At 65.8% G+C, this 47,720-nt stretch carries 42 protein-coding genes and 1 pseudogene; 29 read left to right on the top strand and 14 right to left on the bottom strand.

What is annotated here, in order from left to right; translation table 11 throughout:
• Together P7D22_RS11355 and P7D22_RS11350 are read left to right on the top strand one after the other, a co-directional pair.
• Positions 1 to 1,292: cytochrome c (locus P7D22_RS11355; RefSeq protein WP_319934346.1), on the top strand; the 1,292-nt coding region annotated here is incomplete at its 5' end.
• A 61-nt stretch (positions 1,293 to 1,353) separates the two neighbouring features.
• Complete coding sequence (locus tag P7D22_RS11350) at positions 1,354 to 2,550, top strand: amidohydrolase family protein (protein WP_319934345.1); 1,197 nt, start codon at positions 1,354 to 1,356, stop codon at positions 2,548 to 2,550.
• Positions 2,551 to 2,556: 6 nt separating this feature from the next.
• On the opposite strand, the gene P7D22_RS11345 is transcribed toward P7D22_RS11350, so the two are convergent.
• The 8 genes from P7D22_RS11345 to P7D22_RS11310 form a co-directional block, all read right to left on the bottom strand.
• Positions 2,557 to 3,012, bottom strand: a complete 456-nt coding sequence (locus P7D22_RS11345; protein ID WP_319934344.1) for a MarR family winged helix-turn-helix transcriptional regulator — start codon at positions 3,010 to 3,012, stop codon at positions 2,557 to 2,559.
• Positions 3,013 to 3,058: 46 nt separating this feature from the next.
• Complete coding sequence (locus tag P7D22_RS11340; protein ID WP_319934343.1) at positions 3,059 to 5,278, bottom strand: MGH1-like glycoside hydrolase domain-containing protein; 2,220 nt, start codon at positions 5,276 to 5,278, stop codon at positions 3,059 to 3,061.
• Positions 5,278 to 6,159, bottom strand: coding sequence for a phosphorylase family protein (locus tag P7D22_RS11335; protein WP_319934342.1), 882 nt, complete (start codon positions 6,157 to 6,159; stop codon positions 5,278 to 5,280). The genes P7D22_RS11340 and P7D22_RS11335 overlap by 1 nt, the downstream gene beginning before the upstream one ends.
• A 162-nt stretch (positions 6,160 to 6,321) precedes the next feature.
• Positions 6,322 to 7,401, bottom strand: a complete 1,080-nt coding sequence (locus P7D22_RS11330) for an ABC transporter substrate-binding protein (RefSeq protein WP_319934341.1) — start codon at positions 7,399 to 7,401, stop codon at positions 6,322 to 6,324.
• An 82-nt stretch (positions 7,402 to 7,483) separates the two neighbouring features.
• Entirely contained in the window at positions 7,484 to 8,575 is a 1,092-nt protein-coding gene (locus P7D22_RS11325; RefSeq protein WP_319934340.1) for an ABC transporter ATP-binding protein, read from the bottom strand.
• A complete protein-coding gene (locus P7D22_RS11320) occupies positions 8,576 to 9,367 on the bottom strand; it encodes an ABC transporter permease (protein WP_319934339.1) in 792 nt (263 codons plus the stop codon). It lies immediately after the preceding gene.
• Between the two features lie 2 nt (positions 9,368 to 9,369).
• The gene (locus P7D22_RS11315) at positions 9,370 to 10,188 is read right to left on the bottom strand and encodes an ABC transporter permease (protein ID WP_319934338.1); all 819 of its coding nucleotides are present in this window, start codon (positions 10,186 to 10,188) and stop codon (positions 9,370 to 9,372) included.
• A gap of 129 nt (positions 10,189 to 10,317) precedes the next feature.
• Positions 10,318 to 11,622 (bottom strand): LLM class flavin-dependent oxidoreductase, encoded by a 1,305-nt coding sequence (locus P7D22_RS11310; protein WP_319934337.1) that lies wholly within the window; start codon positions 11,620 to 11,622, stop codon positions 10,318 to 10,320.
• A gap of 290 nt (positions 11,623 to 11,912) precedes the next feature.
• On the opposite strand from P7D22_RS11310, the gene P7D22_RS11305 reads away from it, so the two are divergent.
• Both P7D22_RS11305 and P7D22_RS11300 read left to right on the top strand, forming a co-directional pair.
• Positions 11,913 to 13,859 (top strand): YgiQ family radical SAM protein, encoded by a 1,947-nt coding sequence (locus tag P7D22_RS11305; RefSeq protein ID WP_319934347.1) that lies wholly within the window; start codon positions 11,913 to 11,915, stop codon positions 13,857 to 13,859.
• A gap of 141 nt (positions 13,860 to 14,000) precedes the next feature.
• Positions 14,001 to 14,360: a hypothetical protein gene (locus tag P7D22_RS11300; RefSeq protein WP_319934336.1), complete on the top strand. Its 360-nt coding sequence runs from the start codon at positions 14,001 to 14,003 to the stop codon at positions 14,358 to 14,360.
• On the opposite strand, the gene P7D22_RS11295 is transcribed toward P7D22_RS11300, so the two are convergent.
• The gene (locus tag P7D22_RS11295) at positions 14,321 to 14,548 is read right to left on the bottom strand and encodes a hypothetical protein (protein ID WP_319934335.1); all 228 of its coding nucleotides are present in this window, start codon (positions 14,546 to 14,548) and stop codon (positions 14,321 to 14,323) included. The two genes, P7D22_RS11300 and P7D22_RS11295, sit on opposite strands and share 40 nt — an antisense overlap.
• A gap of 100 nt (positions 14,549 to 14,648) precedes the next feature.
• On the opposite strand from P7D22_RS11295, the gene P7D22_RS11290 reads away from it, so the two are divergent.
• The 7 genes from P7D22_RS11290 (at position 14,649) to P7D22_RS11260 (ending at position 24,558) form a co-directional block, all read left to right on the top strand.
• The gene (locus P7D22_RS11290; protein ID WP_319934334.1) at positions 14,649 to 14,978 is read left to right on the top strand and encodes a potassium-transporting ATPase subunit F; all 330 of its coding nucleotides are present in this window, start codon (positions 14,649 to 14,651) and stop codon (positions 14,976 to 14,978) included.
• Positions 14,979 to 15,013: 35 nt separating this feature from the next.
• Positions 15,014 to 16,723: a potassium-transporting ATPase subunit KdpA gene (kdpA, locus tag P7D22_RS11285; protein ID WP_319934333.1), complete on the top strand. Its 1,710-nt coding sequence runs from the start codon at positions 15,014 to 15,016 to the stop codon at positions 16,721 to 16,723.
• A gap of 96 nt (positions 16,724 to 16,819) precedes the next feature.
• Positions 16,820 to 18,871: a potassium-transporting ATPase subunit KdpB gene (gene kdpB, locus P7D22_RS11280; protein WP_319934332.1), complete on the top strand. Its 2,052-nt coding sequence runs from the start codon at positions 16,820 to 16,822 to the stop codon at positions 18,869 to 18,871.
• A 6-nt stretch (positions 18,872 to 18,877) separates the two neighbouring features.
• Positions 18,878 to 19,480 (top strand): potassium-transporting ATPase subunit KdpC, encoded by a 603-nt coding sequence (gene kdpC / locus P7D22_RS11275; protein WP_319934331.1) that lies wholly within the window; start codon positions 18,878 to 18,880, stop codon positions 19,478 to 19,480.
• Positions 19,481 to 19,560: 80 nt separating this feature from the next.
• Complete coding sequence (locus tag P7D22_RS11270; RefSeq protein WP_319934330.1) at positions 19,561 to 22,293, top strand: sensor histidine kinase KdpD; 2,733 nt, start codon at positions 19,561 to 19,563, stop codon at positions 22,291 to 22,293.
• Positions 22,259 to 22,975, top strand: coding sequence for a response regulator transcription factor (locus P7D22_RS11265; RefSeq protein ID WP_319934329.1), 717 nt, complete (start codon positions 22,259 to 22,261; stop codon positions 22,973 to 22,975). The genes P7D22_RS11270 and P7D22_RS11265 overlap by 35 nt, the downstream gene beginning before the upstream one ends.
• 503 nt (positions 22,976 to 23,478) lie before the next feature.
• Entirely contained in the window at positions 23,479 to 24,558 is a 1,080-nt protein-coding gene (locus P7D22_RS11260; RefSeq protein WP_319934328.1) for an SDR family oxidoreductase, read from the top strand.
• A gap of 41 nt (positions 24,559 to 24,599) precedes the next feature.
• Here P7D22_RS11260 and P7D22_RS11255 read toward each other — a convergent pair whose 3' ends face one another.
• Positions 24,600 to 25,253, bottom strand: coding sequence for a 3-oxoacid CoA-transferase subunit B (locus P7D22_RS11255; RefSeq protein ID WP_319934327.1), 654 nt, complete (start codon positions 25,251 to 25,253; stop codon positions 24,600 to 24,602).
• Entirely contained in the window at positions 25,253 to 25,990 is a 738-nt protein-coding gene (locus P7D22_RS11250; RefSeq protein WP_319934326.1) for a CoA transferase subunit A, read from the bottom strand. The genes P7D22_RS11255 and P7D22_RS11250 overlap by 1 nt, the downstream gene beginning before the upstream one ends.
• Before the next feature lie 687 nt (positions 25,991 to 26,677).
• On the opposite strand from P7D22_RS11250, the gene P7D22_RS11245 reads away from it, so the two are divergent.
• Positions 26,678 to 26,878, top strand: a complete 201-nt coding sequence (locus tag P7D22_RS11245; protein WP_319934325.1) for a hypothetical protein — start codon at positions 26,678 to 26,680, stop codon at positions 26,876 to 26,878.
• A gap of 126 nt (positions 26,879 to 27,004) precedes the next feature.
• Here the strand turns inward: P7D22_RS11245 and P7D22_RS11240 are convergent, their stop codons facing one another.
• Entirely contained in the window at positions 27,005 to 27,802 is a 798-nt protein-coding gene (locus tag P7D22_RS11240) for a hypothetical protein (RefSeq protein ID WP_319934324.1), read from the bottom strand.
• Between the two features lie 889 nt (positions 27,803 to 28,691).
• Between P7D22_RS11240 and P7D22_RS11235 the strand changes: the two genes are divergently transcribed.
• Together P7D22_RS11235 and P7D22_RS11230 are read left to right on the top strand one after the other, a co-directional pair.
• Positions 28,692 to 29,501: a ferritin-like domain-containing protein gene (locus P7D22_RS11235; RefSeq protein ID WP_319934323.1), complete on the top strand. Its 810-nt coding sequence runs from the start codon at positions 28,692 to 28,694 to the stop codon at positions 29,499 to 29,501.
• A 37-nt stretch (positions 29,502 to 29,538) separates the two neighbouring features.
• Positions 29,539 to 30,447, top strand: coding sequence for a ferritin-like domain-containing protein (locus P7D22_RS11230; protein ID WP_319934322.1), 909 nt, complete (start codon positions 29,539 to 29,541; stop codon positions 30,445 to 30,447).
• A gap of 134 nt (positions 30,448 to 30,581) precedes the next feature.
• Here the strand turns inward: P7D22_RS11230 and P7D22_RS11225 are convergent, their stop codons facing one another.
• The gene (locus tag P7D22_RS11225; RefSeq protein ID WP_319934321.1) at positions 30,582 to 31,502 is read right to left on the bottom strand and encodes a ferritin-like domain-containing protein; all 921 of its coding nucleotides are present in this window, start codon (positions 31,500 to 31,502) and stop codon (positions 30,582 to 30,584) included.
• A 250-nt stretch (positions 31,503 to 31,752) separates the two neighbouring features.
• Complete coding sequence (locus P7D22_RS11220) at positions 31,753 to 35,052, bottom strand: glycosyltransferase (protein ID WP_319934320.1); 3,300 nt, start codon at positions 35,050 to 35,052, stop codon at positions 31,753 to 31,755.
• A 341-nt stretch (positions 35,053 to 35,393) separates the two neighbouring features.
• Here P7D22_RS11220 and P7D22_RS23475 point away from each other — a divergent pair.
• The 15 genes and pseudogenes from P7D22_RS23475 to P7D22_RS11145 all read left to right on the top strand — a co-directional run.
• Positions 35,394 to 35,579 (top strand): annotated as a pseudogene (locus tag P7D22_RS23475) (pilus assembly protein N-terminal domain-containing protein); the annotation flags it as partial.
• Positions 35,580 to 35,771: 192 nt separating this feature from the next.
• A complete protein-coding gene (locus P7D22_RS11210) occupies positions 35,772 to 36,812 on the top strand; it encodes a type II and III secretion system protein family protein (RefSeq protein WP_319934318.1) in 1,041 nt (346 codons plus the stop codon).
• 41 nt (positions 36,813 to 36,853) lie between these two features.
• Positions 36,854 to 37,111: a hypothetical protein gene (locus P7D22_RS11205; protein WP_319934317.1), complete on the top strand. Its 258-nt coding sequence runs from the start codon at positions 36,854 to 36,856 to the stop codon at positions 37,109 to 37,111.
• Between the two features lie 18 nt (positions 37,112 to 37,129).
• The gene (locus P7D22_RS11200) at positions 37,130 to 37,612 is read left to right on the top strand and encodes an A24 family peptidase (RefSeq protein ID WP_319934316.1); all 483 of its coding nucleotides are present in this window, start codon (positions 37,130 to 37,132) and stop codon (positions 37,610 to 37,612) included.
• 79 nt (positions 37,613 to 37,691) lie between these two features.
• The gene (locus P7D22_RS11195; protein ID WP_319934315.1) at positions 37,692 to 37,880 is read left to right on the top strand and encodes a Flp family type IVb pilin; all 189 of its coding nucleotides are present in this window, start codon (positions 37,692 to 37,694) and stop codon (positions 37,878 to 37,880) included.
• Between the two features lie 23 nt (positions 37,881 to 37,903).
• A complete protein-coding gene (gene cpaB, locus P7D22_RS11190) occupies positions 37,904 to 38,866 on the top strand; it encodes a Flp pilus assembly protein CpaB (RefSeq protein WP_319934314.1) in 963 nt (320 codons plus the stop codon).
• A gap of 65 nt (positions 38,867 to 38,931) precedes the next feature.
• Positions 38,932 to 40,128 carry an AAA family ATPase gene (locus tag P7D22_RS11185; RefSeq protein WP_319934313.1) on the top strand — a complete coding sequence of 399 codons (1,197 nt, stop codon included), beginning with the start codon at positions 38,932 to 38,934 and terminating at the stop codon, positions 40,126 to 40,128.
• Entirely contained in the window at positions 40,125 to 41,534 is a 1,410-nt protein-coding gene (locus tag P7D22_RS11180; protein ID WP_319934312.1) for a CpaF family protein, read from the top strand. The genes P7D22_RS11185 and P7D22_RS11180 overlap by 4 nt, the downstream gene beginning before the upstream one ends.
• A 2-nt stretch (positions 41,535 to 41,536) precedes the next feature.
• A complete protein-coding gene (locus P7D22_RS11175) occupies positions 41,537 to 42,475 on the top strand; it encodes a type II secretion system F family protein (RefSeq protein ID WP_319934311.1) in 939 nt (312 codons plus the stop codon).
• 2 nt (positions 42,476 to 42,477) lie between these two features.
• Positions 42,478 to 43,401: a type II secretion system F family protein gene (locus tag P7D22_RS11170; RefSeq protein WP_319934310.1), complete on the top strand. Its 924-nt coding sequence runs from the start codon at positions 42,478 to 42,480 to the stop codon at positions 43,399 to 43,401.
• Complete coding sequence (locus P7D22_RS11165) at positions 43,398 to 43,859, top strand: TadE/TadG family type IV pilus assembly protein (protein WP_319934309.1); 462 nt, start codon at positions 43,398 to 43,400, stop codon at positions 43,857 to 43,859. The genes P7D22_RS11170 and P7D22_RS11165 overlap by 4 nt, the downstream gene beginning before the upstream one ends.
• Positions 43,849 to 44,463, top strand: a complete 615-nt coding sequence (locus P7D22_RS11160) for a TadE/TadG family type IV pilus assembly protein (RefSeq protein ID WP_319934308.1) — start codon at positions 43,849 to 43,851, stop codon at positions 44,461 to 44,463. Before P7D22_RS11165 ends, P7D22_RS11160 begins: the two co-directional genes overlap by 11 nt.
• A gap of 20 nt (positions 44,464 to 44,483) precedes the next feature.
• Positions 44,484 to 45,956, top strand: a complete 1,473-nt coding sequence (locus P7D22_RS11155; protein WP_319934307.1) for a pilus assembly protein TadG-related protein — start codon at positions 44,484 to 44,486, stop codon at positions 45,954 to 45,956.
• Between the two features lie 268 nt (positions 45,957 to 46,224).
• The gene (locus P7D22_RS11150; RefSeq protein ID WP_319934306.1) at positions 46,225 to 46,800 is read left to right on the top strand and encodes a hypothetical protein; all 576 of its coding nucleotides are present in this window, start codon (positions 46,225 to 46,227) and stop codon (positions 46,798 to 46,800) included.
• A 124-nt stretch (positions 46,801 to 46,924) separates the two neighbouring features.
• Entirely contained in the window at positions 46,925 to 47,380 is a 456-nt protein-coding gene (locus P7D22_RS11145) for a tetratricopeptide repeat protein (protein WP_319934305.1), read from the top strand.
• Positions 47,381 to 47,720 lie beyond the last annotated feature (340 nt).

Genomic DNA, 47,720 nt, shown 5'->3' with positions numbered 1-47,720 from the left:
CGCCCACGGCGGCCCTGGCGCTGACGACGTGGAGCGCCATCGCGCCGATCGCCCGGCCGGACCCTTCGGTGTTCTCGGCCGCCACGATCGAGCGCGGCCGGCTGCTGGCCGCCGTGGGCGATTGCGCGGTCTGCCACGTCGGCCCGGACGCTCTTGGCCTCGCGGGCGGTCGCGGCCTGCACACGCCCTTCGGCACGGTGGTGGCCACCAACATCACGCCGGACGTCGCGACCGGCATCGGCACCTGGTCGTATCCGGCCTTCGAGCGCGCCATGCGGCAGGGGGGGAGCCGCGACGGCCACAACCTTTACCCCGCCCACCCCTATACGAGCTTCACCAAGGCCACCGACGCCGACCTGCAGGCGCTCTATGCCTTCGTGATGGCGGAACCCGCCGTGACGCACGTGCCGCCGCCGACGGCGCTCGCGGCGCCCTTCGACAACCGCGTGCTGATGCGGCTGTGGAACGGGCTGTTCCTCCGGCAGGGCACGCTGACGCCCGATCCCGCCCGCAGCCAGGCCTGGAACCGCGGACGCTATCTGGTGGAAGGGCTGGGCCATTGTTCCGCCTGCCATTCGCCCCGCAACGCACTCGGGGCCGAGAAGGGCGGCGCCGCGCATCTCGCGGGCGGCACGGTGGACGGCTGGGACGCCCCCGCCCTGATGGCTTTGTCGACAGCGCCGGTGCCCTGGACCGCCGAAGCGCTCTACACCTATCTGTCGACCGGCCATGACGCTCACCATGGCGTCGCGGCCGGGCCGATGGCGGCCGTCGTAACCGAACTGGCGGCGCTGCCCGATGCCGACCGGCGCGCCATGGCCGACTATGTCGCCTCGCTCGGCACGCCGAACCTCGCATCCGAGGCCGCGACGGCGCGCGCCGAAGCGCTGCTCAGCCGTGCCGCGGTCGAGCCGCTCGACGCGTCCGCGCTCGGGCAACGCCTCTACAACGGCGCCTGCGCCCAATGCCACGAACCCACAGGGCCGACGCTGTTCGGCGTGCGGCCCGCCCTGGCGCTCAACACGGGCGTGCATGCCGACCGTCCCGACAACCTCACCCGGGTGATCCTCGAAGGCATCACCGAGCCTGCCCATAGCGCGCTCGGCGCCATGCCGGGCTTTGCCACGACCTATTCGGACGCCCAGGTGTCGGCGCTGCTGCGCTATATCCGGGCCCGCTTCGCACCCGAGGCGGCGCCCTGGGCGAGGGTTGAGGCAAGCGTCGCCCGGGTGCGGGCGACGCTCGTGCCGAGCGGGATGGTCGGCGCCGCGCCGCCCGTGCCGCCGCCCTGACGGCCAGACCGCCCGATCCACCTGCCGCGCCCCGACCCCAACCGACATCAGGATAAACACCATGGCCCATGACGCCGCCGCCCCCGCCGCTTCCGGCCTCGTGCTGATCCGCAACATCGGGTTGCTGCTCAGCGGCGACATCACCAAGCCGGTACTCGATGCCGACGCCATTCTGGTGCGGGACGGCCGCATCGCGGCGATCGGCCGGCTGAAGGACCTCGACGCCGAGGGCGCCCGCACCATCATCGATGCGCATGGTTGCGCCGTGGTGCCGGGCCTTATCGACAGTCACGTCCATCCGGTGGCGGGTGACTGGACGCCGCGTCAGAGCCAGATGAACTGGATCGATTCGACGCTGCATGGCGGCGTCACCACCATGATCTCGGCCGGCGAGGTGCATACGCCCGGCCGGCCGCGCGATGTCGTGGGCCTGAAGGCCATGGCGATCAGCGCCCAGCGCATGTTCACGGCCTTCCGGCCCGGCGGCATGAAGATCCATGCCGGTGCCCCGGTGATCGAGCCCGAGATGGTGGAGCAGGATTTCAAGGATCTTGCCGACGCCGGCGTCACCCTGCTGGGCGAGGTGGGGCTCGGCGGCGTCAAGGACGGGCCGACCGCGCGCCGTATGGTGGGTTGGGCCCGGCAATACGGAATCCAATCGACCATCCACACCGGCGGCCCTTCGATCCCCGGCTCCGGCCTTATCGATGCCGCCGTGGTGCTCGAAGCCGATACGGACGTGGTGGGCCACATCAACGGCGGCCACACGGCGCTGCCGGATCGCGAGATCCGCTGCATCTGCGAGGGCTGCAAGCGCGGCCTCGAGATCGTCCACAACGGCAACGAGCGCGCCGCGCTCTACACCTTGCGGACCGCGCGCGAGATGGGGCAGCTCGAGCGCGTCATTCTCGGCACCGACGGCCCGGCGGGCTCGGGCGTGCAGCCGCTCGGCATCCTGCGCATGATCTCGATGTTGTCGTCGCTCGGCGACGTGCCGGCCGAGGAGGCCTTCTGCTTCGGCACCGGCAATACGGCCCGCATGCGGGCGCTCGACTGCGGCCTGATCGAGGTGGGGCGCGCGGCCGACCTCACCTTCCTCGACCGTCCGCAGCATGGCGCCGGCAAGACGCTGCTCGAGGCCGTGCAGCTGGGCGATCTGCCCGGCATCGGCATGGTGATGATCGACGGCATCGTGCGCACCGGCCGCAGCCGCAACACGCCGCCCGCCGTCGTGGTGCCGGAGGTGGTGGCCGGCTGATCGCCTTCAGCAGAGCTTGCGCAACAGCGCCAGCAAGCGCGTGCGCTCGGCGGCGTCGAGCGGCGCCAGCGTTTCGGCCGTGATGGCGGAGGCATGCGGCGACAGCCGGGCCACGGTCTCGAGCCCGATCGGCGTCAGCTCCACCACATAGCGGCGACGGTCGTCCGGGTCGGGGCTGGTGCGGGTCAGCACGCGGGCCGAAAGCCGGTCCACCACGCCTTTGATGGTCGCCGCATCGGTGACGATCAGGCGGCCGAGCTGATTCTGGCTGAGCGGGCCGCATTCGGCGAGCTTTGCCAAGGCAGCCCATTGGGGAGCCGTGAGAGCCTGGTCCATGCCGCTCGCGAAGATGGCGGCATGCCGCTGCACCACCTGCCGCAGGATGAAGCCGATCTGTTCGTCGAGCCGATAGGGCTGCGGTTCGGTCTCGTTATCGTGCGACGGTTCGACGGCTGCCGCCATCGCTGTCTCGGGTCGGCGCGGCTTGGCCATCACGGTTCCCCGGCGCTCAGGCGGCGCGATGCAGCGCGACCGTGATGGCCGCGCCGGCCCGGTCGAGGTCGATCGCCACGCCACCGTCCCGCTCGGTCCAGTCGGCGTGCTGGCCATCGATCCGCAGCGCCACGACGCGGGATCCCGCGACGCCGGGCAACCGCAGGCTGCCGCCCGTATGGCCCGGGGCCAGCCGGAACGCCACGAGCGCCGGTTCGAGGCGCAGGTGGGTGAAGCGTCCCTGCACATCGGTCCACAACAGTTGATCGCCGCCGCGTTCCAGCGTCAACACGCCATCGGTCACATCCACGCAGATCATGCCGGCCGGGCTGGTGACGGGGCCGAGCCGCACGGCCTCTCCCGTATTGGCCACACTCCAGCCGTCCCAGGGATCGACGTCGATGATCTCCCCCACCGCCATCGCGGGCAGCAAGGCCGCCCAGGTGTAGAACGGATCGGTGTCGGAACTGTCGAGCGGCTCCCCGGTGGTGGCATTGTAGTTCTCGGCTGCGATCCGGCGCTCGCGCCAAGATCGCATGAAGAGATGCTGGCCCATTGCCGCGAGGCTGCCGGCCTCGAGATGGAACCCCGCGCGGCGAAGGCCCTGCCAGACCAGGTAATTGACGTTGGGCCAGATGCGACCCCGCCAATAGGTGTTGTCCGCGAAGGCAGGATCGTCGCGGGTCGCGTTGGGCAATCCGAAGGGCCCGCCGAAGGTGGCGGGATCGGCGAGGTGCGGCAGGAGCCGGCGCGCCTGCGCGGGCGTCGCGGCGCCGCAAAGCAGCGGGTAGAAACTCGTCGGCGATAGCGACCGGACGAAGCCGCCGTCGCGTTGCCGGTTGGCGAAGAGGCCGCGCGCCTCGTCCCACAGGCGCGCCGAGATCGCGTCGCGCATGCGCGTCGCGGCGGCCGCGAACTCGGCCGCGTCTTGCCCGCGCCCCAGGGCTGCCGCCATGGCGGCCAGCATCTCGCAATCGAGGCACACCACGCAGTTCAGCCCGAGGTCGATCGTCGACAGCATGCGCGTGGCCGGATCGTAGTGGGCTTCGTCATGGGTGGCAGAATTGTCCATCCCGGTCTCGTTGCGGGCCCCGAAGGCCGTGCCGGCATAAAGCGCTTCGCCGATTGCCGATGTACCGGGAGACACGAGGCCGCTTCCGTCCGGGTCGCGGGTGGCACGCCACCAGCGGTTGTTGCGGGCCAGCGTGTCGTAATGGGTGTCGAGCAGCGAGCGCTCGCCGGTGCGGCCATACAGCAGCATGGTTACGAAGGACCCGAGCGGCGGCTGGCTGCGATCCACCCAGGCGTCGGGCGTCGCCACCAGGGCCGCCACATTGCCTTCGGGCGTCGCGCCCGCATGCGCCATGGCAAGGTTCTCGCGCGCCAGTTCGAGGTCGAACAGGCCGCCGAGCAGCGCCGCATAACATTGGTCGTTATACCAGACCGCGACGTCGCCGAGGTTCCAGATGCGGCTCATCGTCGTGTAGGGCCGGCCGTCGTCAGCGTCCCAAAGCGTGTTCCAGGCCAGAACGTCACGCACGGCATCGAGAGCGCCGGCGGCCAATCCCATATGGGTCGGCAAGGCGGGCTCGCGTTCGGGTGTCGCCAGCGCCGCGCGGGCGCGTTCGGCTGCCAGCGCGGCGGTGTCGGCCACGGCGGCCGCATAGGTGCCGCCCCGGGTGATTTCCAGGTTGAAGCGCAGTGCCAGGGTCGGGGCGGCGGTGCTGCGGCTTGCGGTGTGGAAATAGCCGTGTGCCTCGAAATCGGCCCGCAAGGCTGCGAGGTCGGCATGGCCGGTGACCTGGAGCGGTGCTGCGCCGCTCGCCACCGCGATGAAGCGCCTGCCCACCTGGATGGTGGCGATGCCGTTGTCGAAGGCAACCGTCTCGCCGCCGTCGCACGAGACCGCGAGCGCGATCCAGAAACGTTGGCCCCATTCGCCCGCCTCGTGCCCCTGCCAGCGACCGCGGATCACGAAGGGATCGTCCTTGCGGACCGCCCAGGCGACGCGAGTGCCGCCATGCTCCACGTCGAGCTCGATCACGCTGCCGTCGATGGCATGGCGACCGAGCCGCACGGCGTCCTCGCGGGGCAGGATGGTGGCGGTGCGTTTCAGCTTGGTGGAATAGAAAACGGGCGTAATCCGCAGGCCGAGCGGCAGAAACACAGATTCGGCCGGGCGCGACCCCCAGCTGTTCCAGGCGCGTGCCAGCGGCACCGCAGGATAGCGACCCATCAGCGGCGGTCGCGATGGCTGGCCGGCTGCGGCGTTCGCAGACCGGCGCAAAGGCACGGCTCGTCGAGCCGCATGCGGGCGATCGCCCGCAAGGCAATGCGGGAGGCAATCGGATTCAGCCCCGTCAACATGTCGTCATCGATAATTTTCCGATCGGCCGGCGCGAAATAATCGTCGTAGGCCACGGTGATGAAGCTGCAATTGACGAAGCAGGCGCCGATCTCGCGGCTCAACGTCGCTTCGGGCACCAAGCTGTGATTGGTGATGTCGGCGCCGAGCATCCGATGGGCCTGGGCTTCGGCCGGCGAGGTGAGGCGCGGCCCCCAGGCGTGACCGGCCACGAGCCCGGCCGAGCGGCCGTAAACTCGCTGACCGGCCGGCCAAAGCTCGCGCGCGGTGTCCTCGAGCGTGGCCGCGCAGGCGGGGCACACCAGCTGCTTGCCACTGCAATCATAGGCGACGCGGCCGGGCAGCAGCGAGAACTGCGTCTGGGTGAGCTCCAGGATGTCGTTGACGATGGTGAAGTCGCCCTTCAGCACGGCCCGGTTGAGCGCCCCGGCGGTCGAGCAGCACAACACCTTGCGGACGCCAGCCTGTTGCAGCACGGAGAACACCCGGCGCTGGGCGCCATGGTCGATGTGATCGACCGACCAACCGTGCGACCACACGACCAGCACGGCGCGCGGCTTGCCGTCGGGGGTCAGCGCGCCGTCGATCTCGATGAGCTTCCAATCTCCGGTCTCGCCCCAGGGCGTGTCGAAGGTGAGGTCGCGCGCCGTCACGGTGACGCCGGGCTCGTCGAGGTCTTCCGGCATGCGCAGGCCCCAATTGGCGCTGCCGCACACGATGGCGAAGTCGGCCGCGGGGATGGTGTCGGGCATGGGCTGGCCTGTGGCGAGGGGCGTCGGACTTCCCCCGGATCCGGGAGCGTAGCGGGTTCGGCACAGCATACTGCCGGGCGGAGTCCCCCTTTCATCGAGGAAGGGGGGACTCCTGCAACCTGACGGCATCAGAACCGCGATGCGTCCGTCAGGCGCGATGGATCAGGACGAAATGGCCTGGATGTACATGGCTTCCGCCTCGTCGGCATGTTTGGCGTACCAGGCGTCGCTGAGCTTCACCTGCTTTTCCGTATGGGCGGCCGCGTTGAAGGGCTGGTCCTCGGCCGGGATCAGGGCATTGGCGGCGGGGTTGCTTGGGCTCATGCCGACCACCGAGAACACGGTCGCCTGGCCCTTCGGGTCGAGCGCCAGATTGATGAACTCCATCGCGGCCTTGCGACCTGCCGGGTTGCCCTTCGGGGCGCTCCAGGCGGACGCCACCAGGATGGCGCCGTCCCAACCCCAGGAGATCGTCTTCAGGTTGCGACGCACGATGGCGGCGCGGTTGCTCCACATCAGGCTCGCCATCACCTCGCCCTGGCGCAGCAGATCCTCGCTCTGGGCACCGGTCTTCCAGAACACGGCGTTGGGCTTGATCTCCTTGATCTTGCGGATCGCGCGGTCGAGATCGAGCGGGTAGAGCTGATCGGGCGGCACGCCATCGGCCAACAGCGCCGCCTCCCACACGCCCTGCGAATAGCCCGGCAGACCGCGCTTGCCGGGAAAATCCTTGGTGTTCCAGAAGTCGGCCCAGGTCTTCGGTATCTTGTCCTTGGCGCGCTTTTCGTTGACGGCGAAGATGTAGGAGAAGAGGTAGCTCGCGATGCCCCATTGGGTGGTGAAGCCGTCCGGCACCTTGGATTTATCGACGATCGTGTAGTCGATGTCCTCCAGCAGGCCCGCCTGGCCGAGCTGCGTGCCGTCACCGAGCGGCAGGTCCATGATGTCGACGGTGACGTGCTTGGCCTCCACCATGGCCTTGACCTTGCCGGCCATCGAGCCGCTGCCGTCCACCACCAGGGTGCGGCCCGTCACGGCCTTGGTGGGCTCGGCGAAGCCAGCCAGCACGGCCTTTTCGGCCGCGCCGCCCCAGTTCTGTACCACCAGTTCGCCATCTTCCGCGAAGGCCCGGCCCGCCGGCAGGCTGCCGGCCAAGAGCGTGCCACTGAGGAGCCGCAGCACGTCGCGCCGCTCCATCGCCAGCCTGTTGCGCCAGCCTGCCGGATGCTCGGTGTCCACCATGTCGATCCCCTTGTTCCGACATCGGCCGCCCATGCGTCGCGATGCCGTCTCGCTTGCCGGGGCCGCCGGCCCGGTTTGCCGTTCAGGCCCGGTCGTCCGTGACGATCACGGCCGCATCGGGCGCCCAGCTCAGCCACACGCGTTGGTCTGGCTCGGGGTTGAAGGGAGCGCGCCAGGACGGCAGCGAGACCGACATCGGTCCGGCCGGCGTATCGACGCGGCAATGGATGGCGGTGCCGCGATAGCTCGACCCCGTCACGATGCCGGGCAGGCGGTTCGGCATGCCGCAGGGTTCGCCCGACGCGATGGCGATCTTCGAGGGCCGTAGCGCCATCAGGGCCGGCCCGGCCTGCGACGGTTGACCCGCCTGCACCAGGCCGGTCGCGCCGGCGTGCCAGCGCAGCAGCCCCGGTTCCGCCGCCGGCGTGAGGTCGCCGGCCAGGAAGTTGCTTTCGCCCAGGAAGTCGGCCACGAAATGGCTGGCGGGGTTTTCGAACAGGTCGTCGGGCTCGCCTTCCTGGGCGATGCGGCCGCCCCGCACGATGGCGATGCGGTCCGACATCGACAGGGCCTCGTCCTGGTCGTGGGTGACGCAGACGAAGGTCTTGCCGATGCGGCGCTGCACCTCGCGGAGCTCGGCCTGCAGGCCTTCGCGCAGCTTCTTGTCGAGCGCGCTCAAGGGCTCGTCGAGCAGCAGCACGGCGGGCTCGAACACCAGCGCGCGGGCGAGCGCGACGCGTTGCTGCTGGCCGCCGGACAATTGCTTGGGGAAGCGATCTTCGAAGCCGCCGAGGTGGACCGTGTCGAGTGCCGCGCGGGCACGCGCGTCACGCTCGGCCCGACCGAGGCCCCGGACCCGTAGCGAGAAGGCGACGTTCTCGCCCACCGTCATGTTGGGGAACAAGGCGTAGCCCTGGAACACCATGCCGAAATTGCGCTTTTCGGCCGGCACCGGCGTCAGGTCGCGGCCGCCAAGCCGGACGCTTCCACCATCGGGAGTCACGAAGCCGGCGATCATCATCAACAGCGTGGTCTTGCCCGAGCCCGAAGGGCCGAGCAGGCTGAAGAAGCTGCCGCCCGGGATTGTCAGCGACACGCGGTCCACCACCCAGGTCTTGCCGTAGGCCTTGCTGACCCCGTCGAGCAGGAGGGCTTCGGGCTGACGCTCGCTCACTCAGGCCTCCTTGGGGGCGGTGCGGCTGCCGCGCAGCACGGGGATCAGGGCCAGCAGCGTCACCGCGATCAGCAGCGTGGCCACCGCGGCGATGGTGGGGTCGAGGTTCTCGCGGATGCCGGACCAGATCTGCCGGGGCAGGGTGTGGACCCGCCGTCCGGCGATAAACAACACCACCACCAGCTCGTCCCAGGACACAACGAAGGCGAAGATGGCACCCGACAGGATGCCGGCCTTCAGGTTCGGCAGCGTCACGAGGCGCAGCACCTGCCACCCGGAAGCGCCCAGGTTGCGGGCCGCCTGCTCCAACCGCGGATCGAAATTGGTCAGCGCGGCGCCGACGGTCAGCACCGGATAGGGCAGGGCAAGGGCCGCATGGGCCAGGATGACGCCGGTGAAACTGTCGAGCAGGCCGACCTTGGCATAAACCCGGAATAGCCCCAGCGCATAAACGACGGTCGGCACGATCATCGGCACCAGGATCAGCGCCCGCACGAGCGCGCTCCAACGGTTGCGCGCCCGCCAGCACCCGATGGCGCAGAGCGTGCCGGCACTGACCGCAATCGCGGTGGCGGCCAGACCGATGCCGAGGCTTTGACCGAGCGCGACCATCCATTCGGGGCTGGCGAACAGGGTGTGCCACCAACGCAGCGACAGCCCCTGCTCGGGCATCGCCAGATAATCGGTGTCGGTCAGGGACACCGGCACCACCAGGATGCAGGGCAGCAGCAGAAATAACAAGACGACCCAGGCCAGCACCGGCAGCACGCGACGTTTGGGGGCGACGACCACGCTCAAGTGCTCCCGAAGGCGCGTCGGATGTCGACGAGGCGCGACACGGCGAACAACAACATGAGCACGATGGCAACCAGCACGGTGGCGAGCGCGGTGCCGAGGCCCCAGTTGACCGTGGTGGTGATCAGCAGCCCGATATATTCGGCCAGCATCAACGTCTTGCCGCCGCCGAGCAGCGCCGGGACGATGAAGTAGCCGATGCCGCCGATGAAGATCAGCACGCTTGCGGCCGCGATACCGGGCAGGCTGAGCGGCAGGAACACGGTGCGAAAAGCGAAGACGGGCCCGGCCCCGAGGCCGCGCGCCGCGGTGATCAGGCGCTGGTCGATGCCCTCCATCTGCCCATAAAGCGTCATGGCCGCGATCGGCACCATGTAGTGGACCGTGCCGATCAGCACGCCGGTCTCGGAATACAGCATGTCGAGCGGGTCATCGATGAGGTGAAGGGTGATCAGCCCGTTGTTGACGATGCCTTCGGTGCGCAGCAGCAGGATCCAGGCGAAGGTGCGCACCAGGATGGAAATCCAGAACGGCACCATCACGCAGGCGAACATCACCACGCGTCGCCTGGGGCTGCCGGTCACCATCGCATAGGCCACGAGGTAGCCGAGGCCCACCGCGATCAGCGTCGCGGTCAGGCTGATGCGCAGTGTCGTGAGGATGATGCGTTGGGCGCCGGTGTCGGTCAGCAGGCCGGCATAATTGTTGAGGCCGGGTCGTGGTTCGGTGACGCTGGTGGTCAGCACATCCAGCAGCGGCACGAAATAGGTGATGAGCAGCAACAGCACGGCCGGCAGCATCCAGAGGGCTGCCCGCAATCCGGGACGTTGTTGCGCCGACAAAGCCATTCGCTGACCGCCGATTGTTCGTACACGAATGAGCCAAGGCAAATCCTGTGCCGCAATCGGACGTAGCGGAACATGGATCGCCGGTCGAGCCGGGTTGCGTCAGCGCTCAGTGAGATGGTCCCTGAGGGTGCGGCCCGCATAGGCCTTGCGGAACAGGTCGCGCCGCTGCAGTTCAGGCACCACCGTTCGGCAGAACACCTCGTGGCTCAGCGGCGACACGATGGGCGACACCACAAAGCCGTCGCAGGCCTCGCTGACGAAAAGGTCTTCGAGCTGGTCAGCGACCGAGCGGGCGGTGCCGACGATCTGGCTCGCCGCCGTTCGCTTGGCGGCTTCCGACAGCGTCAGCTTTTCGGCCGCCTGAATCTGCTGGAGAAAGTCGACCGAGCCCTGCATGCCCTGGTTGCCCTGCAGTGCCGCAACATCGCCCACCCCGTCATAGCGGCTCATGTCGACGCCCACGTTGGCCGAGGTGGTGGCGAGCGCCAGTTCGTCGTCGAGCAGGCTGTTGCAATAATCGGCCCGTTCGCGCGCGATCGCCTCGGTTTCGCCCACGACGCAGCTCACCTGCACAAGGATGGAGCAATCGTCAGGCCGACGATCGTGCGCGTCGAGGCGACCTTTCAGGTCGGTGTAGAAGTCCTTCATCTCGGCCTTGCTGCGCTGCATGGCGAAGACCACCTCGGCCCAGCGGGCCGCGAACTGCCGGCCGCGCTCGGAGGCACCGGCCTGCATCAGCACCGGGTGTCCCTGGGCGCTTTGCGGGATCGACAGCGGCCCGCGGGTGCGGACGTAGCGGCCTTCATAATTGGCATAATGGACCTTGGCGGGGTCGGCGAAGAGGCCGCGCGCCTTGTCCATCACGAAGGCGTCCTTGTCCCAGCTTCCCCACAGCTTGAGGCAGGCTTCCACCACCTCGTCGGCCATGTCGTAGCGGTCGTCCTTGGCCGGCAGGCCCTCCAGGCCGAAGTTGAGGGCCTCGAGTTCGGTCGCCGAGGTCACCACGTTCCAGGCGACGCGGCCCTTGCTGAGCACGTCGAGCGACAACAGCGTGCGGGCCAGATGATAAGGATTGAATAAGGTCGTCGACAGGGTGGCGCCGAGACCGAGGCGGCTTGTCGCCGCCGCCATGATGGGCAGCACCGTCATCGGGTCGAGGAAGGAGATCTGGCCGCCGCGACGCACATAAGCGTCCGGGCTCGATGCGTGCACGTCGTAGAGCCCGAACAGGTCGGCGAAGAAGCAGGCGTCGAAGCAGGCATCTTCCAGGGTGCGGGCGATGCTGGCGTAGCGGGACGGCTCGAAGATGTCGTCGAGGCGGGCTTCGGGATGGCGCCAACCGCCACCATGCAGGGCCGTCGGCCCTGTTTTCAGGTAAGCGGCCAGGTGCATGTGACGCGGCATGGGGGTCTCCGTTGCGAGCAGAACGTCCTGCCGGGGTGCAATGGCTGGACCAATGCTAGCGTGGCCCTCATCCGGGCGCGATACCCGAAGGGCCACTGAGCCGATGTCGAACCCGTCCCTCCGGCATGATGCCAGGGTCCCACCCGTGCGCCCTGAAGCCCCGGCGGTTGAGTTCGCGCCGCCATCGTCCTATGCGTGGCGGCATGCAAACCCTGGCTTCCGTCGCACCGACTCCGGCGCCCTTGTCCTGCACCCGGCACGCGTCCGGCGGGGCCGCACCGTTCCTGCCGATGAGCCGCGCCGAGATGACGGCGCTTGGCTGGGACGCTTGCGACGTGGTGCTGGTGACGGGCGACGCCTATGTGGACCACCCGAGCTTCGGCATGGCCATCATCGGCCGGCTCCTGGAGTCGCAGGGCTACCGGGTCGGCATCATCGCCCAGCCGGATTGGCACTCGGCCGAGGCCTTCAAGGTGCTTGGTCGGCCCCGCCTGTATTTCGGCGTCACGGGCGGCAACCTCGATTCGATGGTCAACCGCTACACGGCCGACCGCAAACTTCGCAGCGACGACGCCTATACGGCCGGTGGCGAGGGCGGCCAGCGGCCCGACCGCTCGACCATCGTCTACACCCAGCGCTGTCAGGAAGCCTATAAGGGTGTGCCGGTGGTGCTCGGCGGCATCGAGGCTTCGCTGCGCCGCATCGCCCATTATGATTATTGGTCCGACAAGGTGCGCCGCTCGATCCTGGCCGATGCCAAGGCCGACCTTTTGATCTACGGCAATGCCGAGCGTGCCGTGGTCGAGGTGACGAACCGCATCGCGGCGGGCGCCATCCCGCGCGAACTCGACGATATCCGGGGCGTGGCATTGTTCCGCCGCGTTCCCGCTCATTATACCGAGCTGCATGCGGACGACCTCGACAGCGACGACGAGGCCGCGGCCCGCCGCCCGGGCGACACCGTGATCCGCCTGCCGGCCTATGAACAGGTCGTCGACGACAAGGAGGCTTACGCCCGCGCCTCCCGGGTGCTGCATCGTGAGGCCAACCCCGGTAACGCGCGCCCGCTGGTGCAGCGCCACGGCGACCGCGACCTGTGGCTCACGCCGCCGCCGATCCCGCTGACCAGCGCCGAGATGGATTCGGTCTACGACCTGCCTTACGCCCGCGCGCCGCACCCCTTCTACGGCGACGCCAAGATCCCCGCCTGGGACATGATCAAGTTCTCGGTGACGATCATGCGCGGCTGCTTCGGCGGTTGCACCTTCTGCTCCATCACCGAGCACGAGGGCCGTGTGATCCAGAACCGGTCGGAAGGCTCGATCCTGCGCGAGATCGAGCGGATCCGCGACAAGACGCCGGGCTTCACGGGCGTCATCTCGGATGTCGGCGGACCGACCGCCAACATGTACCGGATGGCCTGCAAGGACCCGAAGATCGAGTCGGCCTGCCGGCTGCCCTCCTGCGTCTTTCCCGACATCTGCCCGAACCTCAACACCTCGCACGACGACCTGATCCGGCTTTACCGCAAGGTGCGCGAGGTGAAGGGCGTCAAGAAGGTGATGGTCGCCTCGGGCGTGCGCTACGACCTCGCGGTGAAGAGCCCCGAATATATCAAGGAGCTCGTCACCCACCACGTCGGCGGCTACCTGAAGATCGCGCCCGAACACACCGAGCGCGGGCCGCTCGACAAGATGATGAAGCCGGGCATCGGCACCTATGACAAGTTCAAGGAGATGTTCGAGGCGGCCGCCAAGGAAGCCGGCAAGAAATACTTCCTGATCCCGTATTTCATTGCCGCGCATCCGGGCACCACCGATGCCGACATGATGCACCTCGCGCTGTGGCTGAAGAAGAACAAATACCGCGCCGACCAGGTGCAGACCTTCCTGCCGTCGCCGATGGCGACCGCGACGGCCATGTACCACACCGGGGTCAACACGCTGCGCGGCGTCAAGCGTGGCGGCAGCGAGCCCGTCGAGGCCATCAAGGGGTTGCGCCAGCGACGCCTCCACAAGGCCTTTCTCCGCTACCACGACCCCGAGAACTGGCCTTTGCTGCGCGAGGCGTTGCGCTCCATGGGCCGCGCCGACCTCATCGGCCCGCGGCCCGACCAGCTGGTGCCGTTCTCCCAGCCGCCCGGCACCGGGCAGGGCACGAGCCCGGCCGGTGTCGCGCAGCGCCGCGTGGGTACGGGGCAGCGGTTCACGACCAAGGGCGTGCCGCTGCGAAAGTGAGGCGTGACGCGACGGGTGGCGGCGATCGCCGATGCGGCGCCGTTGAGGCGTCGCTCATCGAGCCATGGGAGCGTTCGGGCATCGACGGGTGATCTCCGTAGCTGAGGCGGTACGTAGCTCCGAGCCACCGCCGAGCGGATCGTGATCCGCCTGCTCGAGCATCCAGCGGACGAGGTCGCAGGCGTGCTGCGGCATCACAAGAATGCCGATCACATCCGGGAGCGTGTCCCAAACGGCCTCGAAACGGCGCCGGTAGGCCGGATCGGCGCAGCGCCGCGTCGCCGCATCGATCCAAGACTGCGGAAGCGTGTCCGCTTCGACCGCGAGGCGTTCGAAGAGCTGAATGGCTTTCAGGTCGGCCCCGCTTGGTCGGTCGCAGCAGACGTCCCGGCGGCGCGTCGCGCAGCATTGCAGGTGATGCGCCAGCTTGCGGCGAAAGACGGAAAAGCGCTGCACGGGCCTCACGAGAACAACGACAACGGCGCGGCCGAGAGCTCGTAGGCGTCGGCTTGATGTCCGGTTTCAAACGCGACGTAGCGGATCGCCTCTTCGCGCGACAGGAAGATGCCGCCGTTGAGCCTGTGGGCCTCGACCGCGAGCCAGTGACCCGTCTCGTCCTGGCCGATGATGAAATGGTGTCGCGTCGCGGCAGGGTCGACGCGTTCGCTCGATGCTTGTGAGGCGGTCATTGCTGCATCCAAGGTGGATGCCGATAGTCTAAACGCCCGCCGATAACGGCTCGATGGGTCGAAAACGCCTCTACCATAAACATCGCATAACAAGACGCGCGTGTTCCCGCAGATCCGGCATCTGGAACCCGCCCCGACAGGGCGCGCCATGGTTGTTTATGACTTGTTTATGGTCACGGCCGCGCTGGCCAATCGATCGTTTATGGAGATCCGTGGTGAAGACGGGGCGCTGATCCTTGCTGGAGATCGCCTATGCTCGACCTCGTCTTCAACGTCGTTGCCGCCGCCCTGTTCGGGGTCACGGCCGCCTATGTGTCCGCCTGCGGACGGATGTGAGGCGGCCATGCTGGAACCCATCGCCGGCCTCGCGGTCGCGGCCGCCCTCGGCCTTTATCTGCTTTTCACCCTGATCCATCCCGAACGTTTCTGAAGGCGCGGGACTCTGGGTCCCGTGAGTGTGCTGCCATGACCGTTCTCGGTTGGCTTGAAATCATCGTCATCCTGCTGGCCGCCGTCGCGGCCGCGATCCCGCTCGGGTCCTACATGGCGCGGGTCATGGCAGGCGAGCGGACGCTCCTATCGCCCGTGCTCGGCCCGCTCGAGCGCGGTTTTTATGCGTTGTCGGGGGTCGACCCGAGGCGCGAGCAGGGCTGGAAGAGCTACACGCTCGCGATGCTGGCCTTCAGTGCCGCCGGGTTCTTCTCGCTTTACGCGTTGCAGCGGCTGCAGGCGGTCCTGCCGCTCAACCCGCAAGGCTTCGACGGCGTGGCGCCGGACCTCGCCTTCAACACCGCGGTCAGCTTCATCACCAACACGAACTGGCAGAACTACGGTGGCGAGACCACGATGAGCCATCTGGTGCAGATGCTCGGGCTGACGGTGCACAATTTTGTCTCCGCCGCCACTGGCATCGCGATGGCGATCGCGCTGGTACGGGCCTTTGTGCGCTCGGAGTCGAAGACCATCGGCAATTTCTGGGTCGATATGACCCGGGCGACGCTTTACCTGCTGCTGCCGCTGTCGATCGTCTTCGCCCTGGTGTTGGTGGCCGGCGGTGTGCCGCAAACGCTGCTGGCCTCCGTCGAGGCGACGACGCTCGAAGGCGCCAGGCAGGTGATCGCGATCGGGCCGGTGGCGAGCCAGGAGGCCATCAAGGAACTCGGCACCAATGGCGGTGGCTTCTTCAACGCCAACTCGGCCCATCCGTTCGAAAGCCCGAGCGCCTGGACCACGATGCTGCAGGTTTGGCTCATTCTCCTGGTGCCGGTGGCCTCGGTGATCGCCTTCGGCCGCATGGTCGGCAACTGGAAGGAAGGCCGCTCGCTGCTGGTCACCATGGGTATCGTGCTGATCGTCGGCTTCGGCGTCATCTACGCGGCCGAGACCTATGGCAATCCGATCCTGACCGCCCTCGGTGTCGAGGGCGGTGCCGGCAACCTCGAAGGCAAGGAACTGCGCTTCGGCCAGGCGTTGACGGCCTTGTTCACCGGGGTCACCACCGGCACCAGCACCGGTGCGGTCGTGGCCATGCACGACAGTTTGACGCCGATCGGCGGCCTGGTGCCGTTGTTCAACATGCTGCTCGGCTGCGTCACGCCCGGTGGCGACGGCTCGGGCCTTTACGGCATTCTGGTGATCGCGATCATCACGGTGTTCGTGGCGGGCCTGATGGTGGGTCGCACGCCCGAATATCTCGGCAAGAAGATCGAAAGCCGCGAGATGAAGCTCGCCATGCTGGGGATCCTCATCTATCCGCCGCTGGTGCTGGGGTGCACGGCCGCCTCCGTCATGCTGAAGACGGGGCTCGACAGCCTGAACAACGCTGGCCCGCACGGCCTGAGCGAGATCCTCTACGCCTTTGCGTCGACCACCGCCAACAACGGCTCGGCCTTAGGCGGGCTCACCGGCAATACGCTCTGGTACAACACGACGCTTGGCATCGCGATGTTTCTCGGGCGCTTCGCCTATGTGGTGCCGGTTCTGGCGTTGGCGGGTTCGCTCGCGGCCAAGCGCAAGGCCCCCGCATCGGTCGGCACCTTTCCGACCGATGGGCCGCTGTTCATCGGCCTGCTGCTTGGCGTCATCGTCATCCTTTACCTGCTGCAATACTTCCCGGCGCTCGCGCTCGGACCCATCGTCGAGCATTTCGCCATGCTGGCCGGCAAAACCTACTGAAACACAGCCGACCGTTTCCCGGCCGCGTCGGCCGCCGGGACGCCTCCCGCATCCCAAACCTTTCCCATCACAATCCTAGTCAGGATTCCGCCTCCCATGGCTTCCCGTTCCGCAACCAGCCTCTTCGATCCGGTTATCGCCGGCCGGGCCGTCGTCGAGGCGTTCCACAAACTCGATCCGCGCACGCTCGCCAAGAACCCGGTGATCTTCGTGACCGAGGTCGTTTCGCTCGGCGTGTCGCTACTTTGGCTGCGCGACCTCGCCACCGCCAATGGTCAAGCGTTGTTCTCCGGCCAGATCGCCGCCTGGTTATGGTTCACGGTGTTGTTCGCCAATTTTGCCGAAGCGATGGCCGAGGGTCGTGGTCGCGCCCAGGCCGATGCCATGCGCAAAACGCGTTCGGACACCAAGGCCAAACGCCTGACCGGCCCCAAGGCCGCCGGACGCGCGTTCGACAGCGTCAACGCGCTCGACCTGAAGGTCGGCGACGTGATCCTGGTCGAGGCCGGCGAGGTGATCGCCTCGGATGGCGAAGTGGTCGAGGGCATCGCCTCGGTCAACGAGGCGGCCATCACGGGCGAGTCGGCGCCGGTGATCCGTGAATCGGGCGGCGACCGTTCGGCCGTGACGGGTGGCACGACCGTGTTGTCCGACTGGCTCAAGGTGCGGGTCACGGCAGCGCCCGGCTCGACCTTCCTGGATCGCATGATCGCCCTGGTGGAGGGCGCCGAGCGGCAGAAAACGCCGAACGAGCTCGCCTTGTCGATCTTGTTGTCCGGTCTGACGATCGTCTTCCTCATCGTCTGCGTGAGCCTTTGGCCGATCGCGCTGTATTCCGGCACGACGCTGTCGGTGACGGTGCTGGTGGCATTGCTGGTGTGCCTGATCCCCACCACGATCGGCGGGCTGTTGTCGTCCATCGGCATCGCCGGCATGGACAGGCTGATCCGCTTCAACGTGGTGGCCACCTCGGGCCGCGCCGTCGAGGCCGCCGGCGACGTCGATACCTTGCTGCTCGACAAGACCGGCACCATCACCTTCGGCAACCGCATGCCGAGCGAGTTCATCCCCGTCGGTGGCGTGCAGGACGGAGCACTGGCCGAAGCCATCTTGTTGTCGAGCCTCGCCGACGAGACGCCCGAGGGCAGGGCCATCGTCGCGCTGGCCAAGAGCCGCTACGGCCTCGCCGAGACCGACCTCGCGGCCGCGGGCGCCACCGTGGTGCCGTTCACGGCCCAGACCCGCATCTCCGGTGTCGACATCGAGGGGCGCAGTTTGCGGAAGGGCGCGGTCGATTCGATCCTGGCGAGCCTCGGCATCGAGACGAACGGCGGCCCATCCGACTTCAAGCTCGCGGTCGACCGGATCGCCCGCTCGGGCGGCACCCCGCTGGCGGTGGCGGAGAACAACCGCCTGCTCGGCGTCGTGCACCTCAAGGACACCGTCAAGCCCGACATCAAGGCCCGCTTCGCCGAGCTCCGCGCCATGGGCATCAAAACCGTCATGGTGACGGGCGACAACCCCGTCACGGCCGCCGCCATCGCGTCCGAGGCCGGCGTCGACGATTTCCTCGCCCAGGCCAAGCCGGAAGACAAGCTCGCCTATATCCGCAAGGAACAGGAAGGCGGCCGCCTCATCGCCATGTGCGGCGACGGCACCAACGACGCCCCGGCGCTCGCTCAGGCCGATGTCGGCGTGGCGATGCAGACCGGCACGCAAGCCGCCCGCGAGGCCGGCAACATGGTGGATCTCGACAGCGATCCGACGAAGCTCATCGAGATCGTCGGCATCGGCAAGCAGCTGCTGATGACCCGCGGCTCGCTCACCACCTTTTCGATCGCCAACGACGTGGCCAAATATTTCGCCATCATCCCGGCGCTGTTCCTGGCCACCTATCCCCAGCTCGGCGCACTCAACGTGATGCATCTCGCCTCGCCACAATCGGCCATCCTGTCGGCCGTGATCTTCAATGCGCTGATCATCGTGGCCCTGATCCCTCTGGCGTTGCGCGGTGTCGCCTACAAGCCCATCGGAGCGGCGGCCCTGCTGCGCAAGAACCTGGGCGTTTATGGCCTCGGCGGTATCGTGGTGCCGTTCGTCGGCATCAAGCTGATCGACCTCGCGGTCGCTTCCCTCCATCTCGCGTGAATCCACATGCTGAACCAGCTCCGCCCTGCCATCACCCTGATGGCGCTCTTTTCCGCCCTGACCGGCCTCGCTTATCCGCTCGCCGTCACGGGCCTTGCCCAACTGGTCCTCACAGGGCCGGCGAATGGCAGTTTGGTGTCGCGTGACGGCACCGTGGTCGGCTCCAGCCTCATCGGCCAGGTCTTCACCAGCGACCGCTATTTTCAGGGCCGCCCCTCGGCAACCACGGCCCCCGATCCGAAGGACAGCAGCAAAACGGTCGAAGCGCCCTATAACGCGGCCAACTCGGCAGGCTCGAACCTTGGCCCGACGTCGCAGAAGCTTGTCGATCGCGTGAAAACCTCGGTCCAGGGGCTCGGCGGCGCCCCGGACAAGCCCGTGCCGGCCGACGCGGTCACGACCTCCGCCTCCGGTCTCGACCCCGATATCGCGCCAGCCTATGCTGCGTGGCAGGTGCCGCGGGTGGCCGCCGCCCGCGGATTGCCGGCCGACGCCGTGCAGGCGCTCGTCGCGGCCCACACGGCACACCAATTCGACGTGCCGATCGTCAATGTGCTGGCCCTCAACCTGGCTCTCGACACGCTGGCGCAGGGTTCTGGGCGCCCTTGATGAAACCCGAACGGGAGATAGCGGCCGCTTGCACCATCAGGGCCGGCAGGAGGCAGCGATGACGGCCGGGTTGCGTGCTGATGCTGCCTGATTTGCCCAGCCGCCGCGATCCCGACCGGCTGTTGGCGGCCGCCAGGCGGGATGAGCGGGGCCACCTGAAAATCTTTCTCGGCGCCGCACCCGGCGTCGGAAAGACCTATGCCATGCTGTCGAATGCCAAGCGCCTGAAGCTGGCGCATCTCGACGTGGTGGTCGGCCTTGTCGAGACGCACGGGCGGGCCGAGACCGAGGCCCTGATCGACGGCCTCGAGGTGCTGCCGCGTCGCGCCATGCCCTATCACGGCCGCGACCTGGCCGAATTCGACCTCGACGCGGCCCTCGCGCGCCATCCGGCGCTGATGATCGTAGACGAACTCGCCCATTCGAACCCACCCGACAGCCGCCACCCGAAACGCCACCAGGATGTCGCCGAGCTTCTCGACGCCGGCATCGACGTGTGGACCGCACTCAACATCCAGCATCTCGAAAGTCTGTCGGACGTGGTGGCGCGCCTCACCGGCGTGACGGTCCGCGAAACCGTCCCCGACACGGTGCTGGAGGCGGCCGACGACGTGGTGGTGGTGGACATCACGCCGGCAGAACTCATCACCCGGCTCAGCGAAGGCCGCATCTACCGGCCCGAAACGGCGGCGCGCGCCGCCAATGCCTTCTTCAAGCCGGGCAACCTCACGGCCCTGCGCGAGCTCGCCCTGCGCCGCACCGCCGATCGGGTGGACGACCAGATGGTCGACCACCTGCGCCACAATGCCATCGAGGGCGCCTGGCCGACGGCGGAGCGCATCCTCGTCTGCATCGGCGGCGACCCGCAATCGGCGGCCGTGCTGCGGGCGGCGAGCCGCCTGGCCAGTGGCCTCAACGCCCCGCTCGTGGCTTTGACCATCGAACGCACTGGGGCGGAGGTCACCGACCCGGACGCTCTGCGTCGCATTGACGAAACCCTGCGGCTGGCCGAGCGGCTCGGGGCCGAGACCGCCCGCCTCGCAGCCCGCGACCTGCCCGAGGCGATCCTGCGCTATGCGGGACGGGAAAACGTGACGCAGATCGTCATCGGTCGATCGGGCGCTTCGCGCTGGGCGCGGCTGCGCGGGCGGTCGCTGTCCGGCGCGCTGCTGCGGCGGGCCGAGGGCGTCGCCATCCACCTGATCACGACCGAGGCCCCGCCGGTGCGGCGCCGGCCCTACGCGTGGCCGAGCCGCCGGTCGGTCGGCGTCCGCTTGGCCGTGGCGGTCGGCTGGGTGGCCTTGGCTGTGCCGGTCGGGCGCCTTGTTGGCTGGGTGCTGCACCTGTCGGACGCCTCGATGGTGTTCCTCGCCGCCGTGCTGGGGTGCGCCATGACGGTGGGCCAATGGCCGGCCGTTGTGGCGGCGGGGCTGTCGTTCCTGGCCTATAACTTCTTCTTCGTGTCGCCGATCTACACCCTGACCGTGGCCGAGCCGCATGAGCTGTTGGCGCTTTTCACCTTCTTGCTCGTTGCCGTGGTGACCGGGGGGCTCACGGGCCGCGTGCGCGATCAGGCGCAAGCCGCCTTCGACCGCGCCACCACGCTGCAGGCGCTCTACGATGTGTCGCGCAAGCTCGCACGCGCGACGGGGCTCGACGACGTGTTGTGGATCCTGGCGCGGCAGGCCGCCGCGGCCGTATCGGGCCGGGTGCTGGTGCTGCTCGACGAAGGCCGCGCCGCCACGGTTGCCGACCTCGCCATCAGGGCGGCTTTCCCACCCGAAGACGAGCTCGGATCGACCGATTGGGCTGCGGCCCGGTGGGCCTACGAGCGCCAGGAGCCTGCCGGCTGGCGCACCGGCACCTTGCCGAACGCCCAGTTTCGTTTCGAGCCGATCCTCACGCAGCAGGGCGTCGTCGGGGTCGTCGGCACGGCGCCCGGCGATCGCTCGCGGCCACTGCCGGCGGATCGACAGCGCCGGCTCGAGGCGCTGGTCGACCAGGGCACCCTGGCGATCGAGCGGGCCCGGCTGGCCGGCGAAGCCCGTCGCAACGAGGCGATGGCGGAGCGTGAGCGTTTGCAGACGACGCTGTTATCGTCTCTCAGCCATGATCTGCGTACGCCGTTATCGTCCATCCTGGGAGCCGCCACCAGTCTGCGGAGCTATGGCGCCGCGATGAGCCAGGTCGATCGCGACGATCTTCTGCTGGCCATCGAGGAGGACGCGCGACGCCTCGCCCGCTTCGTCTCGAACCTGCTCGACATGACCCGGGTCGAGGCCGGCGTCACCGACCTGAAACGCGATTGGGTCGAAGTCGCCGATGTTCTCCGCGGCGCCGTGGCACGCGCCGAAAAGCTGTTTCCCGATCGCCGGCACGTCATCCGCTTCGGTGCCGACTTGCCGCTCGTGCGCGGCGATGCGGTGTTGCTCGAACAGGCTTTGTTCAACCTGCTCGACAATGCCGACAAATACAGTCCGCTCGGCACCGCCACGACGGTGTGGGCCGACCAACAGCGCGCGGGCGTGACGATCGGCATCGAGGACGAGGGCAGTGGCATCCCGACTCCCGACCTGACCCGCGTTTTCGACAAATTCACCCGCGTCGGCGTTGGCGATGGGCGTCCGGCTGGCACCGGTCTTGGATTGTCGGTCGCCAAGGGTGTGGTCGAGGCGATGGGTGGCACCGTCCGAGCCGAAAGCCCGTGCCGGCAGGGGCGCGGCACGTGTCTGCTGGTCTGGCTGCCGGGCGCCGCTGCCAGCATGGAGGAAGGGGTCGATGGCGGGAACCAACACGGTGCTGGTGGTCGATGACGAGCGGCAGATCCAGCGCTTCCTCCGGCCCGCCCTGACGGCAGCCGGCTTCACGGTCGAGGCGACCTTGTCGGGTGAGGAAGCCTTACGGTGCTTCCTGGCCAGTCCGCCCGAGGTCGTGGTGCTCGACCTCGGATTGCCGGACATGAACGGCCTCGCGGTCTTGGCGGAGATCCGCAAGACGTCGCCGGTCCCGGTGGTGATCCTGTCGGCGCGGGATGACGAGGCCGGCAAGGTGGCGGCGCTCGAAGCCGGTGCCGACGATTACGTCAGCAAGCCCTTCGGAGTGGGCGAACTGGTGGCGCGGCTGCGCACGGCCCTGCGGCACGCCGTGCAGGTCGCCGGCACCACGGCCGTCTACACCGCCGGCGACCTCGTGATCGACACGCTGGCCCACCGCGTCACCGTACGGGGCGAGCCCGTGAAGCTGACCCCGAAGGAATATGACATCCTCCACCTGCTGACCCGCCATGCGGGCCGGGTGCTGACGCACCAGCAGATCCTCAACGAGGTTTGGGGCCCGCACCACGGCGAGCAATTGCAATATCTCCGCGTCTTCATGGGCCGCCTGCGTCAGAAGGTCGAAGCCGACCCGGCCGACCCACGCCTGCTGCTGAACGAGCCCGGCGTCGGCTATCGCCTGGCGGCCGCCCACAAGGCACGCCTCAAGGAGGGTCGATAGTTCGCGGGCCGATCGAGGGTGCCGACCCGCACGAGGAGGCACATTTGCTGTCGTGGCCCGTGTTTCGCCATCAGGAATGTCGAAGCCTGTTGAGCGTGAAACAGCTTCGAACCTTGCGGTCGTCCTGCCTCCAGTTCGCCCGTGGGCGCCAACTCATCGCTCAAGGCAGAAGCTTTGCCCGTCGGCCGAAAGGGCAACCTTTCGCAGGCCGACTTGTTTGACGTCCTGGGAATGGCGCGAAGGCATCGCGTCGATCGGCTCACGACGTGAGACGATGTTTGGCCGCGGTCATGTGCTGTCATTGATGCTCGAACATGTGATGCACACCCCCGATTGGCTGCGGGCGTCGTGCAAACGCTCTCACGGCGGCGAGGGGTCGGCCTCGATACGCCGACCAATTTAGCGCGTTTTTGTCTTGGTGACGGACAACGCGACGTTTTCGTTTCCGGCGAGAACGAGAGACGGCCAGACCATGGTCGCGGCCGAATAACAAGGATCAACGCATGAGCAAGAAGAATGCCCTCGTGGTCGGGGTGACCGGTATTTCCGGCAGCAACGTCGCCGACCACCTCCTCGCCAACGGCTTCACGGTCTTTGGACTGGCACGGCGCCCGCCCCAGGACAGGAAAGGCGTGACGCCGGTCGCGGCCGACCTGATGGACCCTGCGAGCATCGCCAAGGCAGTTGCCGGGCTCGACATCAGTCACGTCTACTTCTGCACCTGGGCCCGCCAGGACACCGAGGATGAAAACTGCCGCGTCAACGGTGCCATGCTGCGGAATCTGCTCGATGCCGTCACGCAGACCTCGAAGCCGGACCATGTGGCGCTCGTGACGGGCTTGAAGCACTACCTCGGCCCGTTCGAGTCCTATGGCAAGGTCAAACCCGACACGCCGTTCCGGGAGGATCAGGCGCGGCTGCCGTATCAGAACTTTTATTACGTGCAGGAAGACATTCTTTACGAGGCAGCAGCCCAGCATGGCTTTGCTTGGTCGGTTCACCGGCCCCACACCCTTATCGGCTGGGCACTCGGCAACGCCATGAACATGGGTGTCACGCTGGCCGTCTATGCGGCGATTTGCAAGGAGACCGGCCGCAAGCTGCTGTTTCCGGGCACGCCGCAGCAGCACGAGGCCGTCACCGACGTCACCGATGCTCGCATCCTGGCGCGGCAGCTTGTTTGGGCCTCGACGACGCCCTCGGCCTTCAACCAGGCCTTCAACATCGTCAACGGCGACGTGTTCCGATGGCGGCGGCTTTGGGCAACGATCGGAGCTCATCTCGGGGTCGAGGTCGAGACCTATCCGGGACACCCGACGCCGCTCGAGCAGCAGATGGCCGGGATGGATGCGACCTGGGACGCCATCGTGACTAAATACGGGCTTCAGTCCTACAAGCTGTCGACCCTGGCCTCGTGGTGGCATAGCGATGCCGATCTCGGCCGCGAACTCGAAACCTTCACCGACATGACCAAGAGCCGCGAGTTCGGGTTCTTGGACTTGCAGGTGACTGAACGCTCCTTCACGGATCTGTTTGATCGATTACGGGCCGAGAAGATCATTCCGCCGGCATCGGCAGGGTAGCGCCCCTGCCGCCAAGGCTCGAAAAGGCACTCCTACCGGAGTTATGCCTCGGACGGGAGCGCCTCGACGTAGTCCGCCTCGGTCTTGGCCCGGACCTCCGCCGCCGTGACGCCGGGCGCGCGTTCGATCAAGGCCGCGGTGCCGGCCTTCTTGTCGAGCGCGAAGACGGCGAGGTCGGTGATCACCACATCGACCACGCCCGTGCCGGTCAACGGCAGCGAGCACTGGTGCAGGAATTTCGGCCCGCCCGCCTTGTCGGTGTGTTCCATCACCACCACGACGCGCTTGACCCCAGCCACAAGATCCATCGCGCCGCCCATCCCCTTGATCATCTTGCCAGGGATGGTCCAGTTGGCGAGGTCGCCGTTCTCGGCAACCTGCATGGCGCCCAGGATGGCCAGGTCGATGTGGCCGCCGCGAATCATCGCAAAGCTGTCGGCGGAAGAGAAGAAGCTGGAGGTCGGCAGGGCCGTCACGGTCTGCTTGCCGGCATTGATGAGATCCGGGTCAACCTCGTCATCGTAGGGGAAGGGACCGATGCCGAGCATGCCGTTCTCGCTCTGCAACGTCACCTTGACCCCCGGCGGAACGTAGTTGGCCACCAGCGTAGGGATGCCGATGCCGAGGTTTACGTAGTACCCGTCCCGCAGTTCCCGAGCGGCGCGGGCCGCCATCGCGTCGCGTGTCCAGGCCATCAGACGATCTCCTTCGTTGCGGCGGGGTGGTTCGGCCGCTGACGCACCGTGCGCTGCTCGATATGCTTCGCGTAGGCGTGGCCCTGGACGATGCGATCGACGTAGATGCCGGGCGTGTGGATGGCGTCGGGGTCAAGCATGCCCGGTTCGATGATCTCCTCCACCTCGGCAATTGTGACCTTTGCGGCTGTCGCCATGGTGGGGTTGAAGTTTCGTGCAGTCTTTCGGTAAACGAGATTGCCTTCCGTGTCGGCCTTCCAGGCCTTGACGATGGACAAGTCCGCCCGAAGCCAGGTCTCGCGCACATAGGTCTCGCCCTCGAGGACCTCGGTAGGCTTGCCTTCGGCCACCACCGTGCCGACGCCGGTTTTGGTGTAGAAGGCCGGGATGCCCGCGCCGCCGGCGCGAATGCGCTCGGCCAGCGTGCCCTGCGGATTCAGCTCCAATTGCAGTTGGCCCGACAGGTAGAGCTCCGCGAACAGCTTGTTTTCGCCGACGTAGGAGGAGATCATCTTGTCGATCTGCCCGTTATTCAGCAGCACCCACAAACCCAACCCGTCCGCCCCGCAATTGTTGGATATCACGGTAAGATGCTTCACCCCGTTGTCCTTCAATGCCGTGATGAGATGCTCCGGATTGCCCGACAGGCCGAAGCCGCCGGACATGATCGTCATGCCGTCGAACAACACCCCTTCGAGGGCAGAGGCCGCGTCGGAGAACACTTTGGAACGACTCATGCGCTTGCCTCGTGACGAACACGCGATTGTCGCGTCAGAGATAGGCTCCTGACAACTACGAGAATCGCAGTCCGGGATCCCATGCGCTGCAGGCTGGGTCGGACCACGACCTTATGGGCGAACTCATCGGAGACTCGACCGATCTTAAGGCTTTCGGCAGTGATCGCGAAGCCTGACTACCATCGCAGCCGCCAAGCAAATTTTTGCGTCAACTGAGACTGAGCTAAGCTAAGCTAAAGCTTCGAAACGCTGCCTGACGCAACAATCCTAATTTGCAAAATTAGAACGGGTGAACGGAATCGGATTCAATCTGCAGAGATACAGACGCTTAGGCAGATTTCCACGACCTGATCCTACCAAAATTCTAACCAAATTTTTGATCGGCGTTCAGATTTTCCTGACGTCAGCTTATATTTCGGGGGGAATAGATAGGCGCATGATCAAGCAGGTGGCAAAACGATAGCTTAACGACCGGATTTGGCCGTAACGCGACTGTCCGCTTCGGACGGATAGGGTCGCCCAAGCGGACATGTGCATACGGCTCTTTGAAGTTGATGCAATTTGAGCGAAGCGATTCTGCAAATTTACATTCAGGCTTGATTTGATAGCGTTTCAATTCAATGAGCGTCGAATCAAAACATGTTGGATCTCTCGTGCGTGCTAGCTGTGGGAAGTGTATCGATCCTGTTGATCGCCATCATGACGATGCCCTTTCGTTCACTTAGGGCTGTAGGCCGACGCTCGGCGATTGCCTCGGCCTTTGTCTTCCTCGGATCAGCGGCTGCCTTCTTCCACTATGGTGAAACGGAGGCGCATGCGCGCGGCTTCAACAGTTTTACGGAAATGCGGACGGCAACTGGTCTGGCTCACAAGCTCGCCCACCTGTGAGGCGAGCGGAGCAAGATCGCTGAATGGCCTTACTTGCTGGTGAGGCGTGCTGCGGCTGGACTCCAGAACGGCGCGCCTCAATCGAATAAAAGCCGGAATAAGCTACGAGGACCTACTCGCCTAATCTCAAGCAAACTCAGCTTCCAAAAACTTAATGACAACCTGAGCGCGATCCTCCTTTGTGGCTGCCATAACGGTTTGAAGCTCACCAAGCAGTTCTGCGAAGCGATTGAGCCTGCCATGAACGATCACGTGCGTGTTCGAGCGCACGATAGAGACAGCGACGGAGGGCACGCCCACAAGTCGCAGGGCGTGAAGGTAATCCATCCAATAATGAGCCGTATAAGGGTTCTCGGCTTCGCTGGCTGCGATGATGACGGCCCGAAAGGCATCATCGTGGTGCGCCTGGAGCGCCTGTCGAAGGTCGATCAGGCCATCAGGAGCTGACAGGCAACGAACGCCGAAGAATCCGATCTGCCGCTTGGCTGTACCGTCCGAGAAGGTTTGCGGAGCACAGGATAGAACAGTCGATTGTGGGAACCCCAGCGACGCAACCAAAGCCGCATAGCCACCGGACGACTGGCCGAAGAACAAGCAGGGCTTGTCGCCGATTTCCTGCACCAGGAGGGTATCGCGCACGTGCTGCAGATCCGGGAGCACGTCCGAGCCTTGGAACCAGCCACTTTGCAGGTCCTGGAAGTAAATGACCCGGCACGTGAGGTGACGTGCAACGGGGAGCATAAAGAAACGCTCCACGTTTCCGGCGAAGATCACGGCGACCCCCGGCTGATGCGGCCGCCCTTCAAAGATGACGCAGCCTAGTCGCTCGGCCTTGGCGTTCAGTTCTGCCACCGTGGCGCGGATGTCTTCTGCGGACAGGTCTGCCAGGGCTCCAAGCCTACGCTCGACCACGATCGCGGGCATCGGACACGCAGTTGCGTCCCGAGGCAGCAGCCGTTGCCGAAAGCGGAGCAGCGCTGGCCCTAAGCGGGACCGGAGAAGCGCCGACCGCGTCTCACCTGGGATGAGTTGGACGATGATCGAGCCCAGACGTCCGCGCATGTTCCGCCCTGCCGAAGCGATCGCACCCAGCCTGAACCACATGCGCAGAGACCTTTCATTCCGATCGCACCTCAAGACCAAGTAGGTAGGATCCGGGACACGTTTCGTCGGGCAATAAAACGATAGCCACTATGGGGCGCCCTGGACATCTCGCTTCGTCGATCGAAAAGGAATACACCGCATGTCGCCTCCTTCGATCGGGCTCACCTCCCAGTAACCTTCATAAGGGCAAGTCCAGATGCATGGTCTATGCGGGCCGCACTCGGCATAGAATAATAACGAGCAGTGCTCGCAGGGGCATGTCGATGTGGGCGGAAGCATTCGGCAATTTGCGTCTGTGTGGGTGAAAGAGGCGTTACGGCCTGAGTGACCTCGAACCTACATCAACGAAGCGTCAGTTGCCGATTGGGCCCAGGCTTTAGGTGTAAATAATACCCACGCTATAAAACGTTGAGCGTGAGCATTAAGAGACGATATCAAAGCTTACATTTGATAGTGTTGGATCATTATGACTTTGTGACGCAGTCATGCTCCTGCCTTTTCACCCACATCGCCTCGCCAAAATCTCGAATTGCGCTAGCTTCATCCACTGACCTGAACTGGGCGCTGGTGTCAGCATAACAGGTCTAGGGAGTTTCGAGACATGCCTGCAGATATTTTCCACCTTCCTGAAGGTCAAAATTCGTCGGGACGACTTCCAGGACCGGCCGACCTCGGGGCTGCTCGACGGGTGTTCTTCCAAAGCGTGGCCATGGGTCTCGCAGGCGCCGCAGTGATCGGGGCCGGCACCAAGGCCTCAGCCCAGGCGGCCGGCATCTCGGACGTCGACATCTTCAATTTCGCGCTGAACCTCGAATATCTGGAAGCCGAGTTCTACCAGCGGGCAGCCTTTGGGCGGGGCTTGCAACCGGGCGATATCGAGGGCACCGGCACACTCGGCATGGTGGACGGCGGCAAGCAGGTGCAGTTCGCCGACGCCAACATCGGCAAATACGCCGTTGAGATTGCCAATGACGAGCTCGCGCATGTGCGGCTGCTTCGTAGGGCCTTAGGCTCAAACGCCGTGGCACGCCCTGCCATCGATCTCGGATTCAGTTTCACGCTTGCAGCGCGCGCCGCCGGCCTCGTCGGTCCAAACGACACGTTCGATGCCTTCGGAAGTGACATGAACTTCCTCCTGGCCGCCTTTATCTTCGAGGATGTGGGCGTGACGGCCTACAAGGGCGCGGCGCCACTTATCAGCGATCCGGCCAACTTGTCTGGCGCAGCCAGGATCCTTGCCGTGGAGGGGTACCACGCCGGTGCAGTACGGACGCTGCTTTACGCCAACGGCTTCTACCAGCAGACACAGGCGATTTCGGATGCCCGGGACTCCCTTGATGGTTCATCCGACCTCGATCAAGGCATCGGCGACGCCAATACGTCGAACATCGTCCCGTCTGACGCCAGCGGCCAAGTCTTCGGGCGTACGCCCCAGGAAGTGTTGAACATCGTCTACCTCAACCCGAATACGCAGCCCACCGGGTTCTTCCCGAACGGTCTCAACGGCACGCTTCGCTGACATCCCCGGTTCCTGTTCCGCGAGAGGATCAACGCTCATGAGTCTCGATTTTTCTGCCCCGGCGCATGCTTCTGCCGGTCCCGCGTCACTCGACATCGTCGGCGGACGGCGGGCGTTCATAAAGGCCCTTGGCCTTGGGGTCGCCGGCACCGCCGTCATGGGCACTGTCGGCTCGACGCAGGCCTCGGCCCAAGCTTTGACTGATACCGACATCCTGAACTTCGCGCTGAATCTCGAATATTTGGGCAGCGAGTTCTATCTTCGTGCCTCCACCGGTTCCGGCTTGTCCGATGCAGAGGTGTCCGGTTCTGTCGGCACGCTCGGCCCGGTTTCAGGGGGGCGGCAGGTGCCGTTCGAAACGCGCTACCTCGCTAACTTTGCCAACGAACTCGCGGTCGACGAACGTGCGCACCTGAACACGTTACGCGGGTCGCTCGGCTCAGCAGCCATCGCGCGTCCGCAGATCGACCTTGGCGCTGCCTTTACATTCGCGGCACGGGGCGCCGGGTTGATCGGGCCGAACGACACCTTCGATGCTTTCGCCAACGAGAACAACTTCCTGCTGTCCGCCTTTATCTTCGAGGATGTCTGCGTGACGGCCCTGACAGGAGCGGCGCCTCTTCTGCAAAGCAAGGAAATCCTGTCGGTGGCGGCTGGCTTCCTCGGCGTTGAGGCCTATCAGGCCGGCGCGATCCGGACGTTCCTGACTTCCCGCGGATTCTTTCAGCAGGCAGGGCTGATCTCGGCCGCGCGTGGCAAGCTCGATGGCGTCGGATCCGACGACCAGGGCATCAGCGATGGAGCGACGGTCAACATCTCACCTACGGATGTGGATGGCTTGGCGTTCGCCCGCACTCCTCAAGAGGTCCTGCGCATTGCCTACCTGAACCCACAAGGGACTCCCAACGGGTTCTTCCCCATGGGTGTCAACGGCACGATCCGCTGAAACACCTGAAGCGCCTCTGGAAACAGAAGCGCTTCAGGTCTCCCGAATTGGCGTTTGGCGTCAGGCGGAAGCCAATCCGACATGAAAAAGGCCGGATCCAGGAAGGATCCGGCCTTTCTTGTTTTACGCAGGTGTTACCGAATGTCGCCGTTCAGCCCGTTGGGGAAGAACCCTGTCGGCTGGGTGTTGGGATTAAGATAGACGATATTCAGAACTTGCGTCGTCGTACGCTGGAACGCGATGCCCCGCTCATCGACAGGCACGAGGTTCGACGTCGTGGCATCGCCAATCCCTTGATCGAGGTCGTCCGAACCGTCGAGCGAGTCGCGGGCGTCCGAGATCGCCTGCGCTTGGCTGAACAAGCCCTTTCCGTACAGAATCGTCCGGATGATACCGGCATGGTAGGCCTCAACAGCAAGGATCCCAGCCGCGCCGGCCAGATTGGCAGGATCCTTGATCAGCGTTGCTGCACCATGGTAGGCGGTGACGCCCACGTCCTCGAAGATGAAGGCTGCGAGCAGGAAATTCGTCTCGCTCGCGAAAGCATCGAAGGTATCATTCGGACCTGCGAGACCCGCCGCCCGCGCGGCGAGCGTGAACGAGAACCCGAGGTCGATCGCCGGGCGAGCCACGGCGGAGCTGCCCAAGGCTGAACGGAGCGAATTCACGTGAGCGCGCTCGTTGCGGGCAATCTCGTTGGCGTAATTCGCAACGACCTGGGTGTCGAACGTGACCTGACGGCCGCCCGATACCGCGCCAAGTGTGCCCAGGCCGGTCACTTCGCTGTCGCTGAGGCCCTGGCCCGTCGAGCCGCGCAGATAGAACTCCGCCTCGAGATATTCGAGATTGAGCGCGAAGTTGAAGACTTCCTGATCGACGGACATTCCGGACGTCTGCGCATAGGCTGCTTTACCGCCAGCAACGCCGAACACTGCAGCCCCCGCGACGCTTAGCCCAAGGGATTGGATAAAGGCACGGCGTCCTGCGGTGAAGTCGAACGCTGGTTTGGAAGTGGACGCGCTATCGCGTCGATCGCTTGCTGCTTGATCGGACATGGGCGTTCCTTTGAATTCGTTTGTAATAAGCAAAGTTCAGCCTCATCGCGCCGATCATCGAATCAGCAAACGATCGGCCTAATGTCGCATCGTTAAGGCTATAGAAACCACAAATGCTGGCAAGCGTAATACTTGCGCCCGAAGCCATCGCCGCCGACAATATTTTTCAATCTTACCGCAGGCTGACCGAAACTTTCATCTTCGCCGCACGTATCGGCGTCTGATGATCGTCACTCTGAGGTGGTTCGAACTACGATGATACGGCTGCTAGATCGGCTTCGATGAGATCGGTCATCGTTGCGAGGGGCGTCGTCCATGGATCGATCACGGCCTTTCGGTCAGTGGCGTCCTCGGTCCAAGCCGCCATCCGTCGTGTCAATGACGCGCAGGTCTGCGCGATGCTGTCGGACACCTCCACGCCGAACTCGCGGTGAGCCGCGATGTCGGATGCGATCACATCGAGGCCCATAGCCATGGCTTGGCCGATGCCGAGGTTGTAGCCCTCCCATTGCGAGAAGCTCATGTAGAGGTCGCTGGCGGCGTAAAGCTCGGCGAGGGCTGCATCCGATGGGTTGGCATGAACGTCGAGACCCATGGCCCGCATCTCGGCGATGTCGTCCTCATCGCCGCGTCCGGCCAGGATGAACCGGACCCCCAGCGCGGTCTGCGGATGAAGAAACCCAAGATCGGAGGCGATCTCGGCATAATGGTTCACGCCTTTGTAGATACGATCCTGCGCGCCGAAGCGGCAAACGTTCAGAACCACGAACTGGCCTGTCAGCCCGAGCCGGGAACGCACATCGGCACGACGCTTCTCCCAGTCCGTCGACCAGGACGACAGGTGCGAGTTGCCGTTGCGCAGGACGAGCGCGTCGGCCCGGAACTGGCCTGCCTTGATGGTTTCCGAGATGGCGAAGACGCGTCGCGCCATCGGGGCACAGAACCGCTTTTCCCAATCCACCCCTTCACGCTCCGCAGCATCCGCGAAGAAGCGCGGCGGGGGTTCGCCATGATCGGTGAAATACAGCAACGGGAAGGCACCAAGAAACCGTCCCACTGAAAAGAAGGGATCCGTATGGGCCACCACCACATCGATGCCCTCCGAGACCGCGAGGCTCGCGGCGGCCTCGGCCGTCCACACGTCGACGCGGACGCATCCCTCATAATCCATCTCCCGGGGTCGCCGGGGGCCACCGACCAGCACGACCCAGCCGCGCGCCCGCAGGAAAGCCGCCTGCTGCTGCAGCACCACGGCAACCCCGAACCCAATGCCATGATGCGCACTGAGCAGCAGCGCGCGCCGCTGACCCGCCGACGAACGCCGCCATGGACGAACCACACGGGGCGGCGTGCCAAGCACGTCGACGGCCTGGAGCGACAGGTTGGGCGAATAGAACGGATCATCGCGAAACACGGCATCGTGCCGCTCCCGCACATAGATCGCCTCCCGCGCGTTGCGGTGCCGTTTGAAAGGGGTGTCGTCGAAGCCGCGCGACTTGGATTCGTGATGGAACAGCAGCGGCGCGCCGATGCAGATGTTGCGAAACCCGGCCTCATGGGCCGCCACGCAAAGCTTCACATCGTTAAAGGCGACGCGAAGCACGGGATCGAAGCCGCCGAACCGTTCGAAGATCGTGCGCCTCATGGCAAGGCAGGCGCCCGTCACCGCGACGGTCTCACGCGTCAGGCCCATCGCTCCGACAGGCCCGACATCGGCCGTCGCGTTGCGATGTGCGCCAACACCCTGGATGCCCAGCACCACGCCCCCATGCTGCACCGATCCATCAGGAAACAGCAGCTGGGCGCCCACGAGGCCCACATCCGCCTGACGGGCCTGACCGACCAATTGGGACAGCCAGTCACTGCGGTTCACCGTCATGTCGTTGTTGAGGAAGACCAGGATCTCGCCCTTGGCTTGCCTGGCACCGGCGTTGCAGATGGCCGAGAAATTGAAGTCGCCAGGGGCCCGGATGACGCTGACCCTTTCCTGGGTTGCCAGTCCAATCAGGTAATCCAAAGTTTCGGGGTCTTGGGACTCGTTGTCGACTACGACATAGTCGATCCGATCGGCCGGATAGTCGTTCTCCGTCCTTAAGCTGTCGAGGCACGCCCGCAGCAGCTCCACGCGATCTCGCGTCGGGATGATGACGGACACGCGGGGAAGCGTGGCGTCGACGGCGGCCGTTGAGGTGAGGTCATCGACGGCCGATGGCCAGCGTCGCGCGGCGCTCTTAGGTTCTGCGATGTCATGGAAGAGGATGAATGGCGCGTGAGCAACGCCTCCCGGCTCAACCGCCAACAACACTCTGGCCCAGGCCTCTTCGATGGCTCCCGCCATGGCGCTGACAATGGCATCAAGAAGGCCGGCCCTGCCGCGATCCGTCATTACGACGGCGATCAAACGACCAGCATAAGGCTGCTGCCGCATGAACGCCGGGGACATATCGGGCTGGAAGCTCGGCTCGACGCGCTCGCCGGACGCTTCCAAGCTGTCATGGTCGCAGTAAGCGGCCGTGCCTCCCGTTTGTTTCAGCATGGCCGCGAAATGGCTCGCCGCATGCGGTCGAACCAGGACGGGGCCGCCGCAAAGAAGCATTACGGTGCCTGGCGCGATGGCGGAAAGGATCTCCGCGGTCTCGGAAGCCACGATGCTGGGCTTCCCCTGCGCAACCGCGACGCAGTTGTGCCAAGCCGCGCCCCCCACATCGGCGCCGCGAAGCAGGTAGACCGGCGTTGCGGCATCGACGCGCTCGCTCCAGGCGGCGACGATCGCTGCGATGTGATCGCAACCGGCCGCGGTCACCACGTGCACCGCCACGATGCGGCACGGCAGGGCCTCGGCTTCGTCCTTTAACCGTGAAATATCGGCCGGCGTCAGGGTGTCGAACGCGTCGATCCAGCGCCTGTACCTGGGGGCACCCATGGCCGCATAGCCCCGCCGCGCGCCGATCCGGACATAATCCTCGATCGCTGAGGCATAGCGCTCGATATAATGAGGGTAGGTCGACCGATAGAATTCCGAGTCGAACAGCGGTCCCGGGTCTCGAAGCTCATTCGCTCCATTGGCAACGAAGTGCTCCAGCAACCGAACGTTCTTCCCCGTAAGATCGGGGTTCCGGGCCGCGTACCACGCTTCATCGAAGAGGCCGTGGTGCTGGAGCAGGTATTCGAAGGACGGGCCGTCCTCCGGCAGCAACGCTTCCCTTTCGGCGAGCGGAGCGGTCAGCAAGCGCTCCATCACATCATCCACGGCCGCGTCCCGCGCTCCGGGATCGGCGGTGAAAACCCTGCGCAGGCTGATATAGGGGGACGGATCGCGCGCTTCGGTAAAGCCAAACTGGCGAAAGTGAACAACCGGATGGGCGCCGAATTGGGCCACTTCAGGATAACGGAACAGGTACCATTCGGCATCGAACAGGCCATGCGTGAGAAGCGCATCGTCGGGAACAACCGGGCCGGGCTCTGGCACAGGATGGAGCGGGGGCAGGTCGGCACGCGAGGTCCGTCGCGGCAGGCGGGACAACAGGGACTTGGCAGCCGACCACTTCATCGTTGAGATCCTGGCCCCCATGCGAACCGACGCCCATTGCCGACCATAGGGCCGGTCACAAGACAACCAAGCCACCGACTCCGGTCACCATGCTTTAGGGCAAGGCCGCCGCATTGTCCCCATGGCGTCTACGATGGCTTGGAAAAGCCGCTATCCCTCGCCCCCGGCCTGCATTAACCTCTCATTAACCCGCCGCCGCGGGCGGGAGCAGATGCTTGAGAATAAAACAACGCGGCCAGCTGACGAGGTGTTCGATCAAGCTGCCGACAAGCGTCATCCGTCGCTTCGGCCTCCTTGTCGCAGTTCTTGCGGTCGCGGCGGCTCAGCCGAGCCAGGCTCAGGTGCGGACACTTCCGCGCACCGGGGGCAATGCGGTCTTGAGCCGCGTCAAGCTGACCCTCAACAAGTCGCAAACGATCCGCCTTGCGGCACCCTTCGCAGATGTTCTGGTGGGATCGTCGGATATCGCCGATGTGGTTCCGCTCAGCGACAAGACGATCTACCTGCTGGGCAAGAAAATCGGCACAACCAATGTGTCGATCCTGGATGGCGATAAGCGGCTTGTCGGTCTTGTCGACGTCGAAGTGCGGCCCGACGTTCAGGCGATCGCCTCGCAGGTACGGCAAAGCACTGGCGAAGCCCATCTCACGGTCGACAGCCAGGGGGACCGGGTGCTGCTTGGTGGCCTTGCCGACGATGCGCCCGCTGTCGACCGCGCCATGCAGGTCGCGCCGCCCGGGACAGTGAACCTCACCCAGGTGCGGTCGCCCCAGCAAGTGATGCTGAAAGTCCGGTTCGTCGAGGTCAACCGCAACGCCGATCGTGAACTCGGCGTCCGGTTTCAGTCCGCCGGCCGCAATTCGATCATCTCGTCGGGCGTTTCCGGGAGTTCCACGAGCGTCAGCGGTTCCAGCACCACGACGGGGCTCCTGACCGGCACGCTCGGCACGGCCCTCAGCGCAGCGACCAGCGGCTCCGTGCCCTTCGGGACCATCGTTCAATCCTTCGGTGGCGGAGGCAGTCAGATCGATGTGTTCATCAGTGCTCTCGAGAGCCGCGGCCTCCTGCGCAGCCTGGCCGAGCCGAACTTGATCGCAAATTCGGGCGAGAAGGCTGAGTTCCTGGCCGGTGGCGAAATCCCGATCCCCATCGCCAACCAGACCACCAACGGGTCACCGCAGATCACCGTGTCCTACAAGGAATTCGGGGTGAAGCTCAGCTTCACGCCCACCGTCCTTAAAAACAGGCAGATCCACCTGGACCTCGAGCCCGAGGTGAGCAACATCGACCCGAGCCTGGCGGTCGCAGTCGGTGGAGGGATTTCGGTTCCGGGCTTGACGAAGCGCCGCGCTAAAACGAGCGTGGACCTGCACGATGGTCAGAGCTTTGCCATCGCGGGGCTGCTGCAAACGTCGTCCAACCGCACGATCGATCAGTTGCCTTGGCTCGGATCGGTTCCGGTGCTTGGCGCTCTCTTTCGCAGCACGCAATATCAGGCGAGCGAAACCGAGCTGGTGGTGATCGTCACGCCGGAACTGGTCAAGCCCGTGAAGCCCAACAACCCGCTGGCCTCGCCGCTCGACACCACAATCCCGGCGAATGACTACGACCTTTTCGTCGATGGCCGCACCGAGATCGCACGCAACCCACGCGCCGTCGTCACATCCAGGCATCAGATCATCGGGCCCTATGGGCACATTCTGCGGGCACCCCATGAAAGCGCGGCTTTGGCTGCCGATCCTGATACGGTTCTGAAGTGAAGCTGCCGCGACGACGCCTCGGCTCAACCCTCGGACTGCTGGTGCTCACGGCGCTGCCGGCCGCGTCGTGTTCGGAAACCTATCTGGCGCATCGCGACACCCTGTCGCCCGGATCGGGGGATGCCATCGCGGGTGACATCGCCAAGCAGGTCATCGATCCCTGGCCGGCAGCGGCCTTTCAGGACGGGCTGACCACCAGCGGCGAGCGTCTGCAGCATGCGATGGAGCGCTACAATAACCCGACAAGCGGCACCGCGGCGGCTGTGCCGAACGCATCGCCAGTTCCTGCGCTGAAATAACGCCGGGATCGCTTCGACGTGGTGTCGACGTTCATGGCCAGTGGTGTCGGTCTCCTCCTGATCTGGATCATGGTCGATGATCTCCGCCGCTATCGCATCCGCAATCGATGGGTGGGATGCCTGATCCTGGCCTTCGTGCTGGCCTGCGGGATGGCAGACCGCTTTGACCTGCTGGTTTCGCACGGCTTTTTCGCGACAGCGGGCTTTGCCGTTCTGGCCTGCTTGTTTTCCGTTGGGCTCATGGGGGGAGGCGATGCCAAGCTTCTCGCGGCTGCGCTGCTGTGGACGGGTCCCGAGGGATGTCTGCTTTATTCGATCCTGCTCCTGCCTTGCGCGATCGTCTATGTGCTGGGGGCGCGCTTTGCGGGGTGGCCGGCCCGGCGCAAGGCGCAAGGTTTGGAGATCCCGTTCGGCCCCAGCATCGCGGTCGCCTGGTTGGCCTTCATGGTGCTCGCGGTTTGGCTCGACGGGCCAGTGCCCCTTCCGCGGCCCAACGGTTGACACGTTGGAGCGTTAAGGAAATCCTCACCTTTCGAGTGGGGGCGCTCGTCGGCATCGTCGCGTACCAGGGCATCCAACAATGAAACAATTCCTTACACGGCTCCTGCGCGATGAGTTGGGAGCCGCCATGGTGGAATATGCGTTGCTGGTGGCGCTGATCGCCCTTGTGGCCATTGTCGGCGTTTCGTCGGTCGGCACCAACATCAACGCGCAGTTCAACCGCATCAGCTGCAAGATCGCGACCCCGTCGGCTGCCTGCGATCAGTGACGTCCGCGACGCGCGTCTCTCTCTTGGTCGCGCTGGTCATGGGCGCGATCGCGGCCTTTCTGGTGCGAGCGGTCTTGATCAACATGGCGGCCGGATCCGAGCGGGCCGGCCTGACCACCACCATCGTGGTGGCCAAGAAGCCGATCGCGTTCGGGGCGGCGCTGACGCTGGATAACCTGCAAGAGGTGCCATGGAAATCGGCGGATCCGCTGTCCGGATCCTTCGCCAAAGCCGGCGACCTGATCAAGGATGGACGTCGCCTGGCATTAGTGTCGATGCAGCGCGACGAACCGATCCTCGAGCAACGCGTCACCGGCCCCAACCAGCGCGCGACCTTGTCGACTCAGCTTGATGAAGGCATGCGCGCCGTGACGGTGCGGGTGGATGAGGTTCGCGGTGTCGCCGGCTTCATCCTGCCGGGCGACCGTGTCGACGTGATCACCACCCGGGGAGCCGGTGGCGGGCAAGACGCTGCGGCCTTCGCCGACATGCTGCTGCAGAACGTCAAGGTCTTAGCGATCGACCAACTGGCCGATGAGCGCCAGGACAAGCCCACGGTCGCCAGGGCCGTGACGCTGGAGCTTACCGTCAATCAGGCTCAGAAGGTCGTGCTGGCCGAAGAGATTGGCCGCTTGTCGTTAGTGCTGCGCCAGCCCAACACCGCCGACGAGAACAAGACCGCCAGGGTCACGGTCAATGATCTCGGTGGCGACGGCCAGGCGGCCCGGGACAAGCTTGCCGAAATGGAGAAGCGCCTTGCCGACATAAAGGCCGCCGATGACGCCGCACGCGCTCAGGCTGAGCGCGCAGCCGCACAGAAGATGGCCGATATGGACGCCCGGCTCCGATCGCTCGCCGCGCCGCAGTCAAGCATGGGGTTTGGCAAACCGCCGACGCCCCCTGCCACCAAGCCGGGCAGCTCTGTCGTGAACGTGATCCGCAACGGGTCGAAGACCGAAAGCTACACGGTATCAGCTGAGCGTTGATCCGCGCTATGCTCAATGGGGTCAGGCCGAGCGATCGTTTACATTCGTGCCGCTAGGGCTATTCAGTGCAGTGCTTCATCTTAGGTCCAGGACGCGACAGCGAATATTATGAGGCGCTGATTGCGACCACGCGTGAACTCGATCTTCCTTGCATCGATGTTCGCGACTTCGCGGATCTTGTGGCCGACAAGCGGTTCGGCGAAGCCGCCCATCCGCTCGTGCTGGTGCCTGACACTCCTGGGCACCGGCAGGCTATCGATCCTGTGATCGCTTTCGCGCGCGAACAGAATGGGCATGCCTTCGTGGCCTATCTGTCCGACGAGGTTGCGTCGGGCGACTACAAGCGCCTCGTCCGGACCAGTTTCGCGGAATGGATCACCTGGCGGGACTGCCGGGACGAAATGCGCGAGCTTGTGGCGCGGTTGACGAGCGCCACCGTGGCGGGGCGAACCGCCAAGGTGGTCAGCTTTCTGCCCGTCAAGGGAGGGGTCGGAAACACGACGCTGCTCATCGAGGTGGGGGCCTACCTGTCGTCGCGCCGCAAGCGGGGCGGCATGCGGGTTGCCATTCTGGACCTCAACCTGCAGGGCGGCTCGGTGGCGGACGCGCTTGATGTCGAGCCACGCTTCGATGTGGCGGAAATCGTCGGCCGACCCGAGCGGCTCGACGAGCAGCTGATCGACATCTTCACCAGCCGCCGGGGTGCGACGCTCGACATCTTCGCAAGCCCGCCCAATCGCATTGGACTCGACGCGGTCAGCCCGGAGATCGTTTTCACGTTCCTCGATGCCGTCTCCGATCGCTACGACGTCATCCTGCTTGATCTGCCGAGCCAGTCGATGAGTTGGAGCGACACCCTGCTTCAAGGGTCGGACGCTATCGTCTTGAGCACGGGCGAGAGCGTTCCCGCCCTACGCAAAATCGCCGCCTTCCTACTCCACCTCGACGGGCTGGCTGTCCCCGACAAGAAGCTCGCTGTTGCCGTGAATGCCGTCGAGGCCGATCTTCTGGGACGCGTCGCGCGCCGCGACGTCATCGAGCGTCCGCTCGCCAAGCGGACCACCTTTACAGTGCGTCGCGACGACAAGGCGACCATGAGCGCCCTCGACCTCGGCCGCCCCTTGTTCGAGATGGCCGCCGGCAGCAAGGCCGCCAAGGACATGAAGCGGATCGCCGAATGGGTCGAAGCCGTGACCGACCTCGCCCAGGTGGCGGCACGGAGCGGTCCGCCAGCCTCGACGAAACGCAAGGCCGTGGCATGAAGGCCGGCTTCTCCGATCGCTGGCGGGGGCCGGTTACCGCCCCCGCGGTGTCCTTGGCCGAGCCTGAGCCCGCACCGCCGCGGGCATCTCCGTCACCTGCGCCGAGCCTCCCCAAGGAGGTCAGCAAGTCCGCCGGCGACGCCCTCATCGACGCTAAGGTGGAACTGCACGGCCGCATCATTGATGAATTCAACCTCTCCCTGATCGATCGCGTGTCGAGCGACGACCTCGCCCGGCAGGTCACGCGTTTCGTGGCGGACCATGTGCTGCGGGAGCGGCTCGCCCTCAACCAGCGCGAGCTCGAGGCCTTCGCGGCGGAGGTGCTGGATGAGATGGTTGGCCTCGGGCCGATCGAGCCGCTGCTCAAGGACCCGACCGTCACCGACATCCTGATCAATGCCCACATGTCGGTCTATGTCGAGCGCAACGGGCAGCTCGAATTGAGCCGCGTGCGGTTCAAGGACGAAAGCCACCTGCTGCGCATCGTCAATAAGATGGTGTCGGCAGTCGGCCGCCGCGTGGATGAATCATCGCCCATGGTGGATGCGCGTCTGCCCGACGGCTCACGCGTCAACGTCGCGATCCGGCCGGTCGCGGTTGACGGTCCCTTGGTGTCCATCCGCAAATTCGCCAAGCGGCCGATCTCCATGGATCGGCTCGTCGAACTCGGGGCGTTGCGGCCCGCGATGGCGGACCTGCTGAAGGCGGCGGTGCGGGGGCGCATTTCGGTAATCGTCTCCGGCGGCACGGGCTCGGGCAAGACCACCATGCTGAACGCGCTGTCGTCCTACATCTCGCCGGGCGAGCGCCTCATCACCATCGAGGATGCGGCCGAGCTGCAGCTGCAGCAGCCTCACGTGGCGCGCCTCGAAACCCGCCCACCGAGCGTTGAGGGACGCGGCGAGATCCGGCAGCGGGAGCTTCTGAAGAACGCCCTCCGGATGCGGCCCGACCGCATCATCCTCGGCGAGTGCCGCGGCGAGGAGGCTTTCGACATGCTGCAGGCCATGAATACGGGTCACGAAGGGTCGATGACCACCATCCATGCCAACACGCCGCGCGACGCCCTCGGACGCATCGAGCAGATGATCGGCATGGCGGCTGCAAACATGTCGGCCGCCTCCATCCGCGGCCAGATCGCCGCCGGTATCCAGCTGATCCTGCAACTGCAGCGCATGCCGGACGGTAGGCGCCGCGTGACCAGCATCGCCGAGGTGACCGGCATGGAAGGCGAGGTGATCCAGATGCAGGAGATCTTCAGCTTCACGCGCGAGGGCGTCGATGCGGCCAACAACGTGGTCGGCCATTTCCGGGCCGCCGGCGTGCGCCCCCATTTCCTTGCGGAGTTGAAGGCCCAGGGCATCGAGGTGCCGTCCCTGGCTTTCGATCCGCGCGCGAACCTGTAGCGATGAACGGCTTCTGGCTCATCACGGTCCTGGTCTTCGCGCTGGTCGCGGTCGCGACCCAGCAGCTGCAGCACGGTCTTGGGGGGTGGAAGCGCACGCGCCGGGATCGTCAAAGGCGGTTCGCTTCGCTGGATCCGACGTTGCCCGCAGAAGGGGCCGCCGATCTGCAACGCCGCGTGTCGCGCTGGGAGCGCATCGGCCTCTTCCGCGCGGTCGCCCGCCTGGTGGTGCAATCGGGCACGGCTTTGTCGCCCCTTATGTTGACGCTGATCGTTGCCGGCCTGACGCTCGCCGGTTTCGTGATGTTGCCCGTGCCGGGGTCAGCCCTGCGAGGCCTTGCCGCCCTCCTGACGGCGATGCTGCTTCTTGGCGGCTGGTTGCGCCTACGGCGGGCCCGACGCCTGGCGCGGTTTGGCGAGCAATTGCCTGATGTCATCGACGTGATCGTGCGCAGCCTGCGGGCCGGCCACCCCTTGTCGGTGTCGTTGAACCTCGTGGCCCGCGAGATGCCGGCTCCGGCCGGCCCCGAATTCGCGCTAGTGGTCGACGAGGTGAACTACGGCCGTAGCCTCAGCGAGGCACTCGACAACCTGTCGGAGCGGGTCGGCTATCCCGAACTGCGCTTCTTCGTGGCCGCCACCGCCATCGCGCACCAGACCGGCGGCAACCTCGGCGAGATCCTGTCGCGCTTGTCGCGCCTGTTGCGCGAGCGCTTCCGCTTGTCGCGTCGCGTGCGGGCCTTATCGGCGGAAGGCCGCTTCAGCGGTTATGCCTTGAGCGTGCTGCCTGTGGCGCTGTTCGGCCTCATCAACCTGGTCAGCGCATCCTATTACGCCGAGTTCTGGAAGAGCGCGGCCGCTACGCCAATTCTGGCGGCCAGCCTCGGCCTCCTGCTCGCCGGCAATCTGGTGATCTACCGCCTCGTGAACTTCAAGGTGTGAGGATGGCGGAGCTTCCGGTTGTGTTGCCCCTTGTGACGCTGCTGGTCTTCGCCGGCGTCGGCCTGTTGGTGTTTGCCGGCTTGCAGGCGCTCGGCGAGCGGGAGCGCGTTGGTCGCCGTGTCAAGGCTCTGTCAAGCGTGGGCCGGGCCGGGCCGCTCGATGTCGCCGGCCCGCAAGAGCCCTGGTTCGCCATCGATCCGGCGCGTCTTGGGCTCGACACCCGAGCCCAGCGCACGTTGCGCGCCGCCCTCATCCGGGCTGGCTTCTTCGGTCCTGCGAGCGTGTCGGCCTACGCGGTCATCCGGGTGGCGCTGCTGGCCGGTTTTCCCCTCATAGGCTTCCTGATGGCGCCGCTGGCCTTTGGGTCCGGGGCGCTACCGGGTCGGGTCGTGTTGGCGCTGCTGCTCTTCGCCGTCGGCTATTACCTGCCGAAGGCAGCCATCAGCCGTCTGCAGCAGCGCCTCGAAGGCGAGTACCGCCTGATCTTCCCCGATTTCCTGGACATGCTGGTCGTCTGCGTCAATGCCGGCCTAAGCCTAGAGGCCGCGCTCGACCGGACGGCGCGTGAGCTTGGAGAAGGTGCGGTGGCGTTCCGGGCCAACCTCGACCTGATGGCGGGCGAGATGCGGGCTGGCAAAAGCACGAGCGATGCCCTCAAATCCTTGTCGGAACGGCTTGGGCTGCCGGAAGCCCGCGCCTTTGTGGCGCTGTTGCAGCAGACGATCGAACTCGGCACCGATGTGGCGCAGGCGCTGACCACCTTCTCGGACGAGATGCGCGACAAGCGCATGTCGAGCGCAGAAGAAAAGGCCGCCGCCTTGCCGCCCAAGCTGACGATCCCGCTCGGGTTGTTCATCTTCCCCGTGGTGCTGATCGCCGTGCTGGCTCCGGCCGTGCTGAAGGTGATGGGCGCGTTCGGCCGGTGAGGCGGGGTGCCGACCCTGCGCCGTCCAACACGGGCCCCGACCCCGCCGGGCCTGAGGCGGGCGCCGCGATCCTGGAATTTGCCCTGGTGCTGCCCATCCTGCTGGCCCTGTTAGGGGGCGCCTTCGAGTTCGGACGCGTTCTCCTCGTGCGTCACGCGATGATTGAGGGTGTGCGCGGCGGGGCCCGCTACCTGGCACGCCTGCCGGATCCGCGCTGCGAAGCCGGCATCTGCGCCCCCGGGGTCGCGCGCGCCGTGGCGATCGCGCGGGACACCATCGTGGGCCTGACCGGCATTGCGCCGACCGCGCTGGCGATCTTGCCCGAGGCACGTCCCGACGCCGCCACGGTCACCATGCGGGCCAATCTCAGCCTCGATGTCGATCTGCTGCGCTTCACCGGCCTCGGGCCCCGGATCTCCGTGACCGCGGTCGACGAGGAGGCCCGCATTGGCGAATGACCTCGCAACGGACGAGGACGGCGCCGCCCTCGTCGAAGCGGCCTTGGTTCTCCCCATCGTCCTGTTGCTGGTCTTCGGCCTGACCGAGGTGAGCTTCTACGTCTGGACCCGCAGCCTCGCCGTGAAGGCGGTGCAACTGGGGGCCCGCCAGGCCGTGGTGTCGAGCCCTGTCGCGATCGGACCGGGATTGGACCCCGTCGACAGCATGGGGTTCTGGAACGGGCTGACGCCGGGGCTGCGCTGTTTTCCCGCCGCCGATGGCGGAGGTAGTCCTTGTCCCGGGTTCCAGGTTCGGTGCGGGATGAGCGCCGGCTGCGCGTGCAAGGGTGAGGCCTGCGGCTTCACCTTCTCGGCCGCACGCCTCCAGCCGATTCTGCGCGCCGTGAAAGCCGTTCTGCCGGACGCCACCGCGGAGAACATCGAAGTGTCCTATGCCACCAACGGCCTCGGCTATGCGGCCCGGCCTGGCCCCGTGCCGGTCGATGTCGAGGTCCGCTTGGTCGGCTTTTCCTACCATCCGCTCTTCCTGGGCGACATCTTCGGGCAGGCCTTGCCGATCACAGCCTCGGCAATCCTGCCCGGCGAAAGCCTGAGCACCCGGTGATGCGGCCGATGCGCCCGCGCTTGTCTCTTCGATGTGTGTTCGGCCGCCAGGATGGTTTCATCCTCGTCTTCATGGCGGTCGCCGTGCCGGCCCTGCTGGCTCTGGTCGGCTTGGCGCTCGATGGCCTCAGCCTCGTGTCGCTCGATACGCGGACCGCCAACCTCGCCGATGCGGCGGCCCTGGCGGCGGCGAACCGGCTCGACCGTTCAGCGGCCGCGATCCCGGCCGCACGGGCGGCGGCCCTGGCGCTGGTCAACGAGGCGGCGCCATCCTGGCGAGGCGAAGCCAAGCCGCGATTGAGGTTCCGCTTCGCCCGCACGCTCGCTGACCTCCGCCAGCGCGGCGGCCCGACCTTGCTCGACTCGGGTGGTCCGGACGCCGAATACGTGGAGGTGCAGGCTATTGCCCCGACGCTCACGACGAGCTTCCTCCAGCTCGTGGGCGCAGGGGCGAAGCCGATCCTGCGCCGGGCGGTGGCCGAGTCGCATTATTTCGCTTGCGACGTCACGCCCGCGCTCTTGTGCAGCCCCGATCCTGCCGCCTTCGCGGCAAAGGCTCGGCCTGGACAGCAATACCTGCTGCGCATGGATGGCAATACGGTGGCGGGCTCCGTCGGCTTGCTGGACCGCCCGGACAGATCGGATGCGCGGCAAGTCTTGCGAACCCTCGCCGACGACGCGCCGGGGTTCTGCTACGCCGACGGAGTGGCGCTGCGACGCAACATCGCCCCCGCGGATTATGACGAGGCGATCAACGTGCGCTTCGATCATTACGCCGGCCGCACGGGCCCCATCGCCCCCGATCTGGTTGTCTTCCCGCCGGCGCCGGACATCATTCAGGGGCGCCATCCCGCCAGCTGCGTGTCGCCCCCTCAAGGGGCCGACATCAACCCGCCCTACCATCTTCCGAGGGACTCGGCCTACGGCGGCATCCGCCTGACGGGATTATGGGACCAGGGCACGGGGGACTGGAAGATCGCCCCGCCGGTCGGCGGCACCGGTCTCGATCCGCGCAGCGCACTCGAGGAATATCTGGCCTGGAATCACGCCAACAAGGGGGTGGAGCTGCTCGACCGCTTCCGCAACGCCCCGACCCGCTACGACCTGTATCTGGCGGAGCTCGGCCTCACGCGGGATGCCGAAACCACACCGGTCGACACCCGCTCGCTCGGTGCGGTCGCGACCACGCTGCCGACCGGCGGACCGACCACCGGCCCCTTGAGCCTCGCACGCGAACATCCGGCGCCGTTCTGCTACGCGGGTGCCCGCCCTGCCACCGCGGCACGGCGGCGTATCCTCTACTTTTCGCTAGCGAATTGCGCGGCTTTCCCGGAAGGGGCCACGGCCGGCAGTCTGTCCCGCCACGTGGCCAAGTTCTTTCTCACCGAGCCGACCGAGCTCGGGGCGACGCTGGTCGAATTCGTCGCCATGCTCACCCCGGGCCAGGATGACGGCAAGTTCCGTCACGTTGTCCAGCTCGTGTCAGCCGATTGAAGTCCGGCAGCAACGAGGCTTATGGGCCGCCTCACAAAGTGCTGAATGGTCCGGCACATCCGATGAGCCGTTTCGACCGGCACTTGTTTAGCCATGGGGCCGAGACTTGCTTCACCACCCTCGTGTCCACGCCTCCGTGGGGTCGATCTCGATGCGATTGACAAACTGATGGGATGTCGCAGGGCTGGCGTACTCGTCGGCAATTGCCGCGGCGCCCCGTGCGGCGCAGGTGGCTTCTGACATGTCGGTGGCTTGCGTCAGACTCTTAATGTTCGGGATCGCCGGGCTGCTGCTGGGCATCGGCCCGGGGTTCGCGGCCGCCTGGGACGTTCAGGTCGCGCCAGGTGCCTGGTCTTTGGAGGCGTTCGGAACCGATGTCGTAGTGCTGCGGAGCGCGCCCATGCGGCCGCGATCGGGCGACGTCTCGTTTCTGCTCGCCTGCTCGGCTGCTGACCGCCGCATGCGGGTTTCGCTCCCCCCCGACCGCATGGCCAAGGCGGCGGGGAGCGGTGCCGGTGGCTCGATCTTGATCACGGCCGTGAGCCACGGCCGGACGCAAGGCGGCGCCGTCATGCGCTTCAAGCTGGCCGCTCCAAGCACGTTGGTGGGGGATGGATCGGGGACGCGTCTCGATGATCCCGTCATGCACCTGGCCTCGACGCTTGCCGCCGGCGCCCAAGACCTCGATCTGTTGCTATCCTGGGGGCCGTCGCCCCCATTGTTGACAAAGCTCGATGTTTATCGCCTGTCGATGCGTGGTGCAGCGCCTCAAGAGGACGATGTCGCGCATTTTATCGCCGCCTGCCGGCGAACGACCTCCTCAGCGGGACCGTTAACGAAATGAGGAGTGTTCCGGTGCAAGGTCGACCACGCGGAACCATGCCGACGGCCGTCAATCGCGCCCAAGCGTTCGGATCTGCCGGAGCGAGATGATGCCGCGCTGGGGCTTGATTTTGATATGCTGCGGCATGGCTCTGCTCGGCGGATGCGAGACGGCGCCAGTTGTGGATGCCCCGGCGCCGCCACTACCCGACGTGGCGCCCCTCGCCTCGAATGAATTGAGCCGCCTCGGACGGCTCGATCTTGCGGCCGGCAACAGCGGCCTCGCCGAGCAACATTTCCGCGGCGCGGTGGAGAAGAACGGCAACGATGCCGACGCGTGGCTCGGCCTCGCGGCGGCTTACGACAACCTCAAGCGCTTCGACCTCGCAGACCGCGCCTACGATCACGCCATCAAGCTTCAGGGCACGACGTTCGAGATCATCAACAACCTCGGATATTCCTACCTTCTGCGCGGGGATCGGACACGCGCCCTCGCCGAGTTGCAGAAAGCTGCCGCAATGCAGCCGAACAACGACGTCGTCCGCAACAATATCCTCCTGCTGCGCTCAGGCGACCTCCCCAATCGATCCGCGAACCCATGACGTCTACATTATTGATGTAACCGATGGCGAAGGAGCCGGAGGAACAGTATTTGGTCTTCCCAATCACGATCGCGATACCGGGTCTCCTATTCCAGGCCGGTGCGCTTGCGAATGCTGCCTACGCGGCAATGTCATGCGTATAGCGTGCGATAGGCAGCGCTTAGGTATAGCTGCTTTCCGGAGCGAGCTCCTGATCGCTGAATGGCGTAGATGGGCGCGATCCGGTCCAGCTACTCTACAGCGCGTTCGGGCCGAGAGCGGTCCGAAGACTTCGGAACGGCTAGGGCATCGGATACTCAATCGCACGCGTAGCCTGCGTGCTTGAGGTAGTTCCAGCATT

The organism is Lichenihabitans sp. Uapishka_5 (assembly GCF_033947565.1).
GTDB lineage: Bacteria > Pseudomonadota > Alphaproteobacteria > Rhizobiales > Beijerinckiaceae > Lichenihabitans.
This window is presented reverse-complemented; position numbering and strand designations above follow the sequence as displayed.

Bases quoted from the DNA above. Each gene is read 5' to 3' on its own strand.
- P7D22_RS11350 (WP_319934345.1), top strand. From the start codon at position 1,354: ATGGCCCATGACGCCGCCGCCCCCGCCGCTTCCGGCCTCGTGCTGATC.
- P7D22_RS11345 (WP_319934344.1), bottom strand. From the start codon at position 3,012: ATGGCGGCAGCCGTCGAACCGTCGCACGATAACGAGACCGAACCGCAG.
- P7D22_RS11340 (WP_319934343.1), bottom strand. From the start codon at position 5,278: ATGGGTCGCTATCCTGCGGTGCCGCTGGCACGCGCCTGGAACAGCTGG.
- P7D22_RS11335 (WP_319934342.1), bottom strand. From the start codon at position 6,159: ATGCCCGACACCATCCCCGCGGCCGACTTCGCCATCGTGTGCGGCAGC.
- P7D22_RS11330 (WP_319934341.1), bottom strand. From the start codon at position 7,401: ATGGTGGACACCGAGCATCCGGCAGGCTGGCGCAACAGGCTGGCGATG.
- P7D22_RS11310 (WP_319934337.1), bottom strand. From the start codon at position 11,622: ATGCCGCGTCACATGCACCTGGCCGCTTACCTGAAAACAGGGCCGACG.
- P7D22_RS11305 (WP_319934347.1), top strand. From the start codon at position 11,913: ATGAGCCGCGCCGAGATGACGGCGCTTGGCTGGGACGCTTGCGACGTG.
- P7D22_RS11295 (WP_319934335.1), bottom strand. From the start codon at position 14,548: ATGACCGCCTCACAAGCATCGAGCGAACGCGTCGACCCTGCCGCGACG.
- kdpA (WP_319934333.1), top strand. From the start codon at position 15,014: ATGACCGTTCTCGGTTGGCTTGAAATCATCGTCATCCTGCTGGCCGCC.
- kdpB (WP_319934332.1), top strand. From the start codon at position 16,820: ATGGCTTCCCGTTCCGCAACCAGCCTCTTCGATCCGGTTATCGCCGGC.
- kdpC (WP_319934331.1), top strand. From the start codon at position 18,878: ATGCTGAACCAGCTCCGCCCTGCCATCACCCTGATGGCGCTCTTTTCC.
- P7D22_RS11270 (WP_319934330.1), top strand. From the start codon at position 19,561: ATGCTGCCTGATTTGCCCAGCCGCCGCGATCCCGACCGGCTGTTGGCG.
- P7D22_RS11265 (WP_319934329.1), top strand. From the start codon at position 22,259: ATGGCGGGAACCAACACGGTGCTGGTGGTCGATGACGAGCGGCAGATC.
- P7D22_RS11260 (WP_319934328.1), top strand. From the start codon at position 23,479: ATGAGCAAGAAGAATGCCCTCGTGGTCGGGGTGACCGGTATTTCCGGC.
- P7D22_RS11255 (WP_319934327.1), bottom strand. From the start codon at position 25,253: ATGGCCTGGACACGCGACGCGATGGCGGCCCGCGCCGCTCGGGAACTG.
- P7D22_RS11250 (WP_319934326.1), bottom strand. From the start codon at position 25,990: ATGAGTCGTTCCAAAGTGTTCTCCGACGCGGCCTCTGCCCTCGAAGGG.
- P7D22_RS11240 (WP_319934324.1), bottom strand. From the start codon at position 27,802: ATGCCCGCGATCGTGGTCGAGCGTAGGCTTGGAGCCCTGGCAGACCTG.
- P7D22_RS11235 (WP_319934323.1), top strand. From the start codon at position 28,692: ATGGGTCTCGCAGGCGCCGCAGTGATCGGGGCCGGCACCAAGGCCTCA.
- P7D22_RS11230 (WP_319934322.1), top strand. From the start codon at position 29,539: ATGAGTCTCGATTTTTCTGCCCCGGCGCATGCTTCTGCCGGTCCCGCG.
- P7D22_RS11225 (WP_319934321.1), bottom strand. From the start codon at position 31,502: ATGTCCGATCAAGCAGCAAGCGATCGACGCGATAGCGCGTCCACTTCC.
- P7D22_RS11220 (WP_319934320.1), bottom strand. From the start codon at position 35,052: ATGAAGTGGTCGGCTGCCAAGTCCCTGTTGTCCCGCCTGCCGCGACGG.
- P7D22_RS11210 (WP_319934318.1), top strand. From the start codon at position 35,772: ATGCAGGTCGCGCCGCCCGGGACAGTGAACCTCACCCAGGTGCGGTCG.
- P7D22_RS11195 (WP_319934315.1), top strand. From the start codon at position 37,692: ATGAAACAATTCCTTACACGGCTCCTGCGCGATGAGTTGGGAGCCGCC.
- P7D22_RS11180 (WP_319934312.1), top strand. From the start codon at position 40,125: ATGAAGGCCGGCTTCTCCGATCGCTGGCGGGGGCCGGTTACCGCCCCC.
- P7D22_RS11175 (WP_319934311.1), top strand. From the start codon at position 41,537: ATGAACGGCTTCTGGCTCATCACGGTCCTGGTCTTCGCGCTGGTCGCG.
- P7D22_RS11170 (WP_319934310.1), top strand. From the start codon at position 42,478: ATGGCGGAGCTTCCGGTTGTGTTGCCCCTTGTGACGCTGCTGGTCTTC.
- P7D22_RS11150 (WP_319934306.1), top strand. From the start codon at position 46,225: ATGTTCGGGATCGCCGGGCTGCTGCTGGGCATCGGCCCGGGGTTCGCG.
- P7D22_RS11145 (WP_319934305.1), top strand. From the start codon at position 46,925: ATGGCTCTGCTCGGCGGATGCGAGACGGCGCCAGTTGTGGATGCCCCG.